At 68.9% G+C, this 57,671-nt stretch carries 47 protein-coding genes (1 of these 47 running past the window's edge); 18 read left to right on the forward strand and 29 right to left on the reverse strand.

Features of this window, described 5'->3' with window-relative positions; all coding sequences use genetic code 11:
* Positions 1 to 283: 283 nt before the first annotated feature.
* From ACFWMR_RS07555 to ACFWMR_RS07625, 15 genes are all read right to left on the reverse strand, one after another.
* Positions 284 to 1,657, reverse strand: coding sequence for an alkaline phosphatase family protein (locus tag ACFWMR_RS07555; RefSeq protein WP_378377796.1), 1,374 nt, complete (start codon positions 1,655 to 1,657; stop codon positions 284 to 286).
* Positions 1,654 to 2,733 carry a metabolite traffic protein EboE gene (gene eboE / locus ACFWMR_RS07560; protein WP_378377797.1) on the reverse strand — a complete coding sequence of 360 codons (1,080 nt, stop codon included), beginning with the start codon at positions 2,731 to 2,733 and terminating at the stop codon, positions 1,654 to 1,656. Before eboE ends, ACFWMR_RS07555 begins: the two co-directional genes overlap by 4 nt.
* A complete protein-coding gene (locus ACFWMR_RS07565; RefSeq protein ID WP_378377798.1) occupies positions 2,730 to 3,593 on the reverse strand; it encodes a TatD family hydrolase in 864 nt (287 codons plus the stop codon). Before ACFWMR_RS07565 ends, eboE begins: the two co-directional genes overlap by 4 nt.
* Positions 3,594 to 3,597: 4 nt before the next feature.
* A complete protein-coding gene (locus ACFWMR_RS07570; protein WP_378377799.1) occupies positions 3,598 to 5,010 on the reverse strand; it encodes an EboA domain-containing protein in 1,413 nt (470 codons plus the stop codon).
* On the reverse strand, positions 5,007 to 5,855 hold the full coding sequence (locus ACFWMR_RS07575; protein WP_378377800.1) for an SCO3242 family prenyltransferase: 849 nt from the start codon (positions 5,853 to 5,855) through the stop codon (positions 5,007 to 5,009). Before ACFWMR_RS07575 ends, ACFWMR_RS07570 begins: the two co-directional genes overlap by 4 nt.
* An 11-nt stretch (positions 5,856 to 5,866) precedes the next feature.
* Positions 5,867 to 7,024, reverse strand: a complete 1,158-nt coding sequence (locus ACFWMR_RS07580) for an inositol-3-phosphate synthase (RefSeq protein WP_378377801.1) — start codon at positions 7,022 to 7,024, stop codon at positions 5,867 to 5,869.
* Between the two features lie 120 nt (positions 7,025 to 7,144).
* Positions 7,145 to 8,314: a Gfo/Idh/MocA family protein gene (locus ACFWMR_RS07585; protein WP_378377802.1), complete on the reverse strand. Its 1,170-nt coding sequence runs from the start codon at positions 8,312 to 8,314 to the stop codon at positions 7,145 to 7,147.
* A gap of 41 nt (positions 8,315 to 8,355) precedes the next feature.
* Positions 8,356 to 9,408 (reverse strand): substrate-binding domain-containing protein, encoded by a 1,053-nt coding sequence (locus ACFWMR_RS07590; RefSeq protein ID WP_378377803.1) that lies wholly within the window; start codon positions 9,406 to 9,408, stop codon positions 8,356 to 8,358.
* A gap of 34 nt (positions 9,409 to 9,442) precedes the next feature.
* Positions 9,443 to 10,459 (reverse strand): ABC transporter permease, encoded by a 1,017-nt coding sequence (locus ACFWMR_RS07595; protein WP_093939159.1) that lies wholly within the window; start codon positions 10,457 to 10,459, stop codon positions 9,443 to 9,445.
* The gene (locus ACFWMR_RS07600) at positions 10,456 to 11,958 is read right to left on the reverse strand and encodes a sugar ABC transporter ATP-binding protein (RefSeq protein WP_378277153.1); all 1,503 of its coding nucleotides are present in this window, start codon (positions 11,956 to 11,958) and stop codon (positions 10,456 to 10,458) included. Before ACFWMR_RS07600 ends, ACFWMR_RS07595 begins: the two co-directional genes overlap by 4 nt.
* Positions 11,955 to 13,217, reverse strand: a complete 1,263-nt coding sequence (locus ACFWMR_RS07605; RefSeq protein ID WP_378377804.1) for an ROK family transcriptional regulator — start codon at positions 13,215 to 13,217, stop codon at positions 11,955 to 11,957. Before ACFWMR_RS07605 ends, ACFWMR_RS07600 begins: the two co-directional genes overlap by 4 nt.
* Positions 13,218 to 13,437: 220 nt before the next feature.
* Entirely contained in the window at positions 13,438 to 13,920 is a 483-nt protein-coding gene (locus ACFWMR_RS07610; protein WP_378377805.1) for a hypothetical protein, read from the reverse strand.
* A gap of 14 nt (positions 13,921 to 13,934) precedes the next feature.
* Positions 13,935 to 15,344: a hypothetical protein gene (locus tag ACFWMR_RS07615; RefSeq protein ID WP_378377806.1), complete on the reverse strand. Its 1,410-nt coding sequence runs from the start codon at positions 15,342 to 15,344 to the stop codon at positions 13,935 to 13,937.
* A gap of 377 nt (positions 15,345 to 15,721) precedes the next feature.
* Entirely contained in the window at positions 15,722 to 16,924 is a 1,203-nt protein-coding gene (locus ACFWMR_RS07620) for an ROK family transcriptional regulator (RefSeq protein WP_093932418.1), read from the reverse strand.
* Positions 16,925 to 17,039: 115 nt separating this feature from the next.
* Positions 17,040 to 18,359: a DHA2 family efflux MFS transporter permease subunit gene (locus tag ACFWMR_RS07625; RefSeq protein WP_378377807.1), complete on the reverse strand. Its 1,320-nt coding sequence runs from the start codon at positions 18,357 to 18,359 to the stop codon at positions 17,040 to 17,042.
* A 140-nt stretch (positions 18,360 to 18,499) separates the two neighbouring features.
* On the opposite strand from ACFWMR_RS07625, the gene ACFWMR_RS07630 reads away from it, so the two are divergent.
* Both ACFWMR_RS07630 and ACFWMR_RS07635 read left to right on the forward strand, forming a co-directional pair.
* A complete protein-coding gene (locus ACFWMR_RS07630) occupies positions 18,500 to 19,078 on the forward strand; it encodes a TetR/AcrR family transcriptional regulator C-terminal domain-containing protein (protein ID WP_378377808.1) in 579 nt (192 codons plus the stop codon).
* 4 nt (positions 19,079 to 19,082) lie between these two features.
* Entirely contained in the window at positions 19,083 to 19,868 is a 786-nt protein-coding gene (locus ACFWMR_RS07635) for an isocitrate lyase/PEP mutase family protein (RefSeq protein WP_378377809.1), read from the forward strand.
* Positions 19,869 to 20,111: 243 nt separating this feature from the next.
* Here ACFWMR_RS07635 and ACFWMR_RS07640 read toward each other — a convergent pair whose 3' ends face one another.
* Together ACFWMR_RS07640 and ACFWMR_RS07645 are read right to left on the reverse strand one after the other, a co-directional pair.
* Positions 20,112 to 20,774 (reverse strand): response regulator, encoded by a 663-nt coding sequence (locus ACFWMR_RS07640; RefSeq protein ID WP_093932414.1) that lies wholly within the window; start codon positions 20,772 to 20,774, stop codon positions 20,112 to 20,114.
* Positions 20,771 to 22,303: a sensor histidine kinase gene (locus ACFWMR_RS07645; RefSeq protein WP_093932413.1), complete on the reverse strand. Its 1,533-nt coding sequence runs from the start codon at positions 22,301 to 22,303 to the stop codon at positions 20,771 to 20,773. Before ACFWMR_RS07645 ends, ACFWMR_RS07640 begins: the two co-directional genes overlap by 4 nt.
* A 132-nt stretch (positions 22,304 to 22,435) precedes the next feature.
* On the opposite strand from ACFWMR_RS07645, the gene ACFWMR_RS07650 reads away from it, so the two are divergent.
* The 5 genes from ACFWMR_RS07650 to ACFWMR_RS07670 all read left to right on the forward strand — a co-directional run bounded on the left by ACFWMR_RS07650 (position 22,436) and on the right by ACFWMR_RS07670 (position 27,703).
* The gene (locus tag ACFWMR_RS07650) at positions 22,436 to 23,404 is read left to right on the forward strand and encodes a Bug family tripartite tricarboxylate transporter substrate binding protein (protein ID WP_093932412.1); all 969 of its coding nucleotides are present in this window, start codon (positions 22,436 to 22,438) and stop codon (positions 23,402 to 23,404) included.
* Positions 23,401 to 23,898, forward strand: a complete 498-nt coding sequence (locus ACFWMR_RS07655; protein WP_378377810.1) for a tripartite tricarboxylate transporter TctB family protein — start codon at positions 23,401 to 23,403, stop codon at positions 23,896 to 23,898. Before ACFWMR_RS07650 ends, ACFWMR_RS07655 begins: the two co-directional genes overlap by 4 nt.
* Positions 23,898 to 25,415, forward strand: a complete 1,518-nt coding sequence (locus tag ACFWMR_RS07660) for a tripartite tricarboxylate transporter permease (protein WP_378377811.1) — start codon at positions 23,898 to 23,900, stop codon at positions 25,413 to 25,415. The genes ACFWMR_RS07655 and ACFWMR_RS07660 overlap by 1 nt, the downstream gene beginning before the upstream one ends.
* Positions 25,416 to 25,535: 120 nt before the next feature.
* Positions 25,536 to 26,078 carry a hypothetical protein gene (locus ACFWMR_RS07665; RefSeq protein ID WP_378377812.1) on the forward strand — a complete coding sequence of 181 codons (543 nt, stop codon included), beginning with the start codon at positions 25,536 to 25,538 and terminating at the stop codon, positions 26,076 to 26,078.
* 179 nt (positions 26,079 to 26,257) lie between these two features.
* Positions 26,258 to 27,703 (forward strand): DUF1996 domain-containing protein, encoded by a 1,446-nt coding sequence (locus ACFWMR_RS07670; RefSeq protein WP_378377813.1) that lies wholly within the window; start codon positions 26,258 to 26,260, stop codon positions 27,701 to 27,703.
* A 220-nt stretch (positions 27,704 to 27,923) separates the two neighbouring features.
* Here the strand turns inward: ACFWMR_RS07670 and ACFWMR_RS07675 are convergent, their stop codons facing one another.
* The 6 genes from ACFWMR_RS07675 to ACFWMR_RS07700 all read right to left on the reverse strand — a co-directional run bounded on the left by ACFWMR_RS07675 (position 27,924) and on the right by ACFWMR_RS07700 (position 34,810).
* Positions 27,924 to 28,613 carry a hypothetical protein gene (locus ACFWMR_RS07675; RefSeq protein WP_378377814.1) on the reverse strand — a complete coding sequence of 230 codons (690 nt, stop codon included), beginning with the start codon at positions 28,611 to 28,613 and terminating at the stop codon, positions 27,924 to 27,926.
* A gap of 121 nt (positions 28,614 to 28,734) precedes the next feature.
* Positions 28,735 to 29,436: a Crp/Fnr family transcriptional regulator gene (locus ACFWMR_RS07680; protein WP_005157733.1), complete on the reverse strand. Its 702-nt coding sequence runs from the start codon at positions 29,434 to 29,436 to the stop codon at positions 28,735 to 28,737.
* A gap of 29 nt (positions 29,437 to 29,465) precedes the next feature.
* A complete protein-coding gene (locus tag ACFWMR_RS07685) occupies positions 29,466 to 29,831 on the reverse strand; it encodes a hypothetical protein (protein ID WP_093932407.1) in 366 nt (121 codons plus the stop codon).
* 50 nt (positions 29,832 to 29,881) lie between these two features.
* Positions 29,882 to 30,391 (reverse strand): hypothetical protein, encoded by a 510-nt coding sequence (locus ACFWMR_RS07690; RefSeq protein WP_093932406.1) that lies wholly within the window; start codon positions 30,389 to 30,391, stop codon positions 29,882 to 29,884.
* A gap of 1 nt (position 30,392) precedes the next feature.
* Positions 30,393 to 32,144 (reverse strand): substrate-binding domain-containing protein, encoded by a 1,752-nt coding sequence (locus tag ACFWMR_RS07695; RefSeq protein ID WP_378377815.1) that lies wholly within the window; start codon positions 32,142 to 32,144, stop codon positions 30,393 to 30,395.
* Between the two features lie 35 nt (positions 32,145 to 32,179).
* Positions 32,180 to 34,810: a P-loop NTPase fold protein gene (locus tag ACFWMR_RS07700; protein ID WP_378377816.1), complete on the reverse strand. Its 2,631-nt coding sequence runs from the start codon at positions 34,808 to 34,810 to the stop codon at positions 32,180 to 32,182.
* Between the two features lie 193 nt (positions 34,811 to 35,003).
* On the opposite strand from ACFWMR_RS07700, the gene ACFWMR_RS07705 reads away from it, so the two are divergent.
* Complete coding sequence (locus ACFWMR_RS07705; protein ID WP_378377817.1) at positions 35,004 to 35,555, forward strand: snapalysin family zinc-dependent metalloprotease; 552 nt, start codon at positions 35,004 to 35,006, stop codon at positions 35,553 to 35,555.
* Positions 35,556 to 35,604: 49 nt separating this feature from the next.
* Here ACFWMR_RS07705 and ACFWMR_RS07710 read toward each other — a convergent pair whose 3' ends face one another.
* Positions 35,605 to 35,784: a ferredoxin gene (locus ACFWMR_RS07710; RefSeq protein ID WP_093932421.1), complete on the reverse strand. Its 180-nt coding sequence runs from the start codon at positions 35,782 to 35,784 to the stop codon at positions 35,605 to 35,607.
* 5 nt (positions 35,785 to 35,789) lie between these two features.
* On the reverse strand, positions 35,790 to 36,992 hold the full coding sequence (locus ACFWMR_RS07715; protein WP_378377818.1) for a cytochrome P450: 1,203 nt from the start codon (positions 36,990 to 36,992) through the stop codon (positions 35,790 to 35,792).
* 183 nt (positions 36,993 to 37,175) lie between these two features.
* Here ACFWMR_RS07715 and ACFWMR_RS07720 point away from each other — a divergent pair, with 183 nt between their 5' ends.
* Positions 37,176 to 38,114, forward strand: coding sequence for a GbsR/MarR family transcriptional regulator (locus tag ACFWMR_RS07720; protein WP_378377819.1), 939 nt, complete (start codon positions 37,176 to 37,178; stop codon positions 38,112 to 38,114).
* Between the two features lie 693 nt (positions 38,115 to 38,807).
* Here the strand turns inward: ACFWMR_RS07720 and ACFWMR_RS07725 are convergent.
* The 4 genes from ACFWMR_RS07725 to ACFWMR_RS07740 all read right to left on the reverse strand — a co-directional run bounded on the left by ACFWMR_RS07725 (position 38,808) and on the right by ACFWMR_RS07740 (position 47,968).
* Complete coding sequence (locus tag ACFWMR_RS07725) at positions 38,808 to 40,058, reverse strand: HNH endonuclease signature motif containing protein (RefSeq protein WP_378377820.1); 1,251 nt, start codon at positions 40,056 to 40,058, stop codon at positions 38,808 to 38,810.
* Between the two features lie 418 nt (positions 40,059 to 40,476).
* A complete protein-coding gene (locus ACFWMR_RS07730; RefSeq protein WP_378377821.1) occupies positions 40,477 to 45,360 on the reverse strand; it encodes a DNA repair ATPase in 4,884 nt (1,627 codons plus the stop codon).
* The gene (locus ACFWMR_RS07735; RefSeq protein ID WP_378377822.1) at positions 45,357 to 47,303 is read right to left on the reverse strand and encodes a flotillin family protein; all 1,947 of its coding nucleotides are present in this window, start codon (positions 47,301 to 47,303) and stop codon (positions 45,357 to 45,359) included. Before ACFWMR_RS07735 ends, ACFWMR_RS07730 begins: the two co-directional genes overlap by 4 nt.
* An 80-nt stretch (positions 47,304 to 47,383) precedes the next feature.
* Complete coding sequence (locus tag ACFWMR_RS07740) at positions 47,384 to 47,968, reverse strand: hypothetical protein (RefSeq protein ID WP_378377823.1); 585 nt, start codon at positions 47,966 to 47,968, stop codon at positions 47,384 to 47,386.
* A gap of 92 nt (positions 47,969 to 48,060) precedes the next feature.
* On the opposite strand from ACFWMR_RS07740, the gene ACFWMR_RS07745 reads away from it, so the two are divergent.
* The 9 genes from ACFWMR_RS07745 to ACFWMR_RS07785 form a co-directional block, all read left to right on the forward strand.
* Entirely contained in the window at positions 48,061 to 48,258 is a 198-nt protein-coding gene (locus tag ACFWMR_RS07745) for a hypothetical protein (RefSeq protein WP_378377824.1), read from the forward strand.
* A gap of 374 nt (positions 48,259 to 48,632) precedes the next feature.
* A complete protein-coding gene (locus tag ACFWMR_RS07750) occupies positions 48,633 to 49,070 on the forward strand; it encodes a hypothetical protein (protein ID WP_378377825.1) in 438 nt (145 codons plus the stop codon).
* Between the two features lie 23 nt (positions 49,071 to 49,093).
* Positions 49,094 to 51,193: a (Fe-S)-binding protein gene (locus ACFWMR_RS07755; protein ID WP_378275007.1), complete on the forward strand. Its 2,100-nt coding sequence runs from the start codon at positions 49,094 to 49,096 to the stop codon at positions 51,191 to 51,193.
* A 48-nt stretch (positions 51,194 to 51,241) separates the two neighbouring features.
* Entirely contained in the window at positions 51,242 to 52,156 is a 915-nt protein-coding gene (locus tag ACFWMR_RS07760) for a metal ABC transporter substrate-binding protein (RefSeq protein WP_093932393.1), read from the forward strand.
* Positions 52,153 to 52,896, forward strand: coding sequence for a metal ABC transporter ATP-binding protein (locus tag ACFWMR_RS07765; RefSeq protein WP_378377826.1), 744 nt, complete (start codon positions 52,153 to 52,155; stop codon positions 52,894 to 52,896). Before ACFWMR_RS07760 ends, ACFWMR_RS07765 begins: the two co-directional genes overlap by 4 nt.
* Positions 52,893 to 53,762, forward strand: coding sequence for a metal ABC transporter permease (locus tag ACFWMR_RS07770; protein ID WP_208635874.1), 870 nt, complete (start codon positions 52,893 to 52,895; stop codon positions 53,760 to 53,762). The genes ACFWMR_RS07765 and ACFWMR_RS07770 overlap by 4 nt, the downstream gene beginning before the upstream one ends.
* Before the next feature lie 72 nt (positions 53,763 to 53,834).
* Positions 53,835 to 54,650, forward strand: coding sequence for an ABC transporter ATP-binding protein (locus ACFWMR_RS07775; protein WP_378377827.1), 816 nt, complete (start codon positions 53,835 to 53,837; stop codon positions 54,648 to 54,650).
* Between the two features lie 18 nt (positions 54,651 to 54,668).
* On the forward strand, positions 54,669 to 55,646 hold the full coding sequence (locus tag ACFWMR_RS07780) for an ABC transporter substrate-binding protein (RefSeq protein WP_378377828.1): 978 nt from the start codon (positions 54,669 to 54,671) through the stop codon (positions 55,644 to 55,646).
* Positions 55,646 to 57,671: the 5' portion of an iron ABC transporter permease gene (locus ACFWMR_RS07785; protein WP_378377829.1), read on the forward strand. It continues 53 nt past the right edge of the window; only the first 2,026 of its 2,079 coding nucleotides appear in the window; the start codon lies at positions 55,646 to 55,648; its stop codon lies off the right edge, out of view. The genes ACFWMR_RS07780 and ACFWMR_RS07785 overlap by 1 nt, the downstream gene beginning before the upstream one ends.

The raw sequence follows: 57,671 nt of genomic DNA on the forward strand, positions 1-57,671 counted from the left end.
GGGGGGGGCCGCGGGGGGTGGGGCGGCGTGTGTCTGTGCAGCTGAATCCCCCTCCCACCCCCAAAACCCCCCCCCCCCCCCCCCCCGACCCCCTCCAGCCACCGAGCCGGCAGGAGGTGTTGTGAAAGCCACTTTCACAACGTTGAAGGTTGCGAAAGTGGCTTTCGCAACGTCGGTGGCAGGGGGATCCAGCAGTTTGTCCCGAAAGCCACTTTCGGGACATCAGGCGTCGCGAAAGTGGCTTTCGCGACACGCACCGACCACACCACCACGCCACCTCCTCCTATTTCAGGCCCTGCAACGACAAAAGCAGCGGGTGCACGTCGGTCGCCCCGACGCGACCGGACGGGGAGAAGGCCGGATCCGAGCACAGCAGCACCGGACCGTCCTCGGCGGAATCCGGCAGCCGTCCGTGCGAGCCGCGCACCCAGCGCGGATCGGTCGGGACGACGTCCATCGCGTACCGCAGTCCGGCGAACTTCTTGGCCAGATTCAGCCCGGCCCGCGCCTTGGCGAACTTGTCCTCCGGGTCGAAGAACAGTTCGGCGGGGTCGTAGCCCGGCTTGCGGTGGATCTCGACGCCGCGTGCGAAGTCGGGCTTCCGCTCGTCGTCGAGCCAGTAGTAGTAGGTGAACCACGAGTCCGGCTCCGCGACCGCGACGAGCTCGCCCGCGCGTTCGTGGTCGATCCCATAGCGAGCCTGCGCCTCGCGGTCGAGGACCTCGTCGACACCGGTCAGCTCGCCGACGATGGACCGCACCCGCTCCACATCGGCGGAGTCGCGGACGTAGACGTGCGCGACCTGGTGGTCGGCGACGGCGAAAGCGCGCGACGCCCACGGGTCGAGGTACTCCATCCCCGCCTGGGTGTAGACCTCCAGCAGACCCTCGCGCCGCAGCGCCCGGTTGATGTCGACAGGCCGGTGCACGTTCGTGATCCCGTATTCGCTGAGCGCGACCACGGTCGCCCCGGCGTTGCGGGCGTCGTCGAGCAACGGCGCGAGCGCGTTGTCCAGCTCCCTCGCCGCCAAAGCGGCCTGCGGCCCGTCCGGACCGAAGCGCTGCAAGTCGTAGTCCAGGTGCGGGACGTAGGTCAGCAGCAGATCGGGTCGCTTCTCCCGCAGGATCTGCCGCGACGCGCCGATGACCCACTTGCTCGACTTGAGCGACGCCGTCGGGCCCCAGTACTGGAAGAGCGGGAACTCCCCCAGCGCGCCGGTCAGCTGATCGTGCAGCTCGGGCGGCCGCACGTAGGCGTCCGGCGACTTGCGGCCGTCGGCGTGGTAGATCGGCCGCGGGGTCACCGTGACGTCGGTGCTCATCCCCATCGCGTACCACCAGCAGACGTTCGCCGAGGTGTACCCGGGGTGCGCCGTCCGCGCGGTCTCCCACAGCTTCTCGCCGCCGACCAGCCGGTTGTGCTGACGCCACAGGAAGATCTCGCCGAGTTCGCGGAAGTACCAGCCGTTGCCGACGATCCCGTGCTGCGCGGGCATGAGCCCGGTGAGGAACGTCGACTGCGCGCTGCACGTGACGGCGGGCAGCACCGTGCCCAGTTCGGCCTGCCAGCCGTCTTTCGCGACGGCGGACAGGTTCGGCATGTCGCGCAACGCTTTCGGGGTCAGCCCGACGACGTCGATGACGACCAGCGGCTTCATGCGGAAACCCCTTCCGAGACCAGGTTCGCCTGTGCCCACTCGAGTTCGGCGGCGATCCCGCCGACGAGGTCGCCCGCGTCCGGGAGCACGCTCCAGGTGTAGGTCTCGACCTCGATGTGCGGTTCGCCGGGCAGTCCGGCGGCGACGGCGCGCAGGACGTCCGTCGTGGTGGCCAGCGGCGCGGCCGGGGCCTGGTGCAGCGGCATGTGGAAGTGCACGCGCCACGGGCCTTCTCCCGGTAATTCTCGCCATGCCTCGGGCAGGTCGTCCGCCTTGTGCACGGCGCCTCCCGAAAGCTCGCGGACCTGGTGCAGGTAACGAGGTTCGGCGAACGCCGCCAAGGCTTCCCGCGCCTCGGCCGGCTTTTCGACGTGCAGCGCGGCGGAGGCCTGCACCTTGACGATGTCCACCTCGGACTCGGCGATCGCCTTGAGCGTCTCCGCCGGGTCGGCGAACGACACCGCGAGGTGACAGGTGTCCAGGCACAGCCCGACGTACTCCGGGTCGACGCGGCCGGACAGCCAGCCGAGCGCGTCGGCGACGGTGTCGAGCACGCAGCCGGGTTCGGGTTCGACGGCCAGCCGGATCGGCCGGTCACCGGTGGCCCGGATCGCGCGGACGACCTGTTCGAAGGCGACGGCCGCGCTGTGATCGTCGTGCTCGCTCCACGGTTCACGCCAAGCCAACGGCAGTGTGGAGATACTGCCGTAAGTGGCGTCTTCGGCCAGCAGATCGGAAAGCACCGTGACACAGTCGATCGTGTACGCCGCCCGCTCCGACTGAGTCCACTCAGGACGGTAGACGGCGTGCTTGACGACCTCGTTGTGGAACCCGCCGTACGGGAAAGCGTTCAGCGTGTACACGCTGAGCCCGCGCGCGTCGAGCTCGGAACGGAAGACCTTGCGCGCCTGAGGATCGTCGGCGAGCCCACGCGCGACAGGCGCGGAGAGCCACAGCCCGACGCCGAGTTTGTCCGCGCCCAGCCGCTCACGCACCGGGAGCGCGTACCGCTCCAGCTGCGCGACGATGCCTTCGACGTCTTCCGCGGGATGGACGTTCGTACAGTACGAGATCATTTGCGGGCACCTCGCAGGACCGAGTTGCCCTCGAACGTCACGGCTTCACCCGTGAACCCGGGCAGCGGGTCGAGGGTGAGCCGTCCACTTTGGTCGTAGAAGTCGACAGGGTTCTGCCACAGCACCTTGTCGACATCGGCCTCGGTGAAGCCGCCGTCGAGCATCGCCTGCCCGGTCTTCGCGGTCTTCAGCGGATCGGACCGGCCCCAGTCCGCTGCCGAGTTGACGATCATTTTCTCCAGCCCGTACTGGCGCAGGATCTCGACCATCCGGTGCTCGTCCATCTTGGTGTCCGGGTAGATGGAGAAACCCATCCAGGCGCCGGAATCCTTGACCAGTTTGACGGTGACCTCGTTGAGGTGGTCGACGATGACGCACTCCGGCGCGATCCCCGCCTCCCGGACGACGTCGAGGGTGCGCTTGGTGCCCTCCAGTTTGTCGCGGTGCGGGGTGTGCACCATCACCGGAAGGTCGTGCTCCAGCGCCATCGCCAACTGCCGCGTGAAGACCTCGTCCTCTTCCTTGGTCATCGAGTCGTAGCCGACCTCGCCGACCGCGACCACGCCGTCCTTGGCCAGATACCTCGGCAGCACGTCGAGCACCTCGCGACAGCGGGGATCGTTGGCTTCCTTGGGGTTCAGCGCGATCGTGCAGTGGTGCCGGATGCCGAACTGGGCGGCGCGGAACCGTTCCCAGCCGATGAGCGCGTCGAAGTAATCGGTGTACGAGCCGACGCTGGTGCGCGGCTGCCCGAGCCAGAAAGCGGGTTCGACCAGCGCGCGGACACCGGCCGCGTACATGGCTTCGTAGTCGTCGGTGGTCCGGGAGGACATGTGGATGTGGGGATCGAAGATGCGCATCGGCTCAGTTCTCCTTGAGCAATTCGAGGGCGTCGGCGGGAACGTCACGTCCGGCCGCCCTGCGTTCGTCGGCGAAATCGGCGAGCATCCGCTTCAGCTCGTCGTCCGCGCGGGCGTCCAGATCCGCGACGGCGGCCAGCGGTACACCGACGAAGACGCATTTGAGGACGCCGTGGCGCCAGGCGTGGTCGTCCAGGAACCGGGCGAAGGCCCCCATGGCGGCGGCGACCAGCCTGATGTCGTTGGCGCGCAAGGCGTCTTCGATCAGCTTGATCCCGGCATCGGTGACTTCGGGGCCCGGGGACTCCAGCGCGGCGAGCGCCCGTAGGACCCCGCGCCGCTCGGCGTCGTCGCCGAACCGGTAGAGATCGCGCAGTTCCGTGGCCAGCGCCGCGTCGTCGAGGACGTCGGCCAGGACCGTCACGAGCCGGACGCGTGCCCGGTCGTCGACGGTGCCGTGGACCAGGCCCCGCGGATCGGTGTCCGGCCGCAGCGCCGCCCGGCCGACCTCGCGGCCGACGGCCGGGAAGAGCGCGCCGATCACCGACGGCTTCTCCCGGATCCGCCGTTCCGCCTTGGCCGACCACGTCTGCGGCATCGCGGCGGTGAGCGCCTCGAAGGCCCGGCGCGCGGTGTCCGGCGCAGCGTGACTGTGCCGGGGCAGCTCGACCGCGGCCAGCCCGGTGTAGCCGATCTCCGCCAGCGCGGAGAGCGTCCCGAGCAGGTCCAGATGCCCGTCGCCGAACTCCAGATGCTCGTGGACCCGCGGCAGCATGTCGTCCAGCTGGACGTTCCACAGCAGCGGGCCGGCGAGGCGGACGCACTCGGCCGCGTTGACCGGCTCGACCGCGACGCAGTGCCCGACGTCGAGCGTGACGCCGAACAGCTCCGGCTCGCCGAGTTCCTTGCGCAGGTCCAGGACCTGGCTCAAGTGCTGCACGAGGTGCCCGGGCTCGGGTTCCATGGCCAGTCGTACCTTCAGCCGGTCCGCGTGCTCCAGGACCGCCGCGACGCCGTCACGCAGCCGGGACCAGGCGACCTCTGTGTCCACAGTGGACACCCCGGACCAGAAGGAGACGCAGTCCGCGCCGAGATCCCCGGCGATCTGCAGCGCCCTCGCCAGGAAGTCGATCCGCCGCGCGGGGTCGTCCGCGAGCAACGTCGGCGAGTGCTTGCGCCACGGGTCGAGCAGATAGCGCGCGCCCGTCTCGACGACGACCCGGTTCAGGCCGAGCGACGAAAGCCGGGAAGCCACGTGGTCGACCTGTCGCGCCAGATCGTCGGCGAACGGGTCGAGATGGTCGTGGTCCAGGGTCAGTGCCACCCCGGTGTATCCGAGGTCGGCGATGATCGCCAGCGCGTCGTCGAGGCGGTGGTTGGAGAAACCGTTGGTGCCGTATCCGAGGTGAAAACTCATGTGGGGCTCACCTTCCTCGACAGCTTGCGGGCGATCGGGAGCGCGGCCGCGACCAGCACGGCCCCCAGCACCGAGCCCTTGGCCGTGACAGCCGCCTGGAGCGGCACCATGCCGTGGATGCCGGACTTGGTCGCCGAGCGGACGGACTTCGCCGACGGGTCGCGGACGGCGTCCGCCTGGGCCCGGCCGACCAGACCCGCGTAGCCCGAACCGGCGGCCATCGAGGCCGCGCGATGCCAGCCTCCGCGCGCCGGGCCGGTCAATGCCAACGTTGTCGCCACACAGCTGGTAGTCAGAGCGGCACGGGCTGTCGCCGGGTTCGCGCCGTGGACCTCCCCGGTGGACAGAGCCGTGACGCCGAGCGTGTGGACGCCCACCGCCGCCGCGGCGGTGAGCGCACGGCGGGTTTCAAGTCCCGCGCCGAGCAGGACGTCGAGCGTGCGGCAGGCCGCCATCGCGACCGGTCCGGCCGGGGTCGGCTTGAGCACGGTGTCGTAGGCCCAGACCGAGGCGGCCAGCGGGACCGCGATCCGCATCGCCCGGCGTCCGCCGCCGAGCGCGGCCAGGCCCAGCCCCGCCGCGGTCAGCGCGGCGCCGGTGGTGAGCGCCGCGCCCGCGCTCACCCGTCCGGACGGGATCGGCCGCTCGGGCCGCTCTCGTGCGTCGAGATTCCGGTCCGCCCAGTCGTTGAGGGCCATCCCCGCCCAGTAGAAGGCGACCGAGGACAACGGCAGCAGCAGGCGCCGCCCGGTCATCTTGAGCCCCGCCGCGGCGGATCCGGCGACCGTGTCGCCGAGCACCGTCAGCGCGGCGGGCGCCCGCACGAGTTCCACGTATGAATTCAAAGCGGGCGCCTTCACAGGGCTCCCGCCCAGGCGACCAGGCGAGCGGTCTGCTCGGCGAAGCGGTGTTCGTCGCTGCCCAGCGGGTCCTTGAAGAAGAACCCGAGTTCGGTCAGCGCGCCGCTCTGCCCGCCGGCGTGCGCGGCGGTGACGAAGCGGGCGAGGTCGAGGATCAGCGGCGCCGCGAGCGCGGAGTCGTAGCCGGTCCAGGTGAACTGCAAGTTCATGCGCGCGCCGAGGAAGCCCTCGAACGACACGTGGTCCCACGCGGTCTTGATCTCCCCGAGGTCCGGCACGTTGTCGATGTGCAGCGGCGCGGTGACGCCGTCGCCGAGCAACGCGGCGAGCCCGCGGGCCTTGGATTCCAGCTTGCTGTTCGCGGTCACCGGGTCGGCGAGGGTCTCGCCGTCGCCGCCGCCGAGCAGGTTCGTGCCCGCCCAGGAGCGGACCTTCAGCGCCCGCGCGCTGAACATCGGCGCGAGGACGGTGCGGAGCAGGGTCTCGCCGGTCTTGCCGTCGCAACCCGCGTACGGCAGGCCTTCCCGCTCGGCGAGCTTCCGCAGCGCGGGCAACGTGATCCCGGCCGACGGCGTGAACTCGACGTACGGGCTCCCCGCCTTCAGGGCCGCGTAGGCGGACAGGGAACTGGAGGGCAGCACCGCCCGGGCAGGGTCGGACAGCGCCGCTTCCAGCGCGTCGAGATCGTCGTGTTCGGGCAGGTGGGGGCACGGGGCCTCGGTGGAGGAAACGTTCACGACCACGACCCGCGCGAGGTCGTGCCGGTCGGCGAAAGCTCGGATGTCCGCCGTGAGCCGGGCGGCCGCGTCGGCCTGGGCACCCGTATGCGTCGCCGGGTGGTAGCCGTCGCGGATCTCGGCGTCCACTTCGGCCAGCCCGGCCCGGACCGCCGAGAACACCGAGTGCCCGAACACGCCGGCGTGGGCCAGCTGTTCGGCGCGCTTCTCCAGCGGGGTGTGCACGATGTCGTGCCCACCGAGGACCAGATCATCCCAGCCAGGCAACGGAACCTCCGCGAAGGCGGGCAGTTCGCTGACACAGCCGCCTCCGCCCGTCACCCCCGCGCGCAGCGCCAGCAGCCCCACCGCGGCGGTGGTGGCGACAGACCCCCTCGCCCCGATCAACCAGATGCCCGTGCGTTCCTGAGCAGGCATTTCCTCCACCTTTCCCAACCCGAAAAGTCCAACGGCGTTTGTGTTCGGATGGTCGGACGTTTCGGATCGAACCAAGTCGCGGTGTTCTCCGTCCATGCGACTTTCGGCTGGAACTACTTCTCAGCTACTTCCCTTCGTGGTCACACCGGGTACAGCGGTCCATCGCGCCTCTTCGGACGCACTGCGCTCGACCGCGTCCAGGACCTGCTGAACCCTCAACCCGTCCTCGAAGGACGGCTCGGGATCCGTGCCGTCGCCGATCGCGGTGAGCAGATCGGCGACCTCGTTGGTGAAGGTGTGCTCGTAGCCGAGGAGATGCCCCGGCGGCCACCACACCCCGACGTACGGATGCTCGGGTTCGGTGACCAGGATCCGGCGGAACCCGGCCTCGGTGGCGGGCTGGCCGCCGTCGAAGAAGGACAGTTCGTTCATCGACTCGAAGTCGAACGCCAGGCTTGCCTTCGATCCGTTGATCTCCAGCCGCATCGCGTTCTTGCGGCCCAGCGCGAACCGGGTCGCCTCGAAACTCGCCACCGCCCCTCCGCTGAACCGGCCGAGGAACAGCGCGGTGTCGTCGACCGTGACCTGTCCGGTGCCGCCGTCACCGTCCGGCCGCTCCTTGACGAAGGTGTTGGTCAGCGCGGAAACCCCGGTGATCGTCTCGCCGGTGACGAACTGGGCGGCGTCGACGATGTGCGCGCCGAGGTCGCCCAGCGCGCCCGAGCCCGCCTTGTCCTTGTGCAGCCGCCAGGTCATCGGCGACTCGGGATCGGACAGCCAGTCCTGCAAGTACACCGTCCGCACATGGCGGATCTCTCCGAGCGCCCCGCTCGCCACCAGTTTCCTGGCGTGTGCGAGCGCGGGCACCCGGCGGTAGTTGAACGCCACCATGGACCGGACGCCGTTCGCCCGCGCCTTCGCCGCCGCCTCGGCCATCGCTTCGGCTTCCGCGAGGGTATTGGCCAGCGGTTTCTCGCACAGCACGTGCTTTCCGGCTTCGAGCGCGGCGATCGCGATCTCGGCGTGGCTGTCGCCCGGCGTGCAGATGTCGACCAGGTCGACGTCGTCGCGGGCGATCAGCGCGCGCCAATCCGTCTCGACGTCTTCCCAGCCGAACCGTTCCGCCGCGGCCTTCGCCCGCACCTCGTCACGGCCGCCGAGCACGGCGAGTCTCGGGATCAGCGGTGGCGTGAAGAACCGGTGCACACTGCGCCACGCGTGCGAATGCACCGCACCCATGAACGCGTGGCCCACCATGCCGATCCCGATCGTTTCCTTTGCCGTGCTCATGCCCCTCCTAGATAAGCGTGCGTGTGTCGGGTACGCAGGTCTTACGAGTCGAAGCCGACGTCCATGTACTTGTCGACGTTCTCCTTGGTGACCACCGCGGAGTACGTGGTGATCTCGGCGGGGATCTCGTGCTCGGCGAAGTCACCGGCGCCCTTGCCCTGGCCGAGCAGACGCGCGAGCGAGATCGCCGAAGACGCCATCGACGGGCTGTAGAGCACCGTCGCCTTCAGCGGCTCGGCATCGGACTTGATCAGGTTCATCGCGTTCTTCGAACCGGCGCCGCCGACCATCAGGAAGTTCTTGCGGTTGGCGTTGTTGATCGCCGCGATGACGCCGACCCCCTGGTCGTCGTCGTGGTTCCACAGAGCGTCCAATTTGGACGCCGACTGCAGCAGGTTCGACGTCTGCTTCTCGCCCGACTCCGGGGTGAACTCTGCCGAGACGCGGGGGCCGACGGCGAAACCCTGACGGGCCAACGCGTCCTTGAAGCCCTTGCTGCGTTCCTGGGTCAGCGGCAGCGAGTCGATGCCGGCGACCTCGCCGATCACCGGGCTGGCGATGTTCTTCGCCTTCATCTGCTGGGCGATGTAGTTGCCCGCGTTGACGCCCATGCGGTAGTTGTCGCCGCCGATCCAGGTGCGGTACGCGAGCGGGGTGTCGAAGACGCGGTCCAGGTTGATCACCTGGATGCCGGCGTCCATCGCCTGCTGGCCGACCGCGGTCAGCGCCTTGCCGTCGAACGGCAGGATCACCAGGACGTTGACCTTGGCGTTGATCAGCGTCTCCACCTGGGAGATCTGCTGGTTGACGTCGTTGGTGCCCTCGGTCGCGTTGAGCGTGACCTCACTGAACTTCTGCGCCTGCGCGCGGGCGTTCTTGGTGATGGCCGCCATCCAGCCGTGGTCCGCGGCGGGCGCCGAGAACCCGATCGTCACCGGGGTTCCGGGCTGCGAGTCGGCCCCGGCGTTGGCCACGTTGGCCGCGTTGTTCTGCGCCGGTGCCTCGTTCGAGGTGCACGCGGTCAGCAGCGCACCCGCTCCGACGGCTGCGCCTCCCAGCAGGAAACGGCGGCGGTGCAGGGATTGTTCGGTCATGACGACTCTCCATCCACGGTGACGGGGGTGACCACTAAGTACTCGTCTTGGTTTTCTTCACGGAGCGGAACTGGAGCAGCGCGGCCAGCACGATGATCACGCCTTTGGCGATGTTCTGGATGTCGGTGTCCAGGTTGTTGAGCGTGAAGATGTTGGACAGCACGGTGAAGATCAGCACGCCGATCAGGGTGCCGATGAGCGAGCCGCGGCCGCCGGTGAGCAGGGTGCCGCCGATGACGACCGCCGCGATCGCGTCGAGTTCGTAGAGCATGCCGTTGGTCGAGGCGCCCGCGGTGGTGCGGGCGACGACCATCAGCGCGGCGATGCCGCAGCACAGCCCGGCGACGCCGTAGACGAGTGCGGTGTGGCGCTTGACGTTGATGCCCGCCAGCCGCGACGCCTCGGCGTTGCCGCCGACGGCGAAGGTGCGGCGGCCGAACGTGGTGCGGTTCAGCACCACCCAGCCGACGGCGAACACCAGCGCGAACATCCAGATCAGCACCGGGACGCCGAGCAGGTCGCCGCGGAAGAACTCCAGGAAGCCCGCGTCCGACACCACCTGCGTGCGGCGACCGCTGATGCGTTCCGCGAGCCCGCGGGCCGAGACGTACATCGCCAGTGTCGCGATGAACGGCACGATCTTCCCGTAGGACACCAGGATCCCGTTGACCAGCCCGCAGCCGAGACCGACCAGGAGTCCACAAAGGATCATCACCCAGGGGCCGTAGGACTGAGTGGCCAACGTGGTCAGCCAGACACTGGAGAGCGCCACGATCGACCCGACCGAGAGGTCGATGCCCCCGGCGATGATGACGAACGTCATCCCGACGCTGACCACCCCGATCGCCGCGGCCAGGCGCAGGATCGTGGAGATGTTGCCGTCGGTGAAGAACTGGTCGGGCCGGGTGACCTGGCCGACTACGCACAGGATCACCAGCACACCGGTCAGCCCGAGCAACCGGGGGTCGGCGGTGAACTTGAATCCGTTCTTCTTGGGTGGCACGGTTTCCACGGCGGCTTCCGTACGCACCGACTCGGCTTGGTCGGTCACGCCGCACTCCCTTCGAGAATCACGTCGAGCACATCCGCCTCTGTCAGCTCCGCAGACGGCTTTTCAGCCAGGACACGTCCTTCACGCAGCACCAGCACCCGGTCGGACAGTCCGAGCACTTCGGGGATCTCGCTGCTGACGAGCACGATCGCGACACCGGTCGCGGCCAGTTCCTCGATCAGCCGGTACAGCTCGGCCCGCGCGCCGACGTCGACCCCGCGCGTCGGCTCGTCCAGCAGCAGGACCCGGCAGCCGCGCACCAGCCAGCGGGCGAGCACCGCCTTCTGCTGGTTGCCGCCCGAGAGCGTGCGGATGATCCGGTGCGGGTCGGCGGGCCGGAGATCGAGGCGCCGCAGGCTTTCCCCGGCGTCGTCGAGTTCCTTGCCCCGCTCGGTGAAGCCGAACGTCGCGTATTTGCTCAGGCTCGCCAGGGTCACGTTGTGCACGACGGGCAGGTCCAGCAGGAGTCCCTGGCTCTTGCGTTCCTCCGGTGCCAGGCCGATGCCCGCCTTGACCGCCGCGGACACGCTGCCCGGCCGGACCGGTTCGCCGTCGACCGACACCGAACCCGCGTCCTGCTTGCGCGCGCCGAAGATCGTCTCCAGCAGCTCGCTGCGCCCCGAGCCGACGAGACCCGCGATCCCGACGACCTCACCGGCGTGCACGGTGAAGTTCACGTTCTCGAATTCGCCGACGGTGGTCAGGTTCTCCACCTTGAGGACCTCGTTGCTCGCGTCCACGTGTTCCTGGTGGCGCGGGCCGAACACGGTCTCGACCTTGCGTCCCGCCATCAGCGCGACGAGGTCGGAGGTCGGCGTCTCCTTGGCGTCCAGGCCGGTGGAGACGGTCTTGCCGTCCTTGAGCACGGTGACGCGGTGCCCGATCCGGCGCAGTTCTTCGAGCCGGTGGGAGATGTAGATGATCGCGACGCCCTCGGCGGTCAGCTCGCCGACGATGCGGAACAGGTTGTCGACCTCTTCGCCCGCCAGCGCCGCGGTGGGCTCGTCCATCACCAGCAGTTTCGCGTCGTACGCGAGCGCCCGCGCCATCGAGACCAGCTGCTGCCCGGCCGCGGACAGCTTGCCGACCTCGGTCGACGGCGTGATCTCGGGATGCCCGAGCCGGGCCATCAGCTTGGCGGCCTTGTTCCGGGACTCGCTGATCCGCGTGAACCCGAACGTCGCGCGCTCGCGGCCCAGGAAGATGTTGTCCGCGACGGAAAGTCCGGGCACCAGGTCGAGTTCCTGGTACATGGTCGCGATGCCGATCTTCAGCGCGGCGACCGGCGAAGGCAGCGTGACCGGCTCGCCCTGCCAGAAGATCTCACCGCCGTCGGGACGGTGGGCCCCGGCGAGCGTCTTGATCAGCGTGGACTTGCCCGCGCCGTTCTGGCCGAGGAGGCAGTGCACCTCGCCGGGTTCGACGTCGAAGTCGACACCGTCGAGCGCGCGCACCCCCGGAAAGGTCTTCACGATCCCCCGGACCGAAAGCAGGGTCATGCCGGTGCCTCCTGGGTGACGAACGGGACAAGCGTCGGATCGGCGAAAAGCCGTTCGGTGGCAAGGTGTGCGGCGCCGCGCAGCGGGGCGGTGGTGCCCAGCGGCGACGGCTCGACACGGCAGGCGGGCTCGTGCCCGAGCGGACGGGCGGACAGTTCGCGGCGCACTGGCTCGACCAGCCATTCGCCCAGTTCGGCGAAGTAGCCGCCGAGCACGACGACGTCCGGGTCGAGGACGTCGACCACGGTGGACACCGCGATGCCGAGCGCGACCCCGAGTTCCGAGACCGCGCCGACCGCGCGCTGGTCACCGCGCCGCACGCGGTGCTTGAGCAGCCCGACCCGGCCGTCGACGCCGAGCGCGGGATCGTGCAGCGGGTCGCCGGGCGAGGCGGCGCCGCGCAGGACGGCGTTGAGCCCGGCCTTGGTCTCCAGGCAGCCGATCCGGCCGCAGGGGCACTGCTCGCCCGACGGGTCGACGGCGATGTGCCCGACCTCGCCGGCGAAACCCCGTGCGCCGCGCAGGATCGCGCCGCCGGACACGAGTCCGCCACCGACACCCGTGCCGCCGCTGAGGTAGAAGAGTTCCCGCACGCCGCGGCCGACACCGGCGACAGCCTCGCCGACCGCGCCGAGGTTGGCCTCGTTGTCGACCGCGATGGCGTCGGCGGGCAGGCCGAGCCGGGCGGCGAGCAGATCGGCGATCTCGGCGTCGCGCCAGCGCAGGGTCGGCGCGAACCGCAGGACGGCGGCGGCCGAGTCGACCAGCCCGGGGACGGACACCGTGACGCCGACCGGCTGCTCGTCGCGCAGTACCCGTCCGGCGAGGAAGGCGAGTTCGTCCATGCTCCGGTGCAGCCCGAGCGCGGCGACGTCGGCGGTCTCGGTGCGTTCGGCGACGACGCTGCCTTCGAGGTTGGTGACGACGGCGGCGAAACGGTCGGCCTCGACACTGAGCGCGAGCCCGTAGGCGCTGGCGCCGTTGAGCTCGACCAGCTGGCTGGGCCTGCCGTTGCCCCCGCCCTGGAGTCCGGCGGAGCGGACGAGACCGCGCTCGGTCAGCTCGGTGATCAGCCCGGAGACGGCCGCCTTGGTGAGCCCGCAGCGCGCCGCGAGCTGGGTGCGCGAGAGCGGCCCCACGCGCAACGCCCGCAGGAGCGCGGCGAGGTTCGAGGTACGTTTCCCCGCCGAGAACCCGTCGGCGGCGTTCGCCGTGCGTGGGCTGACCGGGTCGAGCTGCCCGGATTCCGTCGCGGCCACACATCCCTCACTTACGAATCGGCCGTAACAAACTTTGTTACTTAGCCAGCGAAAGTAGGGTGGTGCGTGTCACTCGTCAAGGTGACAACAGGACAGAAATGCCCGCCGTCACCCGAATAGCCGTCCAGATCGACACAGACTTTCGTACTTTTCGAGCGAAAGTCTGTACGATCTTGACGTTACTAATCGGAATCAAGTGGGTGCTCAACGTGCCCTGAGCTCACCCGCGGGTGGCGCCCACGGGCCAGACGACCGTCACCGCCAGACCGCGCTCACGCGCCGCCTCGACGACGTCGGCGGTGCCCCCGTGACCGCCGGAAGGCCCGCCGTCCCAGACCGCGATCATGGACTCCACCTCGGCCAGTACCCGCTCACTGGCCGCCATGTAGGCCTCGCGGCCGGACTCGGGGAACGGCAGGATGTCGACGACCGCCGCCCGGCCGAGCAGCTCGTCGAAGTCGGCCGCGTTGTCCGGTTTGACCTTCCGATCGCGATAGTCGTGCGCGGGGAGGACGACCTCCAGCGAACCGTCGAGGTCGAGCACCGCGCGGGCGAAGAGCTGATCGGCGCCACGGGCCAGGCAGGTAACGCCGACGAGCGGTCCGTCGGGCAGGTCGGCGAGCACCCGGTGAAGAGCATCGGCGATCAACGGCGCCGTCGTCTCGGACAGATTCGAGTGTCCGGTGATTCCGATGCGGCGCAACGAAGTTCCTCTCATCAAGCGGTCAGTTTCAGGACGGCGTCACGGACGTCCCGCACGGCGGGCACCGTAGCGAACACCGCGGCCTCACGATGGAAGTCCCTCAAGCGCACACCGACCCTCCCGGACGCCCACGCACCCGCGTAAGGCAGCGCCTCCGCGACCAGCTCCGCGGCCCTTTCGGGCTCGCGTGACAGCAGATGCGCCCTGGCCAGACCGATGAGGTCGAAGACCCGGTTGCGCTTCCTGCCCGGATCTCGCAGGTCGAGCGCCCGGCCGATGTAGGTCTGAGCGGTCACGGCGTACCGCGGGTCGTACCGGGCGAGATCCCGGTAGCGGGCACCGATGACACCCGCGAGTTCCGCGCTGTCAAGACTTCTCGCCGACGGTGTCCGCGAATCGAGATCACGCACTCCTTCGCCGTGGTGGTCCTCGGCGAGCGCGACCGCGCGCCGGAAGGCTCGCGGCTCGCCTTGAAGCGCGTAGGCCCACGCTTCACGCGTGGCCAAAACTGCTCGTAGTCTCGGCGTCGCGATGCGCCTCGTGCAGTACTGCGCGAGTTGGACGACCTCGAGCCCGTCATCGGGGCGTCCCATGTCGAAGCACTGACGGGCGAGCGACGCCAACGCGACCGCGGCCAACGCGTCGTCGCCCGCCGCGTGGGCGAGCTGGGCGGCGAGCACGAAGTAGCGTTGGGCGGTACCGCTTTCGCCCGTGTCCCAAGCCATCGAGGCTGCGATGTCCGCGATCTCGGCCCCCACCCGGAAGCCCCGGATGGTCTCGGGGGTGCCCTGCGGCGCGGCGCGCAGACGGCGAACGTGAGCTCCGAGCTGGGCGACGACCGCCGCCCGGGAGAGCGCTCCGTGCGCGGAATGCCACGAGCGCAGCACCTGGACGAACTGCTCGGCGGCGTCGAGTTCCGGTGGGCTGAAGGCGTTTCCCCCGCGCTCTTCCACGCCGTCGACCGGTGACAGGAACGGCCGCAGCTCGGCGGTGAGCACGTGGCCGATCAAGGTTCCCTCGCGAGCGGACGATCTTCCCCTTTCCGGCGGGAGGAGATCGTGGTCGGCCAGGGCGATCGCCCGTTCGATCATAGTCCTGGAGTCCCACCGGGACTCGAAGAGGACCGGTGAAGGCAAAGGACCGCCCGATGCGCGACGAGGAGGCACGAATCCCAACGTCGCGTCGTCCGCGGCTCCGAGAACGTGCCGTAGCCCCGCACGGTAGGCCGCGTTGGGCCACCTCGCGACACCACGCTCGAGTTTGGCCAGATAGTGCGCGTCCAGGGCGTGCCGCTTGCCCGTGGCCTCCCACAACCAGGCGTTGACCGCTTCCGCGACCTCCGCCCGGCTGGCCCGTTCACCCGGCGCGCCGGGTGAGGGCAGACGCTCTCTCGCCGCCCGCAGCAATCTGTTCGCCTCGGCCATCGGTCCCTCCCCGGCCACACGAAGTGTAGTCGGTGGAACCCGCCTGGTCACCGTGCCGCGAACCTGCCCCGGGATTCCCCGGATCGCCCCGGCCCTCCCCGGCATCAGGCGTGCCGCGGTGGCGCCCGACGTCCCAAAGTGACGACTCACGGAACGAGTCCGGCCTGAAGGAGAACCTCATGAGCGTCACCACGGACAAGCCGCCCAGACGTCGATTCCGGTCCTTCGGCAGGGCCGTGGCCCTGCTCACCGGCAAACGCGCGGACCTGATCGTCGCGATCGTCCTCGCCGGGATGGCCGGATACGGGCAACCGCCCACTCCGAGCACCTGGGGCGGCCTCGCCTGGCGGGTGCTCCTGCTCTGCGCCGCCGCCGGCTCAGCTGCTCAGCGTGAAAGCCCGGTCCGTCGCCGACCAAGCGGCCCCGATGACCCCGGCGGTGTCCCCGAGCTCGGACAGCACGATCGGCAGGTTCCCGGTCGCGAGCGGCAGCGACCGCCGGTAGACCGAGCTGCGGATCTCGGCGAGCAGCTGATGCCCGAGCTGCGCGACGCCGCCGCCGATCACGACCATGCCCGGGTTCACGAAACTCACCAGCGAGGCGACCACCTGACCGAGCCGCCGTCCGCCGTCGCGGATCAGGTTGACCGCGCCGAAATCGCCCGACGCCGCCGCGCGGCCGACGTCCTGGGCGGTGATCGCGCCCCGGGCCGCGACGACGTCGGCGAGGTAGGTCGACCGGCCGCTGCGGGCCAGCGTCAGCCCGTCGCGGGCCAGCGCGGCGCCGCCGAAGTACGCCTCGAGGCAGCCCGTCTCACCGCAGGCGCAGGTCGGCCCGTAGTCGTCGAGGCGGATGTGCCCGATGTCGCCCGCGGTACCGGCGACACCGCGGTACACCTTGCCGCCCAGCACGATCCCGCAGCCGATACCGGTACCGATCTTCACGAACACCAGGTCGTCGATGGAGCGGGCGACGCCGGCGTGCCGTTCCCCGAGCGCCATCGAGTTCACGTCGTTGTCGACGGTGATCGGGCAGCGCAGCACTCCGCCGAGGTGGTCACGCACCGAGAACCGGTCCCAGCCGGGCATTATCGGCGGCGCGACCGCCATGCCCTCGGCGAAGCTCACCGGCCCCGGGAGCCCGATCCCGGCGGCGATCAGCTTGCCCGGCGCCTCTTCGCGGATCTTCTCCGCGAGGGCGGCCACGCGTTTGAGGACCGCGTGCGGCCCCTGCCGGACGTCGCAGTCCTCGACGGTGTGCACCAGCACCTCGCACGAAGCGTCGGTGAGGGCGACCCCGACCGACGTCGCGCCGACGTCGACCGACAGCACGCGCAGGTCTCCCGCCAGCCGCACCAGCGTGGACCGCCTGCCGCCCCGGCTCGCCGACGGGCCCGCGGTTTCGACGAGGCCGACCTCGGCGAGGCGCGCGACCTCGGCGCCCACCCGGGCACGCGGCAACTCCAGTCGCTCCCCCAGCTCGACCCGGGACATCGGCCCCTCGTCGCGCAGCAGGGTGAGCAACTGGGTCTGGTGCCGGGTTTCGACCATCGGATGCTCCGTGGTGGATGCCGTGCTCATTCCCCTGAGCCTACGGCGTTGTCCACCGAGTGTCCCGAATGCCACGGCGGAGACGCGCTCACGAGAGTGGAAACCTCGGGGAACCCCCGGACGGGAACAAACCCACCGGCCCCGGTCAGTCCACTGTGGACGATTCGGCGCGGACGAGGATCCACGACGGGATCAGCACGACCGCGGTGATCCCCACGATCCACCAATGCGTGCCCGCGACGGCCGCCGCGGACCCCGGAGCGGCGGCGAGACGCGCGGAGACGATCACGGTCAGGATCGACGTCCCGAACGATCCGCCGATCCGTTGCAGCATGGCGAACAACGGCATCGCGTGGGAAATTCGCTCTTTCGCCACCGACCTCAGTCCGGCGGCGAGCGCCGGGGTGGTGGTCAGCCCGATGCCGCAGCCGCGGACGAACTGCACGGCCGAGAGCCACCGGTAGTCGTCGGACTCGGTGAGCAGCGCGAGCGGCACCGTCCCGATGATCGTGACGATCAGCCCGGCGAAGATCACCCGCGCGCCGCCGATCCGGTCGGTCAGCCTGCCCGCGAGAGGAAGGGCGAGCACCGTGCCGAGTGCCAGTGGCGCGGTCAGGAACCCGGTGGCGACGAGGCTTTCGTGCCGGACGTCGAGGTAGTACAGCGGCAGGACGATCATCGCGCCGAACAGCGCGGCCCCCATCCCGAAGACGACGGCGGCCGCCGAGGAGAACGCGCGGTCGCGGAACAACCGGAGATCGAGCAGCGGGGCGGGCGACCGCAGCGCGCCGACCGCGAAGGCCACGAGCAGGATCGCGCCGGCGGCCACCGCGATCGGGGCCGCTTCGGCGAAGCCGTACACGAGCAGCGGCAGACCGGTCATGGTGAGGAGTACGCCGCGCCTGTCCAGCGGCTGAGGGTCCGCGAGCCTTTCCCTCGGCAGCCACCTCAGGCCCAGTACCAGGCTGAGCACCGACAGCGGCACGTTCACCAGGAACAGCCACGGCACCCCGAACCGCTCGGTGAGCACGCTGCCGCAGAGGGTCCCGAGCACCGGGGCGAGGTAGATCGGGATGCTCAGCACGGCCATCATCCGGCCGAGCCGTTTCGGCCCCGCCGTCACCGCGAAGAGGATCTGACCCGCCGGGACGAGCAGTCCGCCCGCGGCGCCTTGCAGGACACGGAAAGCGATCAGCGCCTCGATCGACGTCGCCGTCGCGCAAAGCGCCGAGAGCAGAGCGAACAGACCGACACACACCAGCCAGAGCCTGGTCGTCCCGAAGCGGCGGCTCGCCCAGCCGCTCACCGGCACCATCGCGGCGAGCGCGAGCAGGTAACCGGTCGCGATCCACTGAGCGGTACCGAGGGGTGCCCGGAATCCGGCCGCGATCGTGCCGAGCGCGACGTTGACGACGGTCGAGGTGAACATCGACAGGAACCCGCCGACGGTCAAGATCGACGCCATCCCCCACAAAGCCGGGGAAATTCGCGCGTCATCGGTACTTCCGATCATCCTACCTGCCAATCTTATCGCCGTTAAGAACTTAACAGTGATAAGATCAACCCGAGTTGTCAAGTCCGATACGGACGGACAAAGGTGTGCCCATGGTCGTGAGACGGGATGGCTACGTTCGAGCCGCGCTCGAACTCCTCGACGAGGTCGGGCTGGACGGATTGAGCCTGCGCAGGCTCGGGGAGAAGCTCGGCGTGCGGGGTCCCGCGCTCTACACGCACTTCAAAAGCAAGCAGGCGTTGCTGGATCAGATGGCCGAAACCATGCTGGACGACCAGCTCTCCCCGCTGGACGGTCCCCTCGCGACAGCCGACTGGGGCGAATGGCTGGCCTGGCGGGCCCGCACCATCCGCCGCACCCTGCTGTCCTACCGGGACGGCGCACGCCTGCACGCGGGCACGCGGCCGACCGAGCGCTCGGCGATGACGCCGCTGATCAAACCGTTGCTGGCGGCCGGTTTCGACGAGGAGGACGCGACGTACGCGATCCTCGCGATCAGCCGGTACACCCTCGGCTGCGCGATCGACGAGCAACAGCACGCCGAGAGCGACCACGCCGAGGATCCGGCCGCCTCCTTCGAGTACGGCCTCGCCCGCCTGATCGCCGGACTCCGCGCCGACGTCGATGTCGCGAATCCGCCAGACCGGGATGTCGCAAAGCTGCTGGACTGACGCCATGACAACCGAAAAGGCCAGGCTGTTCCGTTCCCTGCACGTCCCGTCCAGCCCGCTGGTGCTGGCCAACGCGTGGGACGTCGCGAGCGCCCGGATCGTGGAAGACGCGGGCGCCGCGGCGATCGCCACCACCAGCGCCGGGGTGGCGTGGAGCCTCGGCGCTCCCGACGGCGACCTGCTCGGCCGGGACCTCGCCGTGGACCTGATCGCCAGGATCGCCCGCGTGACAACGGTTCCGGTGACCGCGGACATCGAGGGCGGGCACGCGGACACGCCCGAGGACGTCACCGGAACCGTCGCCGCGGTGGTGGCGGCCGGCGCGGTCGGCATCAACATCGAGGACGGCCCACGGCCGCCCGAAGAGGTGGTCCCGCGGATCGCGGCGGCCCGCGCGGCGAGCGACGAGGTGTTCGTCAACGCCCGGATCGACACCTTCCTCCGCGGGCTCGGCGGCGTGCCGGAGACGCTGGAGCGCGCGGCCGCCTACCTGGCCGCGGGCGCCGACGGGATCTTCGTGCCCGGCGCCACCGATCCCGCCGTGATCACCGCGCTCGTCGAGGGCATCGACGCGCCGGTGAACGTGATGGCCCACCCGGGCGCGCCGAGCGTCAAGGAACTGGCCGGGCTCGGGGTCGCGCGGGTGAGCGTCGGTTCCGGGATCAGCCAGTCCGCCTACGCCGTCGTCCGGGAAAGCGCGCGGGAACTCTTCTCGACCGGCACTTACTCGCGCCTCGAGGAGTCCTTCGACTACGGCGCCCTGAACGCCCTCCTCACCCCCCGCGTTTAGACGGCCAACCGCAGGGATCGCCGAGGGTGAAGGCGTAACTCGCGTGATCAGACACGTGACTCGCGTGCTTGGAGCCGGAACTCACGTGATGGGACGCCGCACTCGGAGTTCCGGCTCTGATCACGCGAGTTCCGGCTCCAAGCACGCATGTCCCGGCTTCAATCACGCGAGTTCCGGCTCTGATCACGCGAGTGCGGTGTCCTGCCGCATTCAGAGGACGAAACGCAGCGTGGGGCGGGGCGGTCAGGACCACAGGTACCGGCGCTCCGGCCGTCCCGTACCGCCGTACTTCAGCGTCACCTCGGCCTTTCCCGTCGCCACGAAATGCTCCAGGTACCGGCGCGCGCTCACCCGGGCGACGCCGGTCGCCTCGGCGCATTCGCTCGCGGACATCCCGCCGGACGCGCCCCGCAGCGCGGTCTCCACCAGCCGCGCGGTCTGGACGGTGAGTCCCTTGGGCAGCACGGGTTTCGCGCTCGGGCGCGAGCCGAAGACCTGGTCGACGTCGGCCTGCCCGGCCTCGGCCAGCCGGTCCAGCCGCTGGTGCAGCGACGCGAAATGGGTGAGCTGATCCCGCAGCGACGCGTACTCGAACGGCTTGATCAGATAGTGCAGGACCCCGCCCCGCATCGCCTGCCGCACGGTTTCCACGTCGGTCGCCGCGGTGATCAGGATGACGTCGACGTCCTCGGTGGCGCGCAGTTCCCGCAGCACGGAAAGCCCGTCGACGTCCGGCAGGTAGACGTCCAGCAGCACCAGGTCCGGCTTCAGCTCCCGCGCCAGGCGGATCGCGTCGGCTCCGGTGTGCGCGACGCCGACGACGGCGAAGCCCTCCGTGCGCGCGACGTATCCACTGTGGACTTTCGCGACCATGAAGTCGTCGTCGACGACGAGCACCCGGATCATCGCGGCAACCTCGCCGTGAACACCGCGCCACCGGAGTTGTGCACCTCGACGGAACCACCCCGCCGGACGCACGCCTGCCGGATCAGCGCGAGCCCGAGACCGCGCTGGCCGTGCGCCGCGGCCTTCGTGGTGAAGCCGTGCTTGAACACTTCCTCCGCGATCTCCGGCGCGACTCCCGGCCCGGAATCACGGACCTCCACCCGCACTTCGTCCTCCTCCTGCCACACGCCGACCTCGATCCAGCCCTGCTCGCCACCCAAGGCGTCCAGCGCGTTGTCGACGAGATTTCCCAGTACCGTCACCAAATCCGTGGAGAGCGCGTCCTCGACGCGGTCCAGTTCGCTGTCCGGGGCCATGCGCAGCCCGACCCCGCGTTCCGCCGCCAGCGACGCCTTCGCGATCAGCAGTGCCGCCACGGCCGGGTCGCCGACCCGGGAGCCGACCTCCGCGCGCCACTCCCCCTGCGCCGAGCTGATCCGGCTGACGAAGCCGCGGACCTCTTCGTATTCCCCGAGTTCCAGCAGCCCGGAGATGGTGTGCAGCCGATTGCTGAACTCGTGCGCCTGCGCCCGCAACGTGTCGGTGGCGTGCCTGCTGGCGTCGAGCTCGTCCCGCAGGGTCATCAGATCGGTGCGGTCCCGCAGGGTGACGACGGCCCCCCGCACGTCGATCGGCATCCGGTTCAGCGTCAGCACCTTCCCTTGCCGCAGCACGATCTGGTCGGCGCCGGTCGCGCGGCCGGTGAGCAGGTCGCGGATCCGCTCGTTGAGGTCGAGGTCCTCGACCGACCGGCCGACGGCGTCGTCGGGCAGGGCCAGCAGTGCGCGGGCGTGATCGTTCACCAGGGTGATCCGGTGCTGCGGGTCCAGGCCGACGACGCCCTCCTTGATGCCGTGCAGGAGCGCCTCCCGGTTCTCCACCAGCGCGGTGATCTCGTGCGGCTCCAGCCCGAGCGTCTGGTTCTTCACCCGCCGCGCCAGCAGCAGCGAGCCGCTCACACCGATCACCAGCGCGACTCCGAGCACCCGCAGGGCGTTGTCCGGCGAGTCGAGGAAACCGGCGAAGAAACCCGGCGACTTCGAACCGGCCGCGACCATGCGGATCACCGTGCCGCCCTTTTCGTCGAGCACCGGGACGTGCGCCACGATCGAGCCGTCGAGTTCGCCGACCCACGACCGTCCGGAAAGGACGGTGCTCTCCCCGATGTCCAGTGTCGTCCGGAGCTGATCCGGATACGGCGAAGCGAGCACATAGCGCTGGGCGTCGGCGATGACGACGAAATCGACGCCGGAGAAGCTCCGCGCGGTCTCCGCGGGCGCCGCGAGCTCGAACGGGCCGTTTTCGAGGTCGCCCACGACACCTTGCGCCGCGACGGTCTCCGCGACCGAGAGCACCCGGCGTCCCTCGGTGGTGCGGAAGTTGTTCCCCGCCTGGGTGACGGCCAGGACGCCCACCGCGCACAGTAGGCAGGTGACGACCACCAGTTGCCACACGAGGAGCTGGCGGGCCAAGGAACCCCGAGCACCCATCGCCACCTCCGCGTGACCAAAACGAACACAACAACCATTGGGCCCGCAAGCGGGACATCTCTGTTTACACGAGTGCAACATGTCCAACCACGCGGCAGAGAGGCGGGGATCACAGTGAAGCCCAGTAGCTGGTTGGCCATCGCGGCGGCGCTCGTCGCCGTCTTGCTGGTGCCACCGTTGCTCACACCGGGCAGCGAGGCCGACGAAGGCTCGCAGATCCGGTCGATGCGGGTGCTCGTGCCCAACGCGCCCGGGGGCGGTTACGACATCACGGCCCGCACGGCGACCAAGGCGATGGAGGACGCCGACCTGCTCGGCAACGCGGAGGTGTTCAACCTCCCGGGCGCCGGCGGCACGGTCGGTCTCGGCCGCACGGTGGCCGAACGCGGCAACGGCAAGCTCGTCATGTCGATGGGTCTCGGCGTCGTGGGCAGCGTGTTCACGAACAAGTCGCCGTCTTCGCTGCTCGACACCACGCCGGTGGCGAAGCTGATCGAAGAGTCGGACATCGTCGTGGTCGGCAAGGACTCGCCGTACAAGACGATCGACCAGCTCATCGCGGCCTGGAAGGCCGATCCGGGCGCGGTCCAGGTCGGCGGCGGTTCGTCCCCCGGCGGCCCGGACCACCTGGCGCCGATGCTGATGGCGAAGGCCGTCGGGCTGGCCCCCAAAAAGGTCAACTACGTCCAGTTCGACGGCGGCGGCGAGCTGCTCGCGTCGGTGCTCGGCGGCAAGGTCGCGTTCGGTGTCTCGGGCGTCGGTGAGTACCGCGACCAGATCGCGGCGGGCACGCTCCGGGTGCTGGCGGTGACCAGCGAGAAGCGGATCCCCGGGATCGACGCGCCGACGCTGTCGGAGTCCGGCGTGGACGTCAAGTTCACCAACTGGCGCGGCATCGTCGCGCCGCCCGGCATCACCGAGTCGGACCGGGCGAAGCTGGTCAGCCTGTTCGATCGGCTGCAGAAGACGCCGCAGTGGCAGGAAGCCTTGCAGCGCAACGGATGGACCGGGGCTTTCGCTCCCGGGGAGCAGTTCGGTTCGTTTCTCGAAGAGGAGAACACGCGAGTGGCAACGGTGCTGAAAGAGCTGGGTCTGGCATGACGACCACGTGGCTTAAAGGCCGCTCCGAACTCGGGGTGAGCGTGGGACTCCTGGCGCTCGGCGTCCTGGTGCTCACCGACGCGCTGCGCATCCCCACCGACTTCGCCCAGCGCGGACCGGTGGGGCCGAAGGCGGTGCCGATCCTGGTCGGTTCCCTGCTGCTGCTCGTCGCCGTGCTGCTGGCGCGCGACGTGCTGCGCGGCGGCAAGGGCGAGGCCGAGGGCGGCGAGGACATCGACCTCACCGAGCCCGCCGATCTGCGCACGGTCCTGTTGCTGTGCGGCGCCTTCCTCGCCAACGCGGCACTGATCGGCCTGGTCGGGTTCCCGATCTCGGGCGCGATCCTGTTCTGGGGCGCGGCGTACGCGCTCGGCAGCCGCAACCTGGTGCGTGACCCGCTGATCGCGGCCGGCATGTCCGTCGTGACCTTCCTGGTCTTCAACAACCTGCTCGGTGTCCCGCTCCCCGGTGGCCCGTTGATGGAGGTGTTCTGATGTTCCAGCAACTCATCGACGGCTTCGGTACCGCGCTGACCCCGACCCATATCGCGATGGCGGCGATCGGTGTCCTGCTGGGCACCGCGATCGGCGTGCTGCCGGGCATCGGCCCGGCCATGGCGGTGGCGCTGCTGCTGCCGGTGACCTACGGGCTGGAGCCCACCGGCGCGTTCATCATGTTCGCCGGCATCTACTACGGCGGGATGTTCGGCGGCTCGACGACGTCGATCCTGCTGAACACGCCGGGTGAGAGCGCGGCGGTGGTCGCGGCCATCGACGGAAACCCGATGGCCCGCAAGGGCCGTGGCGCGCAAGCGCTTGCGGCGGCCGCGATCGGGCACTTCGTCGGCGGCATCCTCGGCACGATCGCGCTGGTCGTGCTCGCCCCGGTGATCGCGAAGCACGCCGTCGACATCGGCGCGCCGGACCTGTTCGCGATCATGGTGCTGGCGTTCATCGCGGTCACCTCGGTGCTCGGCAGTTCCCGGATCCGCGGCGTGGCTTCGCTGCTGATCGGGCTCACCATCGGCCTGGTCGGCCTCGACGAGATGACCGGCCAGCAACGGCTGACCTTCGGCTCGCTGCACCTGGCCGACGGCATCGACGTGGTGATCGTGGCGGTCGCGCTGTTCGCGGTCGGCGAGTCGCTGTGGGTCGCCGCGCACCTGCGGCGCAACGCCTTCAAGCCGATCCCGGTCGGCAGGCCGTGGCTCTCGCGCGCCGATCTGAAGCGGACGTGGAAGCCGTGGCTGCGCGGGCCGCTCATCGGGTTCCCGTTCGGCGCGGTGCCCGCGGGTGGCGCGGAGATCCCGACTTTCCTCTCGTACGTCACGGAAAAGCGGCTCTCGAAGCACAAGGACGAGTTCGGCAAGGGCGCCATCGAAGGCGTCGCGGGTCCGGAAGCGACGGCGTCGGCGTCGGCCGCCGGGACGCTGGTCTCGATGCTGACGCTCGGCCTGCCGACCACCGCGGTCGCGGCCGTGATGCTCGCGGCGTTCCAGCAGTACGGCATCCAGCCGGGACCGCTGCTGTTCGAGCGGGAGTCTTCGCTGGTGTGGGGCCTGATCGCCTCGCTGTTCGTCGGCCTGACGCTGCTGCTGGTGCTGAACCTGCCGCTGGCGCCGCTGTGGGCGAAGCTGCTGCGGATCCCGAGGCCGTACCTCTACGCGGGCATCCTGTTCTTCGCCAGTGTCGGCGCGTACGCGGTCAACGCGGACATCTTCGACCTGCTGGTGATGTTCGTGATCGGCCTGATCGGGTTCGCGATGCGCCGCTACGGGCTGCCGGTGCTGCCGGCGATCATCGGCGTCATCCTCGGCCCGGCCGCCGAACAGCAGATGCGGCGCGCGCTGCAACTGAGCGACGGCAGCCTGACCGGGTTGTTCAACACCCCGTTCGCGATCGTGGTCTACGTGATCATCCTGGTGATCCTGTTCTTCCCGTTGATCAAGCGCTTCCTGCCTGCCCGTCCCACCGCCACCGAGGCGGAGCCCAAGGACAAGGTGGACGCCTGACCAGCGGGAATCCGGCCCGGCCTCGACTGCCCCGAGGCCGGGCCTTTTCCCTCTTCGGAAGGAGAACACTTGTCCGCGCGAGTGATCCTTCCGGCGCCTCACGGCAGCAGGATCGGCCCCATGAAGATCCTTCACGCGCCCCCTGCCGTCGGCGACACCGAACGCCCGGTCCCGCGCTGGGCGATGCGCCTGGCCTACGCGCTTCCCTGGCTCCTGCTGCCTTCGTGCCTGTGGCGGCTGCCTTTCGCCGTGCACTTCGAAATGGGGCAGATCCACGACCGCGGGATGCCGGACTACTGGTTGAGCATCCCGTACGTCCTCACGCTGAGCGCGCTTTCCGAAGTGATCGCGATCCTGACCATCGGGCTGGTTCGCGGCTGGGGTGAGGTCGTCCCCCGATGGATCCCGTTCCTCGGCGGCAAACCGGTCCGGCCGCTCGCGGCCGTGGTACCCGCTGTCGCCGGCGGCCTGATCCTCACCGCGCTGTTCAGCTCGATCCCGCTCGGCGGCGGCCGCCATCTCACCGTGTTCGGGGTGCGGGAAGGCGTCGGCTACCTCAGTGAAGGCTGGGAAATCCTGGCCCTGATCTGCATCTCCCCGCTCGCCCTGTGGGGGCCGATCACCATCGTTCTGGGCGTCGCCTACCACCTCCGCCGTAGGTAACGAAAAGATAACGGAGAGATCGCTTTTTGAACCAGGCTCGCTTCGGGGCCGTTTCAGCCAACGCGGAGTCAGTGACACCGGCGCTGCCGGCGCCGCCTCCCCCCGGGCTTCGCGCAACGACACCGAACGAGGTGAACAAGTTCATGCCCCGTAACCAAAGAACCGCCGGTCGCCACCGCATGGCACGCCGCACCAAGGTCGCCACGGGAGCCATCGCGCTCTCCCTCGCCGTCGGCGGGATCGTCGTGGTCAACACGACCGGAACCCCCGACGCCGCCAGGGCCGACGGCGCGGACAAGTCGTTCTTCATCGACATCAAGAAGGTTCCCCGCGGCAACAACGTCAACCTCGACCTCGCGAAACGAGGCGCCCGAGGGACGTTCACCGTGGACTGCGGCCGCAACGAGAACGGCCACTTCAACGGCGACAACTTCATCGCCCAGCCCGGCGTCCGCAATGGAGCCGAGCACCTCCACGACTACGTCGGGAACCTCTCGACCAACGCGGATTCGAACAACAAGAGCCTGCTGCGCGCGGGCACCACCTGCAAGAACGGGGACAAGTCGGCCTACTTCTGGCCGGTCATCCGGATCAACACCGAGGAAGAGGAAGAAAACGAGGCCGCGAACGAGGAGAAACTCGCCGCCGACCGCGTCGACGCGGCCAAGGACGAGGCCGCCGCCCAGGTCGACTGCCCCGACGTCGCCAGCGAACTCAGCGAACTCAGCGAGGTCCCCGACCAGGCCGCGCCCGCGGTCGACGAGAACCTCGACAAGCTCGACCAGGAGTCCGACAACGCGAACAACCAGCTGGCGCAAGGAAAACAAGCCGCTCAGGTGCTCGACGAACTGAAGAACAAGCGGAAGCCCTCGATCAAGAAGATCAGCGACACCATGCGGCAGGCGGGCAAACAAGTCGCGAAGAACGAAGACCAGCTCGCCGCCTGCGCGGTGAAGCAGAACGGCGAGGGCGGCCTCGACAACGGCGGCGACAACAGCAACGTCAACGCCGCGGGCGACGCCGAGAAGAAGAAGTCCGACGGCAAGGCCGCCGATCTGCCCGGCGTCGACGGCAACAACGAGATCGGCAACAACGAGGGCCAGATCCAGCGGCCCCGCAAAGTGGACCTGACCTTCACCAGCGGCGGCGCCCGCCGCGTCGTCGCGATGCCGAAGTTCCTGCGCGTGCTCTACGGCGACGCCAAGCAGAGCACCAACGGCCCGGCCAACGCCCGGCCCAGCTGGACCTGCAGCGGCTTCGAGGACCGGCTCACCGAGCTGTACCCGATCTGCCCGCAGGGCAGCAAGGTCACCCGGATCCACTCGTTCCCGAACTGCTGGGACGGGAAGAACACCGACAGCGCCAACCACCGCACACACATCGTTTTCTCGGACCGCAACGGGAACTGCCCGCGCGGCTTCAAGAACGTGCCACAGCTGCGGATCACGCTGGTGTACGACATCCCGCCGAACATCCAGGCGGCCGGACAGTACGCGGTCGACGCGTTCGCGCAGGAGAAGCACAACCCGCGCTCCGATCACGACGACTTCGCGAACGTGATGTCGCAACGGCTGATGAACCAGCTGGTGAAGTGCGTCAACAGCGGTCAGCGCTGCAGGCAGTAGGCGAGTCCGCCGGATGTCAGGAAAGGGGCTTTCAAGACAAAAAGTGCCTTGAAAGCCCCTTTCCTGACATTGCTATGTGGGGGCGCGGCGGGGATGACCCGCGCCCCCACCCCCGCGCCGGGGGTCCGGTCCCTGGCCCGGCGTAGGGGTACCGGGCCAGGAACCGGCGAGCGATACGGCTTTCCCTCCCTGGAAACCGGACCGCCCGGTCCTTGGGGTGTCAGGCCGTCGTCGACAACCGGCTGACCCGGTTGAACACGAGCGGCACCGCGACGGCGGGGTTCAGTTCGGCGAGGACCGCGTCGGCGTCCAGGCCGGGCAAGTGGATCCACGCGCTGTCCGCGAAGTCCGGGGTCGTGACGCTGATCCGGGCGCACCTCGCGGGCGGCACCAAGGCGACGCCGAACGGCTCGACCACGTTGCGCCACACGGATTGCGAGACGATCATCCCGGCGCCGAACTTGTCGCCCGTCGGGTCGGAACGGCACCAGTAGCCGACGGCGTCGTTGAAGGTCGAGGCGCACAGCAGGCGGGTCAGCGTGATGTACGTGCGGTGGTACCGGTGGTTGTCCGCCATCGGTCCCATGTGGACCGCCACCCGGGCCCGCATCGGGACGCGGGCGTAGCGGTTGCGGGTCCGGAGCAGATGGTCCAAGTGGAACACGACCTCGCAGAGCTGGCCGACGGCGTTGTCCGGATATGCGACCATCAGCCCGTCCCCGGTCTCCCGGAAGTGACGCGCTTCCCCCGGTGCGAGTCCCACCGCGTTGAAAGAGCGGGAAACCAGCGTTTCCATCTCGGTCTTCATCGGGTCCAGCAGGTCGTCACTGGCCTTGGACGAACCGACGATGTCGACGGAAAGCACGGCGTGGGTGTGCGCGTTGTATTGGCCTGAGGTCAGCACCTGCATCTCTGCGACCCCTCCCCTGATCGGTGAAAATTGGCGGCAGAAAGCAGTGTTCCCACTCCTCACCGGAAGTTCTGTTCGGAACCGAACAAAACCTGACCCCGCGCTGGTCAACGCCAGTGAGCTAAGTCACACCTTTTTCCGTGATCACCCGCAGTGCCTCGCGGTCGACGACGGTGATCGCACGGCGCGAACTGGCCACTACTCCCGCCTTCCGGAGCTTGTCCAGTGCCTGGGCGACCATGGTCCGCCCCATCGGGATGAACTGCGCGAGTTCGTCCTGGCTCAACGGGATCCCGATCCGCCAGCCGGCGGGTGTCCGGATGCCACAGACGTCGACGAGGTAGTCCAGCCGGGTCGCGACCCTGGCCACGGCCTGCGGTTTCCAGGATTGCGTCCGCTGCCGCTGGGCGAGCACGAACCGCCGGGCGACGCTGACGAGCACCTCGCGCATCGCCGCCGGATGATCCAGCAGGAACCGGTTGAACTCGCTCGCCGCGATCCGCCGGACATGGACCTCTTCGATGGCGACGACGTCGGCCATCCGGATCCCGCCCGCGATCACCGCGATCTCACCGTGCAGATCGCCGGGCACGCCGACGTCGAGAATGACCGTCGCGCCCATCCGGTCGGCGCTGGTCACCTTCACATAACCATGCCGTAGAAGCATGACGAAGTCGCCGGGTTCGCCCGCCCGCATCAGCGCCTGTCTGCTGTCGTAGGTCTGCGGGGTACCCATCTCCAGCAACCGGGCACGGACGGGTTCGTCCAGCCTCTCCAGGAACGGACGTTCTCTCTCTTCGGCGCCCTCCGGCCCCAAACCCACGAAACACCCTCCCAGGCAGTCGTGAACACCTATCGCGGAGAGTAACCGAATCGGCCACCCGATCCGGCGGCGGAACCGTCGTGGGTGGTGAAGATGCCCAGCCGGACCAGTTCCGTTCTGATCCACTCGGCCAACCGGTGCAACGGTCCGTCTTCGGCCTCGACGAAATAGCTGTCTACGATCTGGTGTCGCCTATCGGCGTGCTTCGCCGCGTAGAGCAGCGCTGACCGTACCTCCGACACCTTCAGCGGAGCGACCTTGATTCCTGGAGCGGGCCGCACAGTGCTTTTGGCGGCCATCACCGCCAGTACGGCTTCCTCCAGGCTGAACCGGTGCTCCACCGGTACGACCACATGTTCCACGCCCTCGACAACCCGGCGCCCGATCAACGGCATACTGTCAGATCAGCATGACGCACGGCCGTAGTCTGTTCGGCACCGAACACTCAGCGTGGTTCGACCGCCGCGATGGCGTCTTCGAGCGTTTCCCGGTACACCCTCATCCGCTGGACGAGCATCACCTGATCCGGATTCTCGTCCCGCGCGTGTCGCTCCAGTTTTTCGGTGGTCTGCTTCACCGTGACCTGCAGTTCCACGACCTCGGGCGCGTTCCGGCCCCGGTGGCTTTCGAGTCTCGTCACCGCGTTCCGGAACACTGCCGCGAGCTCGGTTTCGCCCGGCTGCACCGTTTCGATGGCTGTCAGCGCCCGTCCGAGCAGGCTGTAGTGGTCGTAGCCGGCGGGTTCCGGCGCGCGCTTCTCCCGCGCCGGTCTCGGCCGCCTGCCGTTCAGCACGAAGAACGCGGTTTCGGCCGGGAACAGCACGGCGAGCGCGGCGGCGGCGCCGAAGAGCCACGCCTGCGGATGCGGGTAGGTCACCGCGCGGCCGATCAGCCCGGCGATCAGGGCGAGTACCACCGCGACGACGTGGAACGGGCGGTTGTCGTGCTCGGCCATGTCAGAAGTTGCTGAAGACGTTGACGAACATCTTGTCGATGCCCTGTGGGTCGACGGCCTGGTAACCACGGGCCTTGGACTTCAGCGCGATCTCGTCGAGCACGCGGCTGTCCGCCTGCGCTCCGTACGCCATGGTGAAGATCCGGACGGAGTTGTCCAGCCGTTCCGCGTCGACGTTCTGCAACACCTGCTCCCTGGTCCCGGCCTCGGTGTTCTGGCCGTCGGTCAGGAAGACCACGGCGTTGATGAGGCTCGGATCGAACTCGCGCCGCATCTTGTCGTTGGCGGCCATCACCGTCTGGTACAGCGCGGTATCCCCTTTCGGGGTCAGGTTGTCGATCATGCCGAGCATCGGGCCGCGGACGTTCTTGACCTTGCCGATCGGCATCTTTTCCTCGTAACCGTCCGAGAACGTCCACAGCCCGACCTCGTCTTCGGGATGCAGGTACTCGAGTTGTTTCTTGATCGCGGGTTTCAGCAGGTCGATCCGGCGCTCGGAGTACGGCTTGTCCTTGCGGTTCTTGTCGAACGGCTCGTTCATCGATCCGGAAAGATCCAGCACCAGCAGGATCCGGCCGCGCCGTTGCGTGTATTCCCAGCCGTCCAGCATCTTCTGGATCTGCCGGCCGCTGGGGAGCGCGATGGGCCGGGGTTCGGCTCCCGCGGCATGCACGCCCTGAGCCAGCTTCTCGTTCCCGCGCCCTTCCGCGTCGCGGAAGCCGAGATCGCGGAAGCGGTCCTGTTGTGCCGGTTCCCGGAGGAACTCGGCGAAGTCCTTGGCCGCCACCCGCTGCTCCGGCGACGCCTTGGCCGTGGTGAGGAAGGGATGGTCGATCAGGACCGTCCCCTCGCTCGGGTGCACGGCCACCAGCGGCCGGTTCAGCGGGGCGGGGTCGGCCCGCAACTGTTTCGGGTCACCGGTCGGCGCGCCGTGGTTGTAGAGGTAGACCATCTGCTCCTGCATCGCCATCGCGCTGATGTAGGGCGTGGGCTTCTTCTGGTCCTCTTCGTACAGAGTCTTCAGGAACGCCACCGAGTCGTCGCTGTAGTAGGCGACCGACGCCTCGATGCCGCGGACGAACTGCACGGCGTCCGCGGCGTCGAGTTTGCCGTAGTCACCGCCCGTCGCCGCGAAATAGGTCGAGATCGTCGCGGCGAGCCCCGAGGTCGATCGGCGCGGATTGTCCTTGCCCAGCGTGAAGTTGCCCCACTGCGCGTTCTTCGGGTCGACGCCGCCCCAGCCGCCCTTCCGGTTCACCTCGAGCACGTCCCGCCAGCCGATGCCCTTCGCGGGCCAGCCGAGTTCCTTGGCCATCGGCTCCGGCATCGCGATCACCATCGGGCTCGTCGCGAGCGAGATCTTCTGGCCGTCCTCGACCAGGTCGCCTTTGCCGCGCTGGCGCAGCAGGTCGAGCCAGAGCGACGAACTCGGCAGCCAGACCTGGGGTTCGGGCTGGTTCTCGTCGATGTCGTTCCAGCCGTCGGCGATGAGGTCGAGCGCGGCGCCCGAGGTCTTCTTGAACGCCTCGACCTTCGCGCACCGGCCGCCGTCGAAGGTGCGGCCGGTGTTGTTGTACCGCTCGGCCAGTTCGGCGATCAGGTCGCCCTTCTCCGTGGAGGAACTGGTGACCAGCCGGACGCAGTCGGTCCTGGCCGCGTTCGAGGGCGCGGTGACCGTGGTCGCGAGCAGGACGATCACGAGCGTCCCGACGAACGCGCCGAAGACGAGCGAAAGCCAGCCTGATCTCCGCATGCGCGCCCCCTCGACGTCGTAGCGCGCAAGTGTAGCTACAACGTGGTTCCCGGTTCCGTATCCTCGGTCACCAGATCGTAGGTTTCGAAACTGAAGCGGGCGAGGGTACCCACCCAATTCCGATAGACCTGTAGATCATCGAAGGATTCGACGTCTAGCCGCCATTCAGGTGGAAAGGCTTCGGCAGGCGATTCACCGTCGGAAAGCGCGATGAAGGTGGAGCGCGCGGCTCCCGGGTCGGCGACCAGGAGGGTCAGCAGGACGAGCACCGCCCGATACGGGCCGCCGACGAACCGCGCCAGTTCCGCGTCGGGAATGCCGATGCGCACGAGCCGGTACAGGTTGACCAGTTTCCGGATCTCGCGCGGCGTGTTGAGCCTTTTCCGGAGCACATGGACGAAATCGCGTTCGACCTCGGTGAGCCGCAACCGGTCCGGTCGCATGTTGTAGAACGTGGGCGGGGTTTTGTCCTCGACGAGGAATTCCTCCGGACCGTCGCCTTCGCCGCTTTCGAAGACGAGTCCGTCTTCGGGTTCCACCCCGCGCCCGGCGGTCGCCGGTTCCCGTCCTTCGATCGGCATCAGGGCGTCGATCAGTTCGTCCGCCGCGGCTCCCAGGGGACGCAGGGCGAACACGATCTGGAAGATCTTGTCGAGGTACTCGGCCTGCCCGGCTTCCCCGGTGCCGAACAGTTCTTCGTGGTGCTGGTCCAGGCATCGCCGCAGCCATCTCGGATCGACAGCCACCACCACGACGAACGCGGGCAGGGCCAGCAGCAGGTGCACCGCGGCGAGCACCTCGATCACCTTCGACGGCGGGCAGCGGTCGAGATCGTCGATGTAGAGCACGATCCGTTCCAGCGGCGGCTCGCCCTTGGCGCCCGCCAGCAGCCATTCCTTCCGCGCGTCCACCAGATCGGCGCTGAGGTCCGCGAGATCCTCCCGGACCCGGGCGAAAACCCCTTGGTAGTCCCCGTATCGGCCGGTCTTCGCTTCTTCGATCAGATCGCCGAGTCGGGCGGCCGCGTCCAGCCGCCGGAGCCGTTCCTCGGTCTCCCGGACCTCCGCCTCGAACCGCTCGGCTCGTTTGCCGACGTCGCTCCGCAGTTTGTCCAATGTGGACTTCATCGGCGCGAGGGCGGCCCTGGCCGTGGTGAGCGCCGGGGTCAGCACGGCGCCGAGGGCGACGACGGCACCCGCCGCGGCGAGGATCGCGTTGTGCCACAACGTCCAGCCGACGATCGCCGCGACGAGACCGAGCACGCCGGAGACCGCGTAGCCCGCGACGGCGAGGCGGCGCCGTCGGCGTTCGGCCCGGTCCACGCCGGACACCAGGAGCCGCCAGCGCCAGGTGCGCGGGGAGGCCGCTTTGACGGCTTCGAGGCCCGCCAGCCGGGTCCGCAGTTCCTCCCGTTCGTCACGGACCTCGCCGGCGTCCGCGTGGGTCCGGGGCGAGCCCAGGTTCCGGAACAGGTGGTCCACCAGCCCGACCCACAGGTGATCGTCGTGGTACTGCCAGGCGTTGAACCGGATCTGCCGGATCTCACCGGCGAACACGCCGGTGGCGGCGTCACCCCGGGAGCGCCGGGCCAGTTCGGCGACCCGGTCGGTCACCTGCCGCACGAAGCTGGACTTGCCGGACCCCCAGGGGCCCAGCAGCGCGACGCACAACGGCGGGCTGGTCTCGCGGTCGGCGATGACCGCGGCGAGGGTGCGCACGTCGTCCTGGAAGCCGATCAGGTCGACCGGGCTTTCGATGTCGGGTGTGATCCGCGGGCGCGCCCGCCCGGGTTTGGGCTCGACGAAACCGGTGCCGTCGATCTGGTTGCCGAAGCGGTCCCACACCCGGATCGTGCGGTCGTCCCCGACCGTGACGATCTTCTCGTTGCCCGCCGTGCAGGCGATCGCGCGGACGTTTCCCCGGTGTCCCTTGAGGAGCGTGTACGCGGCCGGGTCGTCGACGGCGCGGACGCAGACCTCGCCGCCGGAACCGCCGGAGAACACCAGTCTGCCGTCCGGGCTGAAGGCCAGTGTCCGCACCACGCCGGTGTGGCCGGGGAAGACGAGCGTCGGATCGCCCCGGCGCCCCCACAGGCGGACGGTCTCGCCCTCACCGGACAGCACACGTTGGCCGTCGGCCGAAACCGCGACCACGTGGACCGCGCCCGCGCCCCCGAACCGGTAGTGGGAAACGACTTCCCGGTCCCACAGCCGGACGCCACCGGTGTCGTCACCGGCGACGACGACCCGGCCGTCCGGGGTCACCGCGACCGATTCGACCTCCGGACCGCCGGTGCGGAGACCCCGCACGGTCACCCCGTCGAGCCGCCGGACCTCGACCACGCTTCCCGCGCCGGACACGGCGAACTCGTTCGCCACCGCGACCGCGACGGTCCGCTTGGTGGTCTGGACCTCTGGTGGTGCTGCCTCGTGCCCGGCGAGCCGCCAGCGCCGCACCGTCGCCCCATCGCAGCCGACCACGTGCCCACCCGAGATACCCACCGCGAGCACCGGCCGATCGTGGCCGCTCAGCACGAACCGCTGTACGCCGGTCTCCAGGTCCCAGACCCGGACGGTCCTGTCCGCACCCCCGGTGACCAGCCGGTTTCCGTTCACCGCGACCGCGAGGATCGGGTCTTCGTGTCCGGTGAAACGCGCCGTCGTCATAACGGCACAGTCTCCCGGTCGCGTCAAGATCATGGTTAACGACAGGCGACTATCGGCGGGTACCCCGACAACCTTGACAGGTCCTAACATCACGCGGAGGCAACGGAGGATCACGCACAGATTCCTCCCGCCAGAACAAAAGTGTCGACACTGCTCCGAAATTCCAGCACGCCTTAAACGCGAGGAGTTCAACGTGCTTCGACGTACCTTCGCCGCGGTGCTCACCGGCGCCGCGCTCTCCATCTCGGTGCTCTCGGCACCCTCCGCCGGTGCCGCCGAGATGTTGGCGACCACCCTGACCTACGACGACAGCCAGGCCGCGGAGTTCAAGGCAGACGTGGCCGCCGGCGTCAACGTCTGGAACACCAACGTCACCAACGTCCGTCTCGTGAAGGCGACGCCGGGGCAGCGGGTCAACATCCGGATCGTCGCCGACAACGGCTGGCCGCGCGCCACCCTCGGCCCGGTCCGCCCGAACGGCACGGTCACCGTCTGGTACGGCAGGCAGGCCGTCCAGCAGGGCTACAACAAGACCCGGATCGCCTCGCACGAGCTGGGCCACAGCCTCGGCCTGCCGGACGTGAAGCCCGGGCCGTGCTCGTCGCTGATGTCCGGTTCGACCGGTGGTGTCAGCTGCGCCAGCGTGAACCCGAACGCCCAGGAGAAGGCCCAGGTCCAGCGGAACTACGCCGGCACCGCCGTGCGGAACGCCGACGCGGGCAAGGTCCTCGCGGAGATCGGCTGATCCCGTGCCAGGGGGTGCCCGCCCGGCACCCCCTGGCCTGGACGGCGTCCTAGTCCTTCGCCGTGATCGCCGCCGCCGGGCACAACTGCACGGCTTCGCCGATCCCGTCCGGTTCCGGGTCGAGCAACCGGACCCGGCCGTCTTCTTCGTCCTGTCCGAACACCTCGGGCGCGGTCAGCACACACATTCCGGCGCCCACACAGCGTTCCCGGTCGACTTCGAGTCGCATCGCGATCAGTCCCACGCCACCGGGAGCGAGTACACCCCGTAGATGTCGGAGTCGGACCGCATCGGGACCTCCTCGGCCGGAACGGCCAGGCGCAGCGCCGGGAACCTGGCCAGCAGGCCGGTGAAGGCGACCTTCATCTGGACCCGCGCGAGCTGCTGACCGAGGCACTGGTGCACCCCGTGCCCGAAGGACAGGTGCCCGGCGGTCTTCCGCCCGATGTCGAGCCGGTCGGGCTCGGGGAACTTCAGCGGGTCGCGGTTGGCGGCCAGCACCGAGATCGCGACCACCTCCCCCGCTTTGACGAGCTGCCCGCCGATTTCGACGTCTTCGAGCGCGGTGCGCGCACCGGTGTGCGTGATCGCCAGGTAGCGCAGCAGTTCCTCGATCGCGCCGTCGATCCGTTCGGGATCTTCGCGCAGGAGGGCCAGCTGCTCCGGGTGCTGCAGGAGCGCGAAGGTGCCCAGCCCCAGCATGTTCGCCGTGGTGTCCAAACCGGCCCCCAGCAACAGGAACGCGATGCCGGTGAGTTCCTCCTCGGTGAGTTCGGTGGCGGCGAGGTCGCCGAGGATGTCGTCGGTCGGCTCGGCCCGCTTGGCCACGACGAGTTTGTAGAGGTACTCGCCCAGCGCGTTCATGGCGGCGTTCTGTTCTTCGAGCGAGGAGTCCGGCATGTTCAGCGGCAGGACGTTGCGGCGGAAGAACTCGTGGTCCTCGTAGGGGACGCCGAGCAGCTCGCAGATCATCAGCGCCGGAATGGGCTGGGCGAAGGCCGTCACCAGATCGGCCGTCGTTCCCTGCTTCTCCATCGCGTCGAGGAATTCGGCGGTCACCTGCTCGACCCGTTCGGCGAGCAGCCGCATCCGGCGGACGGTGAACTTGCCGGTGAGCAGCTTGCGGTAGCGGCCGTGTTCCGGATCGTCCATCTTGATGAACAGCCCCGGCGGCGCGGGCGGCGGCACCACCATCGCCGCCGGGCCCGGCAGCGGTGAGTGCAACAGTTCCTGCCGTGCGCTGAAGCGCGAATCCGCGGTGACCTCCCGGACGATCGCGTGCCCCGTCGCGAGCCAGCCTTCGTGGCCGCCCGGGAACGTCATCCGGACGAGCGGGTGCTCGTCGCGCAGCGGGCCGAGTTCGGCGGGCGGGTCGAACGGGCAGCCGCGCGGCCGTTCGAGCGGCAACTCCGCGAGATGGGGTCCTGAAGTCGTCATAGCTGTTCCTCCCAGTTTTTAGCGATACTAAAAGGCTACGTTGCATTTACAGACCCTTCAAAGCTTGAACCTGGCCTTTTGGTCGTAATAGCTGGTAGATTTCCCGGAATCGTTGCAACGATCTTGCCGGTGAACGCAACGAAACGTTGCAATGATCTGCGACTGAACGCACAGGAGGTGCCCATGCCGGGCGGCAGGCTGACCCAGGAGGACCGCCGGCTGATCGCGACCTTGCTCAAGGACGGTCTCGGCTACGCCGAAATCGCCCGGCGGCTCGGGCGCCCGACGTCGACGATCAGCCGCGAGGTCGCACGCAACAGCGGCCATTCCGGCTACCGCGCCGAAGAAGCGAGCCGGGTGACCGGGGAACGGGCGCGACGCCGCAAGCCGCGGCCGCGGGCCACCCCCGTCGTGCAGAACGGCTACGGGCGGGACCCGGAGGCGGTGCGCGCCTTCGAAACCGACTTCGCCGAAATGATGGTCGCGACCGGACTGCCGCGGATGACCTCGCGAGTGCTCTCCTGTCTGGCCGTCAGCGACGACGGCGTGCTCAGCGCGGCCGAGCTCGCCCGGCGGCTCCAGGTCAGCCCCGCCTCGGTCTCGAACGCCGTCGCCTACCTCGAAGCGCAGGCGATGCTCCGCCGGGAACGGGACGGGCGGCGGGAGCAGTACGTCCTCGACGAGGAGATGCCGCAGCGCGTGTGGGCCGAGAGCATCCGGGCGAACCAGGAATGGGTCAAGATCTCCCGCCAAGGTGCCGAAGTCCTCGGTCCTTCGACCCCGGCGGGTGCCCGCATGGACGATCTCTCCCGCTTTCACGCGCGCATCAACGAAGTCATGCTGGACGACCGCGTCGCCGTTTACGCCAGCGACGCGCTGACCGTGCTCGCCGCTCTGCTGCACGCGAGACGCGCGCTTCCCGTTTCGGCGCTCGCGTCCGCGTTGGGGTGGCCGGAGGAGCGGGTGACGGGGGCTTTGCGGGTGGTGGACGAGCATCCGCACATCGCCGGTCCGGTGACGGTGGTTCGCGGTGGTTCGCTTGATGGGGAGTACCGGGCGGTTCCTTTGGTGGAACGGCTGACCGGGGCGCAGTTGGCGGCTTTGGGGTCTTTGGAGGCTTGAGCGCGGTGGCCGCTTTTCGGCAATGGCGCCGTTTCTCGGCAACGGGCTCAGAGCGGTGGCTGCCTGCCGGTGGGGTGCGCGGCGACCAGGCAATATCGTCGCCGGGGCGCGGCGATAGCCCTCCCAAGCCGAGGTGTTCGACCCGAGGCAGGTTCGCGTGAGCGTGTCGCCGAACTTCGGCAAATGGGACGGAGTGGCTCCGGCGCAAGCGATCCACAAGTCCCGATCGTTGCCGGATTTCGGCGACAAGCCCCGGCGGGTCCCGGCCCTCGTCGTTGGGCGCGAAGGAGACTGTCTCAAGCCGAGGGGTTCGACCCGACGCAGACCCGCGTGACCCCGTCACCGAATTTCGACAAATGGGACGGAATGGCTCCGGCACATACGATCCACAACTGGCCGATCGTTGCCGGATTCCGGCAACAGAACCCGACGGACCGCAGCCCCCGTCGTTGGACGCGCAGGAGACTGCCTCAAGCCGAGGGGTTCGAGCCGACGCAGACCCGCGTGAACATGTCGCCGAATCTCGACAAATGAGGCGGAGAAGCTCCGGCGCATGCGATCCACAAGTCGCGATCGTCGCCGGATTTCGGCAACAGAACCCGACGGGCCGCGGCCATCGCCGTTGGGTGCGAAGGAGAGTTTCGAGTCGAGGCAGGTAGCTGGGAGCGCGTCGCCGTTTTCCGGCAACGGCGCTCAGAACGGTGGTGGCTCCTCGGCGGTGCGTGGGCGAGGCTCGTGGAGTGGGGGCGGCGCGCTGTCGTAGCTTTGTCCGGTCGGAGTGGTGACGGTGAGGGTGCCGTCGGGGGTGAGCTGGAAGGTCCAGCCGGGTTCGTCTTTGAGGCGGTGGTCTCGGCGGCAGAAGGCGATGAGATCGTCGGCGTCGGTGTGGCCGCCGTGTTGCCAGGGCACCGCGTGGTCGAGGTCGCAGGCCTGGGCGACGCGGTGACAACCGGGTCTTCGGCATTCACGGTCCCGGACCCGGACGAACTCGTCGAGACCGGCGGTGGGCCGGTAGCGGTCGCGGCCGAGGTCGAGGACCTGTCCGGAAAGCGGGTCGGTGATGATCCGGCGGAGCACGGTGTTCGGGCCGGTGGCGATGTGCCGAGCCAACGCGGCCGTTATGTGGCCGTGTCCGGCGAGTTCGGCGGGGTCGTTGTTGAGGCCGAGGTAAGTGTCCAGGTCCATGTACAGGAACACCTCGGCGCGTTCGCCGGTGCCGCCGGTGCCGCCGAGCAGGAGGTCGAGCGCGACGTCCGCGCGGAGCTGATCCAGGGTGCGGGTCTCGCCACCGGTTTTGAGGGCCCGGGCCTCACGGTCGATCCGCCGGTAGGCGGCGGTGACCTTTTCGACCGGGCCATCCTCGACCTCGATCGACGCGACCCCGGTCTCCCCGTGCCTCAGGGTGAGACGGCGACCTTCGCGATGACGGGCGGTGCGTGCGTCGGCGCCGTCGCGGTCAACGGTGTCGGCCGCGTGACTCGCCGCTTTCCGGATCTGATCAGGATTCCTGCCCGGTAACCGGTCCTCCAGTGCCGCGTCCGCGGCGAGCGCGTTCTCGTCCGAGAGCCACGCGGTGGCCGCGGCGACTTTCATCGCGCTGAACCCGGCCAGCTTCCCCTCGTCCATCAGGTTCAGCGTGCGGGGCAGGCGAGTGGTCAACGCGTCAGCGGCGGCGACCATCGCCCCCGCATGATTGTCCACAAGGGACAACTCGAAAGCGACCTCCTGGGTTACGCTCCGCGCCCCCTCTCGGTGCCGGTTCAGTTGTGCGATCGCCCGGAACCGGACCGCCTCCAACTGCGCGATCCCCGCCGACGCCGCTTTCGCGACAGCAACACAATCGGCGTCGTCCAAAGAGAAGACGGCTGCGTTGACGAGCTCCAGGCTTCCGGGTTCAGTGAGTTTTTCGAGTAATGCCACCGGTGTGGCTTCGTGTGTGTCCACCCGATCACCATACGACCAGCCACCGACAGTTCTCGATCATGCAGGCGCCACAAGGCATTGCGGGTTCTGGGTGTTCGGTTGGCGCTGCGCGTTGCCGCTTCCCGGCGAGGTGAGACATTGCAAGACGTTGCCGTTTCGGCAAGGACACCGGTCCCGGATACCCGCTCGACACCACGCGCCCCGATATCCGACAACGAGAGACACAACAAGGCACTGCCGTTTTCGGCAAGGACGCCGGTTCCGGACAACCGCTCAACACCAAGCGTTGCCGCTTCCCGGCGAGGTGAGACATCGCAAGATGTTGCCGTTTTTCGGCAACGACACCCGCTCAACACCAGGCATCCCCGATACCCGGCGACAAGAGGCACCGCAGGGCATTGCCGATTTCCGGCAACGCCCCGCAACGCCCGCAGCCGCCTTACATCACATCCCGAACGACCATCCGCTCCGAAGCCCGCTCGATAGCCGCCTCGACCGCACCGACCCGATCCGCCAGCAGGCCCATGGCGCCGACCGCCCGGCTCATCGGGTCCTCGTCGTCCCCGCCGAGCGCCTGCGCCCGCAGGTACGCCGCCTTCACGTCCGCCCACCGCTGCGCCTCCGAGGTGGTCAGGCGCCCGCGCAATTCGGCCAGCTTCAGCAGGTTCGCTTCCGCGCCCGAGGTGAGCGTCTGCGCTTCGCCGGCGTAGTGGTCGTCGATCAGCGCCTCGAGTTCGGCGTCGTTCATCGCGGGAACGATCCGGCCGGCGAGCTTGTTCATGTTCCGGTACGAGCCCTGCAGCTGGAACGGCGGTTCGACCCGGGACGCGTCCGCCTGCGCGGCCGAAGCGATGTACGCCTGGTTGTTCTTCAGGACGATCCGCTGCACCTGGATCAATTTCCGCAGCACGGCGAGGATCTGCTCCAGTTCGGTCGCCGAGTACGAGTGCTTCAGCTGATCCGCCCGCACCGAACCGTCGCCGCGGGCCAGCCGCACGAGAACGTCCACATCGGACCGTTCCCGCGAGACCAACGGCGCCAGCACGGTGTTCGAGGTGAGCGAGTTCTCGATGTAGCTCAGCGCGAACAGCTCTTCCTTACCCGAAAGCACATCGCCGAGGTTCCACACGTCCGCGCGGTTGGCGAGCATGTCCGGGATCCGGAACCGCTTGCCCTGCTCGGTGTACGGGTTACCGGCCATGCAGACCGCGAACCGCTTGCCGCGCAGGTCGTACGTCCGTGTCCGGCCCTCCCAGACACCTTCCATCCGCCGCTGCGCGTCGCACAGCGAAATGAACTTCTGCAGCAGTTCCGGCGAAGTGTGCTGGATGTCGTCCAGATACAGCAGAACGTTGTTGCCCTGCTCCAGGGCGAACGAGATCTTCTCGACCTCCTGCCGCGCGGTCGCGTTGGGCGCGTCCGCCGGATCCACCGACGTGACCTCGTGCCCGAGCGCCGGCCCGTTCACCTTGACGAACACCAGCCCCAGACGGCTCGCGACGTACTCCATGAGCGTCGTCTTGCCGTACCCGGGCGGTGAGATCAACAGCAGCAGACCGGACTGGTCGGTGCGCCGGGCATCGCCGGTCGCGCCGAGCTGCTTGGCGAGGTTGTCGCCGATCAACGGCAAATAGACCTCGTCGAGCAGCCTGTTGCGCACGAAGGCGCTCATCACCTTCGGCTTGTACTCGGCCAGCCGCAGCCTGTCCCGCTCCGCGGCCACCAGTTCGTTGCGCTGCCGTTGATACGCCCGGAAACCCGGCACCCGGTCGCGCCGGAACCGCCGCGTCCTCGCCAGCGTCTCGTCGAGTCGCAGGGTCAGGGACCTGTTGACGATACGGGGGTGCGCGCCGAGCAGACCGTCCACAGTGGCCGCGAGTTCCGCCGAGGACTCATAGCGCGGCAGATCGGCGAGTTCCATCGCGACGGCCTCCGCCAGCTCGTCACCCGGAATCCCAGCGGAGTCCACGAAGGACGAAAGCCAGGCTTCGGCGAGCTGGTGACGGTCCGCGAGGTCTTCGAGGGCACGAAGGTCTTCGGCGAAGCTGCGGCGGTCGAGCCGGAACTTGTCGAGCAACGTGCGCGCGCCACCGCTGGTGACGAAGCCCGGCGAGGCGTCGGCGAGTTCCTCGAACAGGTACTCACCGGCGAATTCGAGGTCCAGCGTCAACCCGGACGACGTGGCGAACGCGGCCATCGCCTCGGCGAACTCACCCGCCAGCGAGTCGATCGCCGTCGTGTGGCCGAACGCCTCCCGCACTCGCGCGAGCGACGCGGCGCGCGTCGTCCACGCGGACTTCGCCGCCTCTTCGGCACCGAAAGCCCAGAACAGCTGAGCGGCAGCCCGCGCGGCGGGCGGGTACCGCAGCAATCCGGCGGCGGAACGCAGGCGCACCAGCGCGGCCAGGATCGCGGCGGCGTCGTGGTCGTGCACGCCGCGCGCGTAACCCTCGTCGTAGCGGTCTCCCGCGACGCGCCGGACGACGTCCAGCAGATCGGTCTCTTGCAGATCCGGCTGCTCGTCCAGGATCGACGTCGCCAGGTACTCGGCGCGATAGACCTCGGGCGACTCCGAGACCAGCAGCTGATCCCAGTACGGCCGCGTCGCCTCGAACGACTCGTCCCGCACGGGCGAGCGGTAGTCGGTCCCGGTGATCGCGAACTTCATCCCGCCGTCGTGCGGCACCAGGGTGAGGTCGATGTCCTGCGTGTTGACCGCGAAGGTGTTGCGGCCGAGGCGGATCGTCTCGCCGCCCTCGCCGTAGAGGTCGAGCCTGTCGCGCAGGGCGCGGCCGGCTTCCTGGCGAGCGGCCTTGACCCGGCCTTCGAGCTCTTCCGCGCGGACCTGGTCGCCGAGGTCACGCAGTTCGGCGACGACGCTGCGCAGCTTCGCGACCATCGGATCGGACGCGAAGTAGGTGTTGATCTCGTCGACCGACCCGAGCGTGCCAACGCGGCGGGTGACACTCGTCAGGATCCGCCCGGCCGAATCGACCAGCCTGTCCGCGCGACGCGCCCGCTCGTCGAGCAAAGCCTGCTTGCGCGAGGAGAACGCCTCGTAGACGTCAGTGCGCTTCTCCCCCAGCGAAACCAGGAAGTCGTCGAACTCGCCGAACCGCGATTCGAGGTTTTCCAGCTGTAGCAGCAACCTGCCCAGTTGCTCGTCGCAGCGGTCCGGGGTGTCCGCGACCGCGAGCCCGCCGGTGATGGCCTGCGCGAGCAGCGCGAACTCGGCCGCGAACTCCGCCCGACCCTCGGTCTCCAGCAGTTCCTTGCGCCGCGCGTCGAGGGTGGCCCGAGCCCGGTTGACCGCGCCGATGACCTCGCCGACGCGTTCGAGGATCTTCGTCCGCACCACGGCGTCCGCGATCTCCAGCCCGCCGACGACGTCGGTGAGGACTTCGAGCCCGCCGGACTGCTCGTCCAGCTGCTCGGCGACCGGGACCGCCTCCGCGACGGTGGAGATCGCGCCCGCGGCCTCGATCAGCCTGTCGACCTCGGCGTGATAGCCGGTGAACGCGTCCTCGCCCTGGAGGAACCGGACGGCCCGTTGCGCGGCCTCGCCGAACTCCGTGTCCAGGTCGGCGATCACCTTGTCGACGCGGTCGGTGTCGGCGTACCGCAGTTCCCGCACGGTGACGAGATGTCCTCGCGCGCGGTGCATTTCGGCGAGCCTGCGCACCCACGCGTCGGCCGCGTTCAATGCCTCGCCGCGCACCTTCCGCACGAGCGACGCGGTTTCCGCGGCCGCCTCTTCGACGGCTTCGGCAGCCTGCGCGGTGAGCGAGGTGACCGTCTCGAACTCGTCGAGCACCTGCTCCGCGGTGACCCGGACGTCCGAAAGCGGCGACCGCAGATCACCGAGTTCGGCCTCGCCGAGCCAGTGGTAGTGATCGAAAACCCGCGCGCACGCGGCGATCAACGCCTCGAACACCGCCGCCGACGGCGCCATCTCGCCGACCATCCGGCCGATGGAAAGACAATCGGAGATCCCGCGGACCAGATCGGCGTTGCCGACCCGCTCCAGCGGTCCGGTCCCGGCCGGCTGCGACGCGGCGTACGTGTCCGATTGGAACGGCGTCCGCCACACCTGCATCGGGTGCACCCGGCTCGGCTCGTCGGACAGCGCGCGGAACAGCACCATCGTGCCGTCGTCGAACAGCGAGTACCCGTGGCACGGGATCGGGTTCGAGACCTCTTTGCGGATCACGTTGTACGGCAGGAGAAGCGAGCGGCCCTCGGCCCGCGCGTGAAAGACGTAGAGCACGTCCTCCCCGTTGGGCGATCGGATCACCCGCTCGAATTCGAGCTCGTCCACCGTGGTGTCGAACGTCTTGCTGATGCCCGTGTCGAGGTAGTACCCGCCGGGGAAGATGATGCCGTGGTCCTCGGGCAGCCGCTGGCACGCCTGCCCGATCCCGTCGAGGCGTACCACGTCCCGGGTGCGGGTGTTGAACACCAGGTACCGGTGCTCGGTCTCCTTGTACGGCAGCATCCGCAGCAGGATGAGCGGGCCGATCCTGGCGTAGGACACTTCGGCGTCCGCCAGGCTCTGCAGCGGTTCCTCGACCGGCTCGGAGTAGACGCCCTCGCCGGTCTCGGTGTTGTTCTCGACCTTGATCGTCAGGTTGCCGCCGACGGTCTCGACGAACACCTCGTCCTCGATCGAGATGTGCGGATGCCTGCCGAGAACGTGCTGCTCGCGGCTGGTCTCGATCCATTCGAAGTCGTGCGACGGCGGGAAGACGTGGTCGCGTTCGCCCCGACTGTCCACATAGGACGGTTTGCCGTCGGCGGCGATGCCCCAGCGCAGCACGCGGATGTCCTCGGTCCGCGGCCCGATCTGGAACACCGCGAGCAGTTTGCCCTCGACCCGGCGCAGTTGAAGCAGCTTCGCCTGCCGGTAGTACCGGTACAGCTCGGCGAAATCGCGGACGAACTGCTCGTCGCGCAGCAAACCCGGCAGCTCTTCGGCCGGCACGTCGTCGAAGCGGAAAGCCTCGTCGTCATGACTGAAGCCGTGGAGCGAGAAGACGTCGTCGACCGTCGTCTCGGGCTTGAGACCGATGAAGACGTTGTAGCCGAACAACATCCGCCCGCCGACCGACACGACGTCGCGCGGCACGCAGTTGTTCGCGGTGCGGATCCGCTCCGTGCCGATCAGCGCGAGCTGCGCGCTGCCGAAGACCCCGAGCCGCGCGGTGTTGAGTTCGTCCGCGCGTTTCGCCAGTTCGGCGGCCTGTGCGGCGAGCCGGGCGCGGAGCACCTCGTAGGTGCCCGCGTCCAGCTGCTCCGTTCCTGCCGCCGGTTCGGTCGCCGTCACTGCTTCGCGGGGGCGAGGGCGGCGACGGACTTGTCGGCGAGGCCGAGCCGCTGCGCCATGGCCAGCAGCTCCTGCACCTTGCCGCTGTCCGGGCCGCCCGCCTGCAGCTGCTTGGCCAGGAAGGCCGACAGCGTCAGGTTCTTCACGTCCTCAGTGCTCACCGAACCGAGCAGCTTGCCGATGTCGTCGGTGAAGCTGCCCGAACCGTCGAGCCACGACTTCCCCAGCGTCTGGACGACGTCCGAGTGCTCGACGAACCCGTCCACGCTCTTGCCGAGCCCGATCGAGCCGATGACCTTCTCGAAGAACATCGTCTCGCCGCCGACGATGTCGATGTCGGCCTTCTCCAGCCCGATGCCCAGCACCGTGGCCTGCGCCTCGGCGACCTCGCGCTGCACGTTGAGCGCGGCGAGCCGGATCTCCTTCTCGGCCTCCAGACGCAGGCGGTACTCCTCGTGCTCGCGGCTGGCGCTGTCGAGGGCGGCCATCGCGGCGGCCTTCTCGGTGAGACCTTCGGCCTCGCCCTTGAGCTTGTCGCGCATCGCGTCGGCGAGCACGATCGCCTTCTCGCGTTCGACGATCGCCTCGGCGCGGCCGACCTTCTCCAGCGCGTCGGCGTCGCGTTCCTTGACCTGCGCCGCGGCGAGGCCGACAGCGGCCTCCTCGGCCTGGATGCCCTCCGCGAGACGGATCTTCGCGCGGGTCTCCAGCTCGGCGGCCTGCTGACGCGCCTCGGCCAGCATCAGTTCCTCGCGGGCCTTGTGCTTGGCGGCCGCCTCGGCGGCTTCCGCGGCCTTGATGTCCTTGACGAGGTTCTCCTGGGCCTCCGCCTCGGCCCGGATGATGGTGGCCGAGCGCTGACGCTCCGCCTCTTCGACGACGCGGAGCTTCTTGATGTTCTCTTCCTGCTCCGCCACGGTCTTCTCGACCGCGATCCGCTCGCGGATCACCTCGGCGATGGACCGCTTCTCGGTCTCGACTTCCTTGTCCTTGGCGATGCGGGACAGTTCGGTCTCGCGTTCGCGGCCGATGACCTCCAGCAGACGGTCCTTCTCGATGCGCTCGCTCTCGATGGCGATCACGCGCTCGCGGTTCTTGCCCGCGACCTCGATCTCACGCTGCTGGTTCTGGTGCTGGACACCGAGCTGCTCGTCCGTGCGCAGATCGGCCGCTTGCGACTTGAGCCGCTCCTCCGCCTGGACCTTGGCGATCTCGGCCTCTTCGCGCGCCCGCATGGTCTCGACCTCGCGGCGCTGCTTGATCTCGGCGTCGGCCTGCCGCCGCTCCAGTTCGAGGATCGCCTCGCGGGCGTCCACGTTCTGGCGGGTGATCTCTTTTTCCTCACCGCGGCGGAACTCGTTGGTGCGCACGTGCTCGATCGCGGTCAGCTCGGTGATCTTGCGGATACCCTGCGCGTCGAGGATGTTCGCGGAGTCGAGCTGCGCCATCGGCGTCTGCTCGAGGTAGTCGATGGCCGCGTCCTCCAGGCTGTACCCGTTGAGGTCGGTGCCGATGACGCGGATGATCTGGTCGCGGAATTCGTGGCGTTTGGTGTAGAGGTCCACGAAGTCCAGCTGCTTGCCGACGGTCTTCAGCGCCTCGGAGAACTTGGCGTTGAACAGTTCCTGCAGCGTCGCCTCGTGGCTCGCGCGTTCGGTGCCGATCGCCTGCGCGACCTTGATGACGTCCTCGACGGTCTTGTTGACCCGGACGAAGAACGAGATCCGGATGTCGGCGCGGATGTTGTCCCGGCAGATCAGGCCTTCACGGCCGGTGCGGGTGATCTCCATCGCCTTGACCGAGGTGTCCATGATCTCGGCCTTGTGCAGCACCGGCAGGACGATCGCGCCGGTGAACGTCACGTCGACGCGACGGACCTTCGAGATGATCAGTGCCTTCCCCTGCGGCACCTTTTTGAACAACCTGGTGATCGTGAAGAGCAAGACCAGGAGGATGACAACTATCACGGCGATCAGAACGCCGGCCCCCACGCTGATGGCACCCATAGTGTTCCTTTTCTGCTTCAGATGTCCAAGGACTCGACCCAGAAGAACTCGCCTTCGGAGTCGTAGTCATAGAGAACTACGCGGCTGCCCGCCGTCAGGTTGCCTCGGCCCGCCTGCCGAACGTCCACAATGGCCGTCGACCCGTCGGCGGCGGCGACCTCGGCCTGGCCGAAGTCGTGTGTCACCGACGAGGTGCGGATGACGGCGGCGCGACCGACGAAGTCCCGCCTGCTCGGCTCCTTCGCGGGGCCGAATACCCGGCGCAGTGGCACCACGATCACCCTCGTCCCGAGTGTTCCGAGGACGAGCGCGACGGCGAGCACGCCGACCCCGAACCCGATCCTCGATGGTGTCGAAAGCTCCAAGTCATCGAGTAGAACCGTTCCTGCCAGGCTGGCGAACCAGGTGAATGCGATCAGCAGAGAGAGCGAAATGGACAGCGGGACCCCGCCGAAGCCCGCCAGGAGCCCGTCGCCGCCGTCGAAACCGTCGGTGTCGATCCCGCCGAACAGTGCCAGCAGCCAGTAGCCGATCACCACGATCAGCAGGAAGCTGAAGAGCACGGCCGGAAACCCCAGAGCCGCGGTGACGAACCCGCCCATCGCCGTCGTTCCCTCCCCCATTACCCCGGGTCAGGACTATAACCAGCGCGTGACGCCGGGCGGGCCGTTTTCGGCTACGAGTGGGTCACGGTGTGCGGAAGCGTGCGCGGTCACTCACCGCGTTCAGCCCGCTGAATGCCGAAGTACCCGAAGGCCTGGGCAAGGGTGCCGGTACCGATTCGGCGGTCACGCGTGACTGGACGGACGACACGCGTGTCCAGACGGACGGCTCGCGGCAGGACCCGACCGCGCACGTGCCGTCCATCGGATCACGCGTGTCGTCCATCTGATCACACGTGTCGTCCGGCCAGTCACGCGAAACCACCGGCGCGGCACAGTGATCGCGAGCGACCGCACGGAAGGCGGAACTCGCGTGATCGGAGGCGGAACTCGCGTGTTTGGAGCCGTGACTCGCGTGTTTGGAGCCGGAACTCATGAGATCCGCCCTCAAGCACGCGAGTTCCGCCTCCAAGCACGCGGGTGACGGCTTCGATCACGCGAGTTCCGGGTCTGATCACGCGGGATCGGTGCGCGGCCGGGCGCGCGGCGTTACGCCGACCGGCCGTCCGGATGCCATCCGGTTGGACCTGTCGCAGCACACGAGCGAGCCCTACTCTCCAGTATTGAGAGTGACACAGGACACACCACGGTCTTGGAGGCTCCCTTGGGTTGGCACGTTCGCGAGACGATCGACGAGGGTCAGCGCGAACGGCGGATCCGCCATGTCACCCGATGCCTGAGCTGCACGCTCACCTGCGTCCATTGTGGACTACCCGCCCGATTCTCCGTTCCCCCCGGACATCCCGGGCTCGGCGTTGTCGAGCACCTCCCTGGCCCGACAACGCCCGGACTGCCGGATCTCGCGCTCCTGCACCGATTCTGCCGGGACAACCTCGCCGAGGAACCGGGCATCGCGCTCAGGCGCGCCTATCTCGGCCTGGCGACCGAACTCTTCGAAGCGGGACGACGGATCCGTCGTCACCACCGGCTCGGCGTGCATCCGCCACGGCCGGGCCATCTCGAGGCCTACCGAAAACGGTGGCGAGTGGCCAAAATGCGGTACGCCTGCAAGGCGTGCCGGTACTACACCGGCTCTCACTGAGCCGATTCTCCCCCGGAGGACTCGTGCTCGTTCGTCTCATCCTCGGTCTCCTCATCACCGTCGCCGGCCTCGCCTTCGCCGCCCGCCGCGCCGCCTGGCTCGCCAGACTGATCCGCTCCGGTCAGCCGGACGAGAAACGCTCCGACGTCATGGCCGTCCGCGCGAAAACGCATCTGGCCGAGGTCTTCGGACAGCGCAAGCTGCTCAAGTGGTCCGTCCCCGGGCTCGCGCATCTGTTCACGTTCTGGGGTTTCGTGATCCTCGGGTCGGTCTACGTCGAGGCGTACGGCGCCCTGTTCGACCACGATTTCCACATCCCGCTCATCGGGCACTGGGCGGTTTTGGGCTTCCTGCAGGACTTCATCGCGGTCGCGGTGCTCGTCTCGCTCGGGGTCTTCGCGGTCATCCGGATCCGCCAGGCGCCCGAACGAAAGGACCGCGCGTCGCGCTTCTTCGGGTCGCACACCGGTGGCGCCTGGCTGATCCTGTTCATGATCTTCAACGTGATCTGGACGATGTTCCTCTTCCGCGGCGCGTCGGCGGCGGTCGGCGTCTTCCCATACGAATCGGGCGCGTGGGTTTCCCTCGGCGTCGGGGAACTCCTGGAACCGCTGGGCCTCGCGGTCACCGAACCGCTGGAGACCGTCGGCTTGCTGCTGCACATCGGTGTGATGCTGGCGTTCCTGTCGATCGTGCTCTACTCCAAGCACCTCCACATCTTCCTGGCGCCGGTCAACGTCACCGCCAAACGGCTCCCGGACGCGCTCGGCCCGCTGCTGCCGATGGAGTCCGGCGGCAAGCCGATCGACTTCGAGGATCCGGGCGAGGACGACACCTTCGGTCGCGGCAAGATCGAGGACTTCACCTGGAAGGGCATGCTCGACTTCGCCACGTGCACCGAATGTGGCCGCTGCCAGTCGCAGTGCCCAGCGTGGAACACCGGGAAACCCTTGTCCCCCAAGCTTATGATCATGGATCTGCGTGACCACCTCTTCGAAAGCGCGCCGTACATCCTGGACGGCAAGGAGGCGCCCGAGGAACGCCCGCTCGTCGGCACCAAAGAGGACAACGGCGTGATCGATCCCGACGTCCTCTGGTCGTGCACGTCCTGCGGCGCGTGCGTCGAGCAGTGCCCGGTGGACATCGAGCACGTCGACCACATCGTCGACATGCGCCGCTACCAGGTGATGATCGAGTCCGCGTTCCCCAGCGAACTCGGCGTGCTGTTCAAGAACCTGGAGACCAAGGGGAACCCCTGGGGCCAGAACAATTCCGACCGGCTCGCCTGGACGAAGGACCTCGACTTCGAGGTGCCGATCTTCGACGGCGAACTCGCCGAAGACGTCGAGTACGTCTACTGGGTCGGCTGCGCGGGCGCTTTCGACGACAACGCCCGCAAGACCGTCCGCGCCACCGCGGAGCTCCTGCATCTCGCCGGGGTCAAGTACACGATCCTCGGCACCGACGAGTCCTGCACCGGCGACCCGGCCCGCCGGTCCGGCAACGAGTTCCTCTTCCAGATGCTCGCGCAGCAGACCGTCGAGACGCTGAACGCGGTGTTCGAAGGCCGCGAACCGGGCACGCGCAAGATCGTCACCACCTGCCCGCACTGCCTGAACACACTCGGCCGCGAGTACCCGCAGCTGGACGGGAACTACGAGGTCCTGCACCACACGCAATTGCTGAACCGGCTCGTCCGGGCCAAGAAGCTGACGCCGGTCAAACCGGTCGACGCGGGCCCGGTGACCTACCACGATCCGTGCTACCTCGGCCGCCACAACAAGGTCTACGAGCCGCCACGCGAACTCGTCGGCGCGACCGGCGCCACCCTGAGCGAGATGCCCCGCCACGCCGACCGCTCACTGTGCTGTGGCGCCGGTGGCGCGCGGATGTGGATGGAGGAGCAGATCGGCAAGCGCATCAACCTCGAACGCGTCGACGAGGCCCTCGGCACGGACGCCGAAACCATCGTCACCGGCTGCCCGTTCTGCCGCGTGATGCTGAACGACGGCCTCGTGCAGCGGCAAAGCGAGCAGCGTGGTCAGAATGTCACCGTGCGCGACGTCTCCCAGCTCCTGCTGGAGTCCGTGAAAGAGCGAGACCGGACTGCTACCGAGATTTAAGGCACACGGGAGTTGGAAGTTCGGCGCACCGAACTCTAGACTCATGGGATGGCGAATCTGTTCAAGGCCGTCTGCGGGCTGGCCGCGTCGGCGCTCGTCCTTTCCGCGTGCGGAGGCCCGGCAGGCGGCGCGGACGACAAGAGGCCCGTGGTGCTGACCACGTTCACGGTCTTGGCGGACGTCGCGGCGAACGTCGCCGGTGACAAGCTCAGGGTCGAGTCGATCACCAAGCCCGGCGCCGAAATCCATGGCTACGAGCCCACCCCGGACGACATCAAGAAGGCGGCGAAGGCGGACCTGATCCTCGACAACGGGCTGAACCTGGAGGCGTGGTTCGCCCGGTTCGTCAAGGAGAGCGACGCGCCGCACAAGGTGGTCAGCGAAGGTGTCCAGCCCATCGCCATCGGCGAGGACTCCTATCAGGGCAAGCCGAATCCGCACGCGTGGATGTCGCCGAAGAACGTCGGGATCTACGTCGACAACATGGTGAAGGCGTTCAGCGAGGTCTCCTCCGGTGACGCCGCCGTGTTCAAGGCCAATGGCGACGCGTACAAGGCGAAACTGCAAGCGGTCCAGGACGAGATGACCGGCGCGCTGAGCGGGCTGCCGAAGAACGAGCGCGCGCTGGTCACCTGCGAGGGTGCCTTCTCCTACCTCGCGCGCGACGCCGGCCTCACCGAGCGCTACATCTGGGCGGTCAACGCCGAACAGCAGGCCACGCCCCAGCAGATCACCCGCGCGATCGGGTTCGTCAAGGAGAACAAGGTCCCCGCGGTGTTCTGCGAGTCGACCGTCTCCGACGCGCCGATGCGCCAGGTCGTGTCCGCGACCGGTGCCGCTTTCGGCGGCGTCCTCTACGTCGATTCCCTGTCCGGCCCCGAAGGTCCGGTGCCGACGTATCTCGACCTCATCCGCCACGACGCGAAGACGATCGTGGCCGCCCTCACCGGAGCGAAGCCGTGACCGCCGCGATCCGCGTCGAAGGCGTCACCGTCCACTACGGCGACGTCCTCGCCCTCGACGGTGTCGACGTCACGCTCGAACACGGGCACGTCTGCGGGCTGGTCGGGATGAACGGCTCCGGCAAGTCGACGCTGTTCAAGACGATCATGGGCATGGTCCGCCCGGACACCGGCACGGTCTCGGTCGACGGCGGCACACCCGCGCTGGCCCGCAAGACCGGCGCGATCGGTTACGTGCCCCAGAGCGAGGACGTCGACTGGTCGTTCCCGCTGTCGGTACGGGACGTCGTGATGACGGGCCGCTACGGACGTCTCGGCTTCACCCGGAGGCCGCGGCGAGCCGACCACGAGGCCGTCGAGCAGGCGCTGGAGCGGGTCGAGCTGACCGAACTCGCCGGACGGCAGATCGGCCAGTTGTCCGGCGGGCAGCGCAAACGCGCGTTCGTCGCGCGCGGCATCGCCCAGGGCGCCCGTGTTCTCCTGCTGGACGAGCCGTTCGCGGGCGTCGACAAGCGGTCCGAGGCCACGATCACCCGGCTGCTCAAGGAACTCGCGGCCGACGGCGCCGCGGTCCTGATCTCCACCCACGATCTGCACGCGCTGCCCGGTCTCGCCGACGAAGCGATCCTGCTGATGCGCAAGGTGCTCGCGCACGGCTCCCCCGGCGAGGTGCTCCGGCCCGAGAACCTCGCACTGGCCTTCGGACTCGATGTCCTGCAACGGGAAGAGGAACCCGCGTGAGTCTCTACGACCTGTTCCTCGAACCGCTGAGCTACGACTTCATGGTGCGGGCGCTGGCTTCCACGGTCATCGCGTCCGCGGTCTGCGCGGTGCTCTCGTGCTGGCTGGTGCTGATCGGCTGGTCGCTGATGGGCGACGCGGTCTCGCACGCGGTACTGCCCGGCGTCGTGCTCGCGTACGTCCTCGGCGCGCCGTTCGCGCTGGGCGCCGTCGTGTTCGGTTTCCTCGCCGTCGCGCTGATCGGCGTCGTCCGCGACACCAGCCGCGTCAAGGAGGACGCCGCGATCGGCATCGTGTTCACCACGCTGTTCGCGCTCGGCCTCGTGCTGATCTCGGTGACGCCGAGTCAGACCGACCTGAACCACATCATCTTCGGCAACCTGCTCGGCGTCGACACCTCGGACCTGATCCAGATCGGCGTCCTGGGCGCGATCACGCTCACCCTGCTGGTGCTCAAACGCCGCGACTTCACCTTGTACGCCTTCGACCCCACGCACGCGCACGCCATCGGGCTGAACCCGCGCGTGCTCGGCGCCGCGCTGCTCGGGCTGCTGGCGCTGACCGCGGTGGTGGCCTTGCAGGTGGTCGGCGTGATCCTGGTGGTGGCGATGCTGATCATCCCCGGCGCGACGGCGTACCTGCTGACCGACAGGTTCGGCCGGATGCTCGTGATCGCGCCGTCGTTCTCGGTGCTCGCGGCGGTGGCCGGGCTGTACCTGAGCTACCACCTCGACACCGCGTCCGGCGGGATGATCGTGCTGGTCCAGGGCGCCGGGTTCACGCTGGTGTACCTGTTCGGGCCGCGCCACGGGATCGTCGGGAAGCGGCTGGCCAAGCGACGGCGGGAAGTCGCGCGGGCCGGGTAACCGGACAATCACCCCGCGCTCTGTGTCTCTCGCGACATGGGTAAGGGCTCAGCCTTAGGTTAGGCTCCCCTCATGTCTACGGAAGACGCGCTGCTCACCGGCCATGACCTGGTGCTCGCGCACCAAGAGCGGGCCGTGGTGGACGGCGTGTCCCTGTCGCTGCGCGCCGGCACGGTGACCGCGCTGGTCGGGCCGAACGGCTCCGGCAAGTCGACTCTCCTGCGTTCGCTGGCGCGGCTGCACAAGCCCCGCGAAGGCAGCGTCCAGCTCGGCGAACGCGCCGTCTGGGGCGGGAACGCGTTGTCCGGCAAGGAGTTCGCCCGTCAGGTCACGCTGCTGACCCAGCACCGGCCCACCCCGAGCGGGGTGTCCGTGCGCGACGTCGTCTCCTACGGCCGGTACCCGTACCGCTCGGGCTGGCGCGGGGTCGACGCCGACGGCGCCGCCGCGATCCGCCGCGCGATGGAACTGACCGGCGTGACCCCGATGGCCGAACGCGGCGTCGACGAACTGTCCGGCGGCGAACTCCAGCGCGTCTGGCTCGCGTCCTGTCTCGCCCAGCAGACCTCCGTGCTGCTGCTCGACGAGCCCACCAACCATCTCGACCTGCGCTATCAGGTCGAGATCCTCGACGTCGTCCGCGATCTGGCCAACGAAGGCGTCGCGGTCGGCGTGGTGCTGCACGACCTCGACCACGCGGCGATCATCGCCGACGAGGTCGTGCTGCTGTGCGAGGGAACCATCGTGGCCACGGGTGACATCGGGCAGGTGCTCACCACCGAGCACCTCTCCCAGGCCTACGGCGTCACCGTCCACGTCGCGAACGACCCGGTGACGGGCGCGATCCACTGCAGGCCACTCGGGCGGCATTCGCCCAGGCCCGCCTGAGAAAACCAGGAAGAACCCATGCGTTTGCTGAGCACCGCCGCCGTCGTCGCGGCGACGGCCCTGCTGCTGTCCGCCTGCGGCACCACCGAGAACACGGCGGCCGCGCCGGGCGAATCCGCCGCCGCGAGCGGCCCGGTCACGGTGACCGACGCGCGCGGCAAGGCCGTCAACCTCAAGGCCCCCGCCAAGCGCGTCGTCGCGCTCGAATGGGGCGAGGCCGAGATGGTCGCCTCGCTCGGTGTCATGCCGGTCGGCGCCGCGGACGTCGCGGGCTACAACGTCTGGGACAAGGCGGTTCCGCTGGCCGCCGAGGTCAAGGACGTCGGCAAGCGCAACGAGCCCAGCGTCGACGCGATCGTCGGGCTGAACCCCGACGTCGTCATCATCGCCGACGAGCGTGACTCGACCCTTGTGCCGCAGATCGAGAAGTACGTGCCGGTCGTGGTCACCAAGTCCAGTGACGCGGCCCGGAACTTCGACCGGCTGCGCGAGGACTTCAAGCTGATCGCCAAGACGGTCGGCAAGGAGGCCGAGGCGGACAAGCAACTGTCCGAAATGGACGCCAAACTCGCCGAGGGCAAGAAGGCCGTCGAGGGCAAGGGCGCCGCGGGCACCCCGTTCCTGATGGCCGACGGCTACCTCGAAGGCAGCACCGTCAGCATCCGCCCGTTCGGCAAGGGCTCCCTGGTCTCCGACACCGCCGAGGCCGTCGGCCTCAAGAACGTCTGGACCGGCAAGGTCGACCCGCAGTGGGGTCTCGGCCAGACCGACGTCGAGGGCCTGACCGCGATCACCGACCCGAAGACCGTGCTGTTCTACAGCGCGTCCGAAGAGGACGTCTTCACCACAGGGCTCGCGCAGAACGCCGTCTACCAGCGGCTGCCGTTCGTGGTGTCCAAGAAGATCCACAAGCTGGAGTCCGGCACGTGGACCTTCGGCGGCCCGAAGTCGGTCATCATGACCGCCGACCAGATCGTGAAGGCCGTCACCGCCTGATGACCACCAAGGTCCGAGGTACTTCTCACCGCCGAGGACTCGTCGAAACAGTGCGGTCGCCGCAGACGGTCCGCACCGCGGTGGTGTCGGCGGGACTGGTGGTGCTGATCGCCGTCCTGGCCGGCATCCACCTGACCCAGGGCACTTCGACGTCCGGGCCGCTGGACGTGGTGAAGGCGATCTTCGGGCACGGGGACGCGCAAACCCTTGCCGTACTGGAGGGTTCGCGCGTCCCCCGGCTGCTCGCCGCGTTGCTGCTCGGGATCTCGCTCGGCGTCGCGGGCGCGGGGATGCAGTCCGTGGCGCGGAACCCGCTCGCCTCGCCCGACACGCTCGCGGTCAACGCGGGCGCGCATTTCGCCGTGGTCGCCATCTCCGCGTTCGGGCTCTCGCTGCCGCTCGTCCCGGTCGGCGGCGCGGCGTTCGTGGGCGGGCTCGCGGCGGCCGTCATCGTGCTGGGCCTGGCGGGCGGCGGATCCGCGAGTCCGCGGCTGGTGCTCGTCGGCTCCGCGGTGCTGCTGGCGCTGCAGTCGGTCACCATCCTGATGCTGCTCATGTTCGAGCAGGAGACGTCCGGGCTGTTCGCCTGGGGCAGCGGTTCGCTGACGGTGTCCGACCTGCGCGCGACCGGCCAGATGACGCCGATCGTGGTGATCGCCGTGGTGGCGCTCATCGCGATGGGCCGCAAACTCGACATCCTCGCCCTCGGCGACGACAACGCGACCGTGCTCGGCCTCCGGGTCCGCCGGACGCGGGTCGGCGCTATCGTGCTGACCGTCGCGCTGACCGCGGCCGCGGTGACCGTCGCCGGGCCGGTCGGGTTCGTCGGGCTCAGCGCGCCGGTGATCACGAAACTGCTGCTGCCGATCGCCAAGCACCGCGCGCTGCTGCCGGTGTCCGGGCTGGTCGGCGTGGTGACGGTGCTCGGCGCCGACGTCGTCCTGCGGGCGATCATGGGCTCGGCCGCCGCCGTGCGCGTGCCGACGGGGGTGGTGACCACGATCATCGGCGCCGTCGTGATGGTGTGGCTGGCGCGGCGCGGCCGGGCCAGTGGCTCGCGCCGTCCGGCTCCGGCGGGACGCGTCGGGGTCGCCGGATCGACGCGACGGCTCGTGACGATCTCCGCCGTTCTGGTCGTGCTGCTCGTCGTCGTCCCGGTCGTCGGGCTGATGCTGGGCGACCGCGTGGTGCTGCTCGGCGACCTCGCGAACTGGGTGACCGGCAACACCGGGACCGCGCTCACTTTCGTGCTGGACCAACGACTTCCGCGGGTGCTGGCCGCGTTGCTCGCCGGTGCCGCGCTGGCGGTGTCCGGCTGCGGGATCCAGTCGGTCAGCCGCAACCCGCTCGCCGAACCGGGTCTGCTCGGCATCACCGCGGGTGCCGGGCTCGGCGCGATCACGCTGATCACCATCGTCCCCGCGGTCGGCGCGTGGGCGATCGCCGGTGCCGCCGGTCTCGGCGCGACCATCGTGTTCGTGCTGGTCTACGGGCTCGCGTGGCGATCGGGGCTGGATTCGGACCGGCTGGTGATCATCGGCATCGCGGTCTGGTCGGCCGGGATGGCGCTGATCACGCTGCTGATCGTGGTCTCCGACCCGTGGAACTCGGCCAAGGCGCTGACCTGGCTTTCGGGGTCGACCTACGGCCGCACGCTGGAGCAGGTCGCGCCGGTGGCGCTGGCGCTCGTCGCGCTGACGCCGTTGCTGTGGGTCAAGCACCGCGAGCTCGACCTGCACGCCCTCGACGAGGACACGCCGCGGGTGCTCGGGATGCGCATCGAACGGTCGCGGCTGCTGGTGCTCGGAGCTTCCGGGATCCTGGCGGCCACCGCGGTGTCCGCGATCGGTGTCGTCGCGTTCGTCGGCCTGGTCGCGCCGCATCTGGCGCGGTCGCTGGTCGGCGGGCGGCACGGCCGGGTCGTCCCGGTGGCCGCGGCGCTCGGGGCGGTGCTGGTGAGCGTCGCGGACACCCTGGGGCGGACGGTCATCGCGCCGGCCCAGATCCCGGCCGGCCTGGTCATCG

Origin of the sequence: Amycolatopsis thailandensis, assembly GCF_042723255.1 — a bacterium.
In the GTDB taxonomy this organism is placed as follows: domain Bacteria; phylum Actinomycetota; class Actinomycetes; order Mycobacteriales; family Pseudonocardiaceae; genus Amycolatopsis; species Amycolatopsis thailandensis.

Coding starts and splice junctions, on each gene's coding strand:
- ACFWMR_RS07760 (WP_093932393.1), top strand. CDS start 51,242: ATGGCGAATCTGTTCAAGGCCGTCTGCGGGCTGGCCGCGTCGGCGCTC.
- ACFWMR_RS07645 (WP_093932413.1), bottom strand. CDS start 22,303: ATGGGTGCTCGGGGTTCCTTGGCCCGCCAGCTCCTCGTGTGGCAACTG.
- eboE (WP_378377797.1), bottom strand. CDS start 2,733: ATGATCTCGTACTGTACGAACGTCCATCCCGCGGAAGACGTCGAAGGC.
- ACFWMR_RS07670 (WP_378377813.1), top strand. CDS start 26,258: ATGGCACGCCGCACCAAGGTCGCCACGGGAGCCATCGCGCTCTCCCTC.
- ACFWMR_RS07655 (WP_378377810.1), top strand. CDS start 23,401: ATGACGACCACGTGGCTTAAAGGCCGCTCCGAACTCGGGGTGAGCGTG.
- ACFWMR_RS07580 (WP_378377801.1), bottom strand. CDS start 7,024: ATGCCTGCTCAGGAACGCACGGGCATCTGGTTGATCGGGGCGAGGGGG.
- ACFWMR_RS07660 (WP_378377811.1), top strand. CDS start 23,898: ATGTTCCAGCAACTCATCGACGGCTTCGGTACCGCGCTGACCCCGACC.
- ACFWMR_RS07625 (WP_378377807.1), bottom strand. CDS start 18,359: ATGGCGTCGATCTTGACCGTCGGCGGGTTCCTGTCGATGTTCACCTCG.
- ACFWMR_RS07780 (WP_378377828.1), top strand. CDS start 54,669: ATGCGTTTGCTGAGCACCGCCGCCGTCGTCGCGGCGACGGCCCTGCTG.
- ACFWMR_RS07630 (WP_378377808.1), top strand. CDS start 18,500: ATGGTCGTGAGACGGGATGGCTACGTTCGAGCCGCGCTCGAACTCCTC.
- ACFWMR_RS07615 (WP_378377806.1), bottom strand. CDS start 15,344: ATGGCCGAGGCGAACAGATTGCTGCGGGCGGCGAGAGAGCGTCTGCCC.
- ACFWMR_RS07700 (WP_378377816.1), bottom strand. CDS start 34,810: ATGACGACGGCGCGTTTCACCGGACACGAAGACCCGATCCTCGCGGTC.
- ACFWMR_RS07640 (WP_093932414.1), bottom strand. CDS start 20,774: ATGATCCGGGTGCTCGTCGTCGACGACGACTTCATGGTCGCGAAAGTC.
- ACFWMR_RS07690 (WP_093932406.1), bottom strand. CDS start 30,391: ATGGCCGAGCACGACAACCGCCCGTTCCACGTCGTCGCGGTGGTACTC.
- ACFWMR_RS07710 (WP_093932421.1), bottom strand. CDS start 35,784: ATGCGACTCGAAGTCGACCGGGAACGCTGTGTGGGCGCCGGAATGTGT.
- ACFWMR_RS07715 (WP_378377818.1), bottom strand. CDS start 36,992: ATGACGACTTCAGGACCCCATCTCGCGGAGTTGCCGCTCGAACGGCCG.
- ACFWMR_RS07665 (WP_378377812.1), top strand. CDS start 25,536: ATGAAGATCCTTCACGCGCCCCCTGCCGTCGGCGACACCGAACGCCCG.
- ACFWMR_RS07555 (WP_378377796.1), bottom strand. CDS start 1,657: ATGAAGCCGCTGGTCGTCATCGACGTCGTCGGGCTGACCCCGAAAGCG.
- ACFWMR_RS07570 (WP_378377799.1), bottom strand. CDS start 5,010: ATGAGTTTTCACCTCGGATACGGCACCAACGGTTTCTCCAACCACCGC.
- ACFWMR_RS07740 (WP_378377823.1), bottom strand. CDS start 47,968: ATGGGCGGGTTCGTCACCGCGGCTCTGGGGTTTCCGGCCGTGCTCTTC.
- ACFWMR_RS07695 (WP_378377815.1), bottom strand. CDS start 32,144: ATGCGGAGATCAGGCTGGCTTTCGCTCGTCTTCGGCGCGTTCGTCGGG.
- ACFWMR_RS07590 (WP_378377803.1), bottom strand. CDS start 9,408: ATGACCGAACAATCCCTGCACCGCCGCCGTTTCCTGCTGGGAGGCGCA.
- ACFWMR_RS07565 (WP_378377798.1), bottom strand. CDS start 3,593: ATGCGCATCTTCGATCCCCACATCCACATGTCCTCCCGGACCACCGAC.
- ACFWMR_RS07675 (WP_378377814.1), bottom strand. CDS start 28,613: ATGCAGGTGCTGACCTCAGGCCAATACAACGCGCACACCCACGCCGTG.
- ACFWMR_RS07585 (WP_378377802.1), bottom strand. CDS start 8,314: ATGAGCACGGCAAAGGAAACGATCGGGATCGGCATGGTGGGCCACGCG.
- ACFWMR_RS07620 (WP_093932418.1), bottom strand. CDS start 16,924: ATGAGCACGGCATCCACCACGGAGCATCCGATGGTCGAAACCCGGCAC.
- ACFWMR_RS07635 (WP_378377809.1), top strand. CDS start 19,083: ATGACAACCGAAAAGGCCAGGCTGTTCCGTTCCCTGCACGTCCCGTCC.
- ACFWMR_RS07720 (WP_378377819.1), top strand. CDS start 37,176: ATGCCGGGCGGCAGGCTGACCCAGGAGGACCGCCGGCTGATCGCGACC.
- ACFWMR_RS07600 (WP_378277153.1), bottom strand. CDS start 11,958: ATGACCCTGCTTTCGGTCCGGGGGATCGTGAAGACCTTTCCGGGGGTG.
- ACFWMR_RS07685 (WP_093932407.1), bottom strand. CDS start 29,831: ATGCCGTTGATCGGGCGCCGGGTTGTCGAGGGCGTGGAACATGTGGTC.
- ACFWMR_RS07775 (WP_378377827.1), top strand. CDS start 53,835: ATGTCTACGGAAGACGCGCTGCTCACCGGCCATGACCTGGTGCTCGCG.